The sequence below is a fragment of the Streptomyces aurantiacus genome (assembly GCF_027107535.1).
Lineage (GTDB): Bacteria > Actinomycetota > Actinomycetes > Streptomycetales > Streptomycetaceae > Streptomyces.
The window spans coordinates 8,182,831-8,238,762 of sequence record NZ_CP114283.1 but is presented as its reverse complement, the minus strand read 5'-3'; the positions used below and the strand labels follow the sequence as shown (position 1 = coordinate 8,238,762).

Annotated in this window: 52 protein-coding genes, 2 tRNA genes, 1 pseudogene and 1 riboswitch (2 of these 56 cut by a window edge); of the genes and pseudogenes, 37 read left to right on the top strand and 18 right to left on the bottom strand. The window is 69.8% G+C overall.

The features are described from left to right. Together O1Q96_RS38370 and O1Q96_RS38365 are read right to left on the bottom strand one after the other, a co-directional pair. Nucleotides 1-81, bottom strand: partial view of an ABC1 kinase family protein gene (locus tag O1Q96_RS38370; RefSeq protein WP_269252496.1) — the start only. The gene continues 1,350 nt to the left of window position 1, outside the view; only the first 81 of its 1,431 coding nucleotides appear in the window; the start codon lies at nt 79-81; the stop codon falls past the left edge of the window. Beyond that, nucleotides 74-1,270, bottom strand: coding sequence for a TOMM precursor leader peptide-binding protein (locus O1Q96_RS38365; RefSeq protein ID WP_269252495.1), 1,197 nt, complete (start codon nt 1,268-1,270; stop codon nt 74-76). Before O1Q96_RS38365 ends, O1Q96_RS38370 begins: the two co-directional genes overlap by 8 nt. Nucleotides 1,271-1,480: 210 nt before the next feature. On the opposite strand from O1Q96_RS38365, the gene O1Q96_RS38360 reads away from it, so the two are divergent. The 4 genes from O1Q96_RS38360 (at nt 1,481) to O1Q96_RS38345 (ending at nt 5,375) form a co-directional block, all read left to right on the top strand. After that, nucleotides 1,481-2,077, top strand: coding sequence for a M48 metallopeptidase family protein (locus tag O1Q96_RS38360; RefSeq protein ID WP_269252494.1), 597 nt, complete (start codon nt 1,481-1,483; stop codon nt 2,075-2,077). A 144-nt stretch (nt 2,078-2,221) separates the two neighbouring features. Beyond that, nucleotides 2,222-3,907, top strand: a complete 1,686-nt coding sequence (locus O1Q96_RS38355) for a TerD family protein (protein WP_269252493.1) — start codon at nt 2,222-2,224, stop codon at nt 3,905-3,907. Between the two features lie 14 nt (nt 3,908-3,921). Continuing rightward, nucleotides 3,922-4,602, top strand: coding sequence for an AIM24 family protein (locus O1Q96_RS38350; RefSeq protein ID WP_269252492.1), 681 nt, complete (start codon nt 3,922-3,924; stop codon nt 4,600-4,602). A gap of 17 nt (nt 4,603-4,619) precedes the next feature. Further along, nucleotides 4,620-5,375, top strand: coding sequence for an AIM24 family protein (locus O1Q96_RS38345; protein WP_269252491.1), 756 nt, complete (start codon nt 4,620-4,622; stop codon nt 5,373-5,375). A gap of 152 nt (nt 5,376-5,527) precedes the next feature. Here O1Q96_RS38345 and O1Q96_RS38340 read toward each other — a convergent pair whose 3' ends face one another. Next, complete coding sequence (locus O1Q96_RS38340; RefSeq protein ID WP_269252490.1) at nt 5,528-6,049, bottom strand: NUDIX hydrolase; 522 nt, start codon at nt 6,047-6,049, stop codon at nt 5,528-5,530. Next, the gene (locus O1Q96_RS38335; RefSeq protein WP_269252489.1) at nt 6,046-7,491 is read right to left on the bottom strand and encodes a zinc-dependent metalloprotease; all 1,446 of its coding nucleotides are present in this window, start codon (nt 7,489-7,491) and stop codon (nt 6,046-6,048) included. Before O1Q96_RS38335 ends, O1Q96_RS38340 begins: the two co-directional genes overlap by 4 nt. 190 nt (nt 7,492-7,681) lie before the next feature. Here O1Q96_RS38335 and O1Q96_RS38330 point away from each other — a divergent pair, with 190 nt between their 5' ends. The 4 genes from O1Q96_RS38330 (at nt 7,682) to O1Q96_RS38315 (ending at nt 11,065) form a co-directional block, all read left to right on the top strand. Then, entirely contained in the window at nt 7,682-8,845 is a 1,164-nt protein-coding gene (locus O1Q96_RS38330; protein WP_269252488.1) for an SDR family oxidoreductase, read from the top strand. Nucleotides 8,846-9,036: 191 nt separating this feature from the next. Next, nucleotides 9,037-9,498: a molybdenum cofactor biosynthesis protein MoaE gene (locus tag O1Q96_RS38325; RefSeq protein ID WP_269252487.1), complete on the top strand. Its 462-nt coding sequence runs from the start codon at nt 9,037-9,039 to the stop codon at nt 9,496-9,498. Nucleotides 9,499-9,737: 239 nt separating this feature from the next. Next, nucleotides 9,738-9,902 (top strand): hypothetical protein, encoded by a 165-nt coding sequence (locus O1Q96_RS38320; protein WP_269252486.1) that lies wholly within the window; start codon nt 9,738-9,740, stop codon nt 9,900-9,902. 68 nt (nt 9,903-9,970) lie between these two features. Further along, nucleotides 9,971-11,065, top strand: a complete 1,095-nt coding sequence (locus tag O1Q96_RS38315) for a YlbL family protein (protein ID WP_269252485.1) — start codon at nt 9,971-9,973, stop codon at nt 11,063-11,065. Nucleotides 11,066-11,092: 27 nt separating this feature from the next. Here the strand turns inward: O1Q96_RS38315 and O1Q96_RS38310 are convergent, their stop codons facing one another. Next, on the bottom strand, nt 11,093-11,650 hold the full coding sequence (locus tag O1Q96_RS38310; protein WP_269252484.1) for a PPA1309 family protein: 558 nt from the start codon (nt 11,648-11,650) through the stop codon (nt 11,093-11,095). Nucleotides 11,651-11,787: 137 nt separating this feature from the next. Between O1Q96_RS38310 and O1Q96_RS38305 the strand changes: the two genes are divergently transcribed. The 4 genes from O1Q96_RS38305 to O1Q96_RS38290 all read left to right on the top strand — a co-directional run bounded on the left by O1Q96_RS38305 (nt 11,788) and on the right by O1Q96_RS38290 (nt 17,213). Further along, nucleotides 11,788-14,754: a UPF0182 family membrane protein gene (locus O1Q96_RS38305; RefSeq protein WP_269253891.1), complete on the top strand. Its 2,967-nt coding sequence runs from the start codon at nt 11,788-11,790 to the stop codon at nt 14,752-14,754. A 43-nt stretch (nt 14,755-14,797) separates the two neighbouring features. After that, a tRNA-Met gene (locus O1Q96_RS38300) sits at nt 14,798-14,871 on the top strand. Nucleotides 14,872-15,113: 242 nt separating this feature from the next. Next, the gene (locus O1Q96_RS38295) at nt 15,114-16,919 is read left to right on the top strand and encodes a tetratricopeptide repeat protein (RefSeq protein ID WP_269252483.1); all 1,806 of its coding nucleotides are present in this window, start codon (nt 15,114-15,116) and stop codon (nt 16,917-16,919) included. A 220-nt stretch (nt 16,920-17,139) separates the two neighbouring features. Beyond that, nucleotides 17,140-17,213 (top strand) — tRNA-Met (locus O1Q96_RS38290). 175 nt (nt 17,214-17,388) lie between these two features. Here O1Q96_RS38290 and O1Q96_RS38285 read toward each other — a convergent pair. Beyond that, nucleotides 17,389-17,805: a Fur family transcriptional regulator gene (locus O1Q96_RS38285; RefSeq protein WP_269252482.1), complete on the bottom strand. Its 417-nt coding sequence runs from the start codon at nt 17,803-17,805 to the stop codon at nt 17,389-17,391. A 290-nt stretch (nt 17,806-18,095) separates the two neighbouring features. Further along, a complete protein-coding gene (locus O1Q96_RS38280) occupies nt 18,096-18,488 on the bottom strand; it encodes a CBS domain-containing protein (RefSeq protein ID WP_269252481.1) in 393 nt (130 codons plus the stop codon). 1,021 nt (nt 18,489-19,509) lie between these two features. Here O1Q96_RS38280 and O1Q96_RS38275 point away from each other — a divergent pair. Further along, nucleotides 19,510-20,826: a Fic family protein gene (locus tag O1Q96_RS38275; protein ID WP_269252480.1), complete on the top strand. Its 1,317-nt coding sequence runs from the start codon at nt 19,510-19,512 to the stop codon at nt 20,824-20,826. A 235-nt stretch (nt 20,827-21,061) separates the two neighbouring features. On the opposite strand, the gene O1Q96_RS38270 is transcribed toward O1Q96_RS38275, so the two are convergent. Beyond that, nucleotides 21,062-21,814 carry a protein phosphatase 2C domain-containing protein gene (locus O1Q96_RS38270; protein ID WP_269252479.1) on the bottom strand — a complete coding sequence of 251 codons (753 nt, stop codon included), beginning with the start codon at nt 21,812-21,814 and terminating at the stop codon, nt 21,062-21,064. A 56-nt stretch (nt 21,815-21,870) separates the two neighbouring features. Next, on the bottom strand, nt 21,871-22,716 hold the full coding sequence (locus O1Q96_RS38265) for a sigma factor-like helix-turn-helix DNA-binding protein (protein ID WP_269252478.1): 846 nt from the start codon (nt 22,714-22,716) through the stop codon (nt 21,871-21,873). A gap of 489 nt (nt 22,717-23,205) precedes the next feature. Here O1Q96_RS38265 and O1Q96_RS38260 point away from each other — a divergent pair, with 489 nt between their 5' ends. The 9 genes and pseudogenes from O1Q96_RS38260 to O1Q96_RS38220 all read left to right on the top strand — a co-directional run bounded on the left by O1Q96_RS38260 (nt 23,206) and on the right by O1Q96_RS38220 (nt 31,797). Then, nucleotides 23,206-23,472 carry a DUF6284 family protein gene (locus tag O1Q96_RS38260; RefSeq protein WP_269252477.1) on the top strand — a complete coding sequence of 89 codons (267 nt, stop codon included), beginning with the start codon at nt 23,206-23,208 and terminating at the stop codon, nt 23,470-23,472. Beyond that, entirely contained in the window at nt 23,469-23,765 is a 297-nt protein-coding gene (locus tag O1Q96_RS38255) for a DUF6303 family protein (RefSeq protein ID WP_269252476.1), read from the top strand. Before O1Q96_RS38260 ends, O1Q96_RS38255 begins: the two co-directional genes overlap by 4 nt. Beyond that, nucleotides 23,762-24,772 carry a DUF2637 domain-containing protein gene (locus tag O1Q96_RS38250; protein WP_269252475.1) on the top strand — a complete coding sequence of 337 codons (1,011 nt, stop codon included), beginning with the start codon at nt 23,762-23,764 and terminating at the stop codon, nt 24,770-24,772. Before O1Q96_RS38255 ends, O1Q96_RS38250 begins: the two co-directional genes overlap by 4 nt. A 75-nt stretch (nt 24,773-24,847) precedes the next feature. Continuing rightward, nucleotides 24,848-25,156 (top strand): hypothetical protein, encoded by a 309-nt coding sequence (locus tag O1Q96_RS38245; protein ID WP_269252474.1) that lies wholly within the window; start codon nt 24,848-24,850, stop codon nt 25,154-25,156. A gap of 372 nt (nt 25,157-25,528) precedes the next feature. Continuing rightward, nucleotides 25,529-27,364 (top strand): ATP-binding protein, encoded by a 1,836-nt coding sequence (locus tag O1Q96_RS38240; protein WP_269252473.1) that lies wholly within the window; start codon nt 25,529-25,531, stop codon nt 27,362-27,364. A 91-nt stretch (nt 27,365-27,455) separates the two neighbouring features. Continuing rightward, a complete protein-coding gene (locus tag O1Q96_RS38235; RefSeq protein WP_269252472.1) occupies nt 27,456-28,319 on the top strand; it encodes a bifunctional DNA primase/polymerase in 864 nt (287 codons plus the stop codon). After that, nucleotides 28,312-29,791, top strand: a pseudogene (locus O1Q96_RS38230) (ATP-binding protein). The gene O1Q96_RS38235 and the pseudogene O1Q96_RS38230 overlap by 8 nt, the downstream one beginning before the upstream one ends. A 445-nt stretch (nt 29,792-30,236) precedes the next feature. Continuing rightward, nucleotides 30,237-30,482, top strand: a complete 246-nt coding sequence (locus tag O1Q96_RS38225; RefSeq protein ID WP_269252471.1) for a helix-turn-helix domain-containing protein — start codon at nt 30,237-30,239, stop codon at nt 30,480-30,482. A gap of 79 nt (nt 30,483-30,561) precedes the next feature. Beyond that, nucleotides 30,562-31,797, top strand: a complete 1,236-nt coding sequence (locus O1Q96_RS38220) for a tyrosine-type recombinase/integrase (protein WP_269252470.1) — start codon at nt 30,562-30,564, stop codon at nt 31,795-31,797. Nucleotides 31,798-31,834: 37 nt separating this feature from the next. On the opposite strand, the gene hisN is transcribed toward O1Q96_RS38220, so the two are convergent. Further along, on the bottom strand, nt 31,835-32,635 hold the full coding sequence (gene hisN / locus O1Q96_RS38215; protein WP_217453155.1) for a histidinol-phosphatase: 801 nt from the start codon (nt 32,633-32,635) through the stop codon (nt 31,835-31,837). 240 nt (nt 32,636-32,875) lie between these two features. On the opposite strand from hisN, the gene O1Q96_RS38210 reads away from it, so the two are divergent. Then, entirely contained in the window at nt 32,876-33,487 is a 612-nt protein-coding gene (locus O1Q96_RS38210; RefSeq protein ID WP_269252469.1) for a TetR/AcrR family transcriptional regulator, read from the top strand. Between the two features lie 46 nt (nt 33,488-33,533). Here O1Q96_RS38210 and O1Q96_RS38205 read toward each other — a convergent pair whose 3' ends face one another. The 4 genes from O1Q96_RS38205 to O1Q96_RS38190 all read right to left on the bottom strand — a co-directional run bounded on the left by O1Q96_RS38205 (nt 33,534) and on the right by O1Q96_RS38190 (nt 37,205). Next, entirely contained in the window at nt 33,534-33,857 is a 324-nt protein-coding gene (locus O1Q96_RS38205; RefSeq protein WP_269252468.1) for a DMT family transporter, read from the bottom strand. A 123-nt stretch (nt 33,858-33,980) separates the two neighbouring features. Beyond that, the gene (gene rsgA, locus O1Q96_RS38200; RefSeq protein ID WP_269252467.1) at nt 33,981-34,991 is read right to left on the bottom strand and encodes a ribosome small subunit-dependent GTPase A; all 1,011 of its coding nucleotides are present in this window, start codon (nt 34,989-34,991) and stop codon (nt 33,981-33,983) included. A gap of 16 nt (nt 34,992-35,007) precedes the next feature. Beyond that, nucleotides 35,008-36,324, bottom strand: a complete 1,317-nt coding sequence (gene aroA / locus O1Q96_RS38195; RefSeq protein ID WP_217453159.1) for a 3-phosphoshikimate 1-carboxyvinyltransferase — start codon at nt 36,322-36,324, stop codon at nt 35,008-35,010. Between the two features lie 158 nt (nt 36,325-36,482). Next, the gene (locus O1Q96_RS38190; protein WP_269252466.1) at nt 36,483-37,205 is read right to left on the bottom strand and encodes a M50 family metallopeptidase; all 723 of its coding nucleotides are present in this window, start codon (nt 37,203-37,205) and stop codon (nt 36,483-36,485) included. Between the two features lie 49 nt (nt 37,206-37,254). Between O1Q96_RS38190 and O1Q96_RS38185 the strand changes: the two genes are divergently transcribed. The 4 genes from O1Q96_RS38185 (at nt 37,255) to rsrA (ending at nt 39,987) form a co-directional block, all read left to right on the top strand. Then, the gene (locus O1Q96_RS38185) at nt 37,255-38,070 is read left to right on the top strand and encodes an SOS response-associated peptidase (RefSeq protein ID WP_269252465.1); all 816 of its coding nucleotides are present in this window, start codon (nt 37,255-37,257) and stop codon (nt 38,068-38,070) included. Between the two features lie 10 nt (nt 38,071-38,080). Further along, nucleotides 38,081-38,716: an alpha/beta hydrolase family protein gene (locus tag O1Q96_RS38180; RefSeq protein WP_269253890.1), complete on the top strand. Its 636-nt coding sequence runs from the start codon at nt 38,081-38,083 to the stop codon at nt 38,714-38,716. Between the two features lie 276 nt (nt 38,717-38,992). Beyond that, the gene (sigR, locus tag O1Q96_RS38175) at nt 38,993-39,673 is read left to right on the top strand and encodes an RNA polymerase sigma factor SigR (RefSeq protein ID WP_217453164.1); all 681 of its coding nucleotides are present in this window, start codon (nt 38,993-38,995) and stop codon (nt 39,671-39,673) included. Further along, nucleotides 39,670-39,987, top strand: coding sequence for a mycothiol system anti-sigma-R factor (rsrA, locus tag O1Q96_RS38170; RefSeq protein WP_217453165.1), 318 nt, complete (start codon nt 39,670-39,672; stop codon nt 39,985-39,987). Before sigR ends, rsrA begins: the two co-directional genes overlap by 4 nt. 108 nt (nt 39,988-40,095) lie before the next feature. Here the strand turns inward: rsrA and O1Q96_RS38165 are convergent, their stop codons facing one another. Then, on the bottom strand, nt 40,096-40,461 hold the full coding sequence (locus tag O1Q96_RS38165; protein WP_217453166.1) for a hypothetical protein: 366 nt from the start codon (nt 40,459-40,461) through the stop codon (nt 40,096-40,098). Nucleotides 40,462-40,621: 160 nt separating this feature from the next. On the opposite strand from O1Q96_RS38165, the gene O1Q96_RS38160 reads away from it, so the two are divergent. The 9 genes from O1Q96_RS38160 to O1Q96_RS38120 all read left to right on the top strand — a co-directional run bounded on the left by O1Q96_RS38160 (nt 40,622) and on the right by O1Q96_RS38120 (nt 51,095). Further along, nucleotides 40,622-40,987, top strand: a complete 366-nt coding sequence (locus tag O1Q96_RS38160) for a hypothetical protein (protein ID WP_269252464.1) — start codon at nt 40,622-40,624, stop codon at nt 40,985-40,987. Then, nucleotides 40,984-41,907, top strand: coding sequence for a hypothetical protein (locus O1Q96_RS38155; protein ID WP_269252463.1), 924 nt, complete (start codon nt 40,984-40,986; stop codon nt 41,905-41,907). The genes O1Q96_RS38160 and O1Q96_RS38155 overlap by 4 nt, the downstream gene beginning before the upstream one ends. 726 nt (nt 41,908-42,633) lie before the next feature. Next, a complete protein-coding gene (locus tag O1Q96_RS38150) occupies nt 42,634-43,023 on the top strand; it encodes a roadblock/LC7 domain-containing protein (protein WP_269252462.1) in 390 nt (129 codons plus the stop codon). A 701-nt stretch (nt 43,024-43,724) separates the two neighbouring features. Next, nucleotides 43,725-45,119 carry an HD-GYP domain-containing protein gene (locus O1Q96_RS38145; RefSeq protein ID WP_269252461.1) on the top strand — a complete coding sequence of 465 codons (1,395 nt, stop codon included), beginning with the start codon at nt 43,725-43,727 and terminating at the stop codon, nt 45,117-45,119. Then, nucleotides 45,116-46,369: an HD-GYP domain-containing protein gene (locus O1Q96_RS38140; protein WP_269252460.1), complete on the top strand. Its 1,254-nt coding sequence runs from the start codon at nt 45,116-45,118 to the stop codon at nt 46,367-46,369. Before O1Q96_RS38145 ends, O1Q96_RS38140 begins: the two co-directional genes overlap by 4 nt. Before the next feature lie 117 nt (nt 46,370-46,486). Beyond that, the gene (locus tag O1Q96_RS38135) at nt 46,487-47,494 is read left to right on the top strand and encodes a tetratricopeptide repeat protein (protein WP_217453170.1); all 1,008 of its coding nucleotides are present in this window, start codon (nt 46,487-46,489) and stop codon (nt 47,492-47,494) included. A 138-nt stretch (nt 47,495-47,632) separates the two neighbouring features. Then, entirely contained in the window at nt 47,633-48,283 is a 651-nt protein-coding gene (def, locus tag O1Q96_RS38130) for a peptide deformylase (protein WP_269252459.1), read from the top strand. Between the two features lie 359 nt (nt 48,284-48,642). Further along, on the top strand, nt 48,643-49,728 hold the full coding sequence (gene cyc1, locus O1Q96_RS38125) for an epi-isozizaene synthase (RefSeq protein WP_269253889.1): 1,086 nt from the start codon (nt 48,643-48,645) through the stop codon (nt 49,726-49,728). Continuing rightward, the gene (locus tag O1Q96_RS38120) at nt 49,725-51,095 is read left to right on the top strand and encodes a bifunctional albaflavenone monooxygenase/terpene synthase (RefSeq protein ID WP_269252458.1); all 1,371 of its coding nucleotides are present in this window, start codon (nt 49,725-49,727) and stop codon (nt 51,093-51,095) included. Before cyc1 ends, O1Q96_RS38120 begins: the two co-directional genes overlap by 4 nt. A 15-nt stretch (nt 51,096-51,110) precedes the next feature. Here the strand turns inward: O1Q96_RS38120 and O1Q96_RS38115 are convergent, their stop codons facing one another. After that, nucleotides 51,111-52,076, bottom strand: coding sequence for a helix-turn-helix domain-containing protein (locus O1Q96_RS38115; RefSeq protein ID WP_269252457.1), 966 nt, complete (start codon nt 52,074-52,076; stop codon nt 51,111-51,113). A 93-nt stretch (nt 52,077-52,169) separates the two neighbouring features. Here O1Q96_RS38115 and O1Q96_RS38110 point away from each other — a divergent pair, with 93 nt between their 5' ends. Continuing rightward, nucleotides 52,170-52,406, top strand: coding sequence for a hypothetical protein (locus O1Q96_RS38110; protein WP_269252456.1), 237 nt, complete (start codon nt 52,170-52,172; stop codon nt 52,404-52,406). On the opposite strand, the gene O1Q96_RS38105 is transcribed toward O1Q96_RS38110, so the two are convergent. Both O1Q96_RS38105 and O1Q96_RS38100 read right to left on the bottom strand, forming a co-directional pair. After that, entirely contained in the window at nt 52,319-53,344 is a 1,026-nt protein-coding gene (locus tag O1Q96_RS38105) for a ribonucleotide-diphosphate reductase subunit beta (RefSeq protein ID WP_269252455.1), read from the bottom strand. The two genes, O1Q96_RS38110 and O1Q96_RS38105, sit on opposite strands and share 88 nt — an antisense overlap. Continuing rightward, nucleotides 53,344-55,764 carry a ribonucleoside-diphosphate reductase subunit alpha gene (locus O1Q96_RS38100; RefSeq protein WP_269252454.1) on the bottom strand — a complete coding sequence of 807 codons (2,421 nt, stop codon included), beginning with the start codon at nt 55,762-55,764 and terminating at the stop codon, nt 53,344-53,346. Before O1Q96_RS38100 ends, O1Q96_RS38105 begins: the two co-directional genes overlap by 1 nt. A gap of 138 nt (nt 55,765-55,902) precedes the next feature. Next, a riboswitch (cobalamin riboswitch) is annotated at nt 55,903-55,932 on the bottom strand (it continues 107 nt past the right edge of the window).

Genomic DNA, 55,932 nt, shown 5'->3' with positions numbered 1-55,932 from the left:
GGTCGCGCGCCCGGCGAAGCCGAGCGGTAGCGCGGCGAGTTTGGCGGTTCGGGTGACCGCCTTCCGGGGAAGATCAGACATGCGCCCTCCAAGTACCGGACAGCCGTGCCGCGTGCGGCTGTTGCCCGGCCATTGTCTCGTGCGGCCCTTCGTCGTCCGAGGTCTGCTCCCCCTTAGCCTTCTCCGCGGCCCCGCAGGGGCATCCGGGATGTTGCCACACCGGTCGCGCGTGCCAGTCGAATCCGGGTAGGGAAACCTCCCAGCGGGCTCCCACGCTGGACGGTGACCGGCCGTCCAGGAAGGCGAGCGCATGCCCTGCGGCCAGGCCTGCGACCGTGGCCGCCAGTGCCAGATCGCAGGCCGGCACCTGGCGGGACTGTACGGAGCGCCACTGTGCGAGCAGGCGGGGCCAGGTCGGATCCCGGTCGGTGCGTCCCAGGTCCAGGCAGCCCGCGCAGGCCGTGTCGCCGGGGAGGACCAGCGGGCCGACGACGCCCGTGCCCTCCACGACCCCCGCGTAGAGATGAGGAGTACCGGATTCGATGAGTGACTCGGATGATGCCGGGTCGGGTGCGTGGACGGCGAGGCCTTCCCGGGGCGCGATGATCACCAGGGTGAGGCCGGGATCCTCTGATCCGGGAGTTGAGCGTGTGCCGCCGCCGCGGCGGGGCGGGCGGCCGGGGGCCGCTCCGCGCACCGCGCGCCGGGCGGCCTCGTCCCGGCGCTCGCCGATGGACTCCACGGGCAGCCCGCCCGGCGCCACGTCCCATGGTTCGACGCGGCCGCCGTCCTGTACGTCGACCTGGCCCACGCCCGCGCCCGACAGGGTCGAGGCCAGCACGGCTCCGACTCTGCCCGCGCCCCGTACCTGTACGCGCAGTGAGCGGCGGGCGGCCAGCCGGCGCATGGCCTCGCCGGGTTCGGGAGCGACGAGGGACAGCGAGGCGGCGTCGGGCCGGAGCCGGTCGTAGACCGCCGGTTTGCCGCGCAGGGCGTCGGCGGCGGGTCCGCCGCCCGTCGCGTCGTCCAGCAGCCCGGCCAGGGACAGCCGCTCCACAAGGCCGTCGACGTGGCCGTCGGGCAGGCCCATGCGGCGTCCCTCGTCGCGCAGGAGGGGCAGCCCGCGTGTGCCGTCGAGCAAGGTCATGAGGCTGCCTGTCGCGGTGTCCATCGGGCCGAGCACCATCGCGTGTGCGGGCGCCATGCCGAACTGCACGGTGTTCAGATCCCGCCAGCCGCGCCGCAGCGCGGGTTTCACCATCGGATGCATGAAAACGACCCCCGTACGTCCCCGTGGTGCCGGCGGTGTTCGTCCTGCTCCGCCGGTCGAGTGCCAGGATGCCCGCATTGCCCGGCGCGTGCCGAAAGTTGTCCACAGGCAGTGGATTTCGTCGTACTAATCGAGCGCGTGGGGTGCGGTTCGGCATCGATGCGTCCCGGAGGCGGGACTTCCCCCATGTGCAACGGGTAACGTCGGGGCGTGCCCGCCGACCCACTGCACCGCGCCGGAAACCCACAGCGCAGCACGACGAGCCAGCCGCCAAGCGGCTCGGGGGGGAGCGCGATCGAGGTCCGCAGGAGCGCGCGACGGCGCAGAACGGTCTCCGCGTACCGTGAGGGCGATCGCACCGTCGTGCTCATCCCCGCCCGCATGTCGGAGGCGGAGGAGCAGCGCTGGGTCACCGTCATGCTCGACAAGCTGGCCGCCCAGGAGAGCAAGCGCGTGCTCGGCGACACGGAGCTGTCCGAGAGGGCCGCCCGGCTCTCCGAGCTCTACTTCGACGGGCGGGCCCGGCCCGCTTCGGTGCGCTGGGTCACCAATCAGAACACGCGGTGGGGGTCGTGCACCCCGGCCGAGGGCAGTATCCGCCTGTCGCACCGCTTGCAGGGCATGCCCGAGTACGTCGTCGACTACGTTCTCGTCCACGAGCTGGCGCATCTGCTCGTACCGGGTCACGGGCCTGATTTCTGGCGGCTCCTGGAGGCCTACCCGCGCACCGAGCGGGCCCGTGGGTACCTCGAAGGGGTGGTGGCCGCCGACCGGCTGCCCCACCTGCCCGTGGCGCGCGGCGAGTGACGTCGGCCTGACGCCGACACCCTGCCCGGGACGACTGGCGGCAGGGTTTGTGTACCGGGTCTGTACCGGCCTCGTCCGCGGCTGGAATTTGCCGTTAGCCTGACGCGACGTACTTGTATTCGGGATGGGGGACGGTCGTTACGCATGGCCAGGGAATTCCAGCGCGGCCACAAGGCCAGGATCAGTGACCTCACCGCGGGCACCGATCTGTACGTAGGTGTGCAGATCGCCGGCCCCGGGCTGACCTTCGACATCAGCTGCTTCGGTCTGGACGCCGACGAACGGCTGTCGGACGACCAGTACTTCATCTTCTTCAACCAGCCGAAGAGCCCCGAGGAGTCCATTCAGCTTCTCGGTGCGCAGGCTGGTGACACGGAGTCCTTCCGCGTCACCCTCGACAAGATCCCTCCGCGGATCCAGAAGCTGTCGTTCACCGCGACGGTCGACGGGGCCGGACAGATGTCCCAGGTCGCTCCTGGGTACATCCGTATCGTGGCGGGCGGCGAGGAGGTGGCCCGGTACTCGTTCACCGGCGCCGAGTTCTCCACCGAGCGTGCCGTGATGCTGGGCGACTTCTACCTGAAGGACGTGTGGCGGTTCGCCGCGGTCGGACAGGGCTTCGACGGCGGGCTCGACGCGCTGCTGAAGAACTTCGGCGGCGAGGTCGCCGAGGAGGAGCCCGCCGCAGCGCCCGCGCCGCAGGCCGGCGCTCCGTCGTTCGCGCCGCCTCCGCAGGGTGCCGCGCCGCCCGCGTTCGGAGCCCCCGCGGGCTCCGCCACGCAGGCTCCCGCGCCGCAGCCCGCTCAGGGTTTCGCACCGCCCGCGGCGCCCGCGCCCTCGGTGCATGCCGCGCCGACCATAGTCGCGCCCATGACCCCGCCCGGTGGCGCCCCGGTGCCGCCTCCGGCGCCCGCACCCGCGCCCTACGGTCAGCCGGGCCAGCAGCAGCCTCCGTACGGCCAGGCCCCCGGCCAGACCGCACCCCTGCCGCCCGGTTACGGACAGCCCCAGGCTCCTCAGGCACCGGTCCCGCCTCCGGGCTACGGCCAGCCGACTCCGCCTCCGGGCTACGGCCGGCAGCCGCCGTTCGGTCAGGCTCCGGGGCAGCCCGGCGCGCCGGGTGCGCCCGCCGCGTACGGAGTGCCGCAGGGCATCCCTCAGGGCGGTGCCGGTGTCACCGCGGCGCTGCAGGCGTACAAGGAGACGCCCACCGGGCAGCGCTGGACGCCGCAGAACAAGAAGATGGTCCGTGTCGATCTCGGCGCGGGCGGCGACCAGGCCGTACTCGCCCGTCAGGGCAGCATGGTGCTCTACCAGGGCAAGGTCGACTTCAGCTACAAGGGCGCCGGTTTCTCAGGGCGGATCGTGGGCAACGCGACCGGCCAGGAGATGCAGCTGATGCGCTGTTCGGGCCGCGGCCAGGTCTTCCTCGCGGAGAACGGCGCCATGCTCCACCCCATCGAGCTGCAGGGTGACGCCGTCTGCGTCTCCGCGGAGAACGTCCTCGCCTTCGACGAGACGCTCCAGTACGAGGTGCGCCGCGTCGAAGGACACGGCATCCCCGGAGGAGCGCTGTTCACGATGCAGTTCCAGGGGACCGGCACGGTCGTCGTGAAGACGCGTGGGGTGCCCGTAGTCCTGCCCGTGACGCCGACGACGTTCGCCGACTGCAACGCCGTCGTCGCCTGGTCCGCCGCCTCGCAGGTGATCGTTTCCAGCCAGGTGCGGATGCGCCGCAACGCCTACCCGGGTGACACCGGCGAGAGCGTGAACCTCCAGTTCCGCGGGGCGCCCGGCAATTTCATCGTCGTCCAGCCGTACGAGGTCTGAGGGAGCCCGTCCAAATGAACCAGCAACTCGCGGGCTTCGCCCCGGCACCCGTTGTCGCGCGCATGGAGAACCACGGCAACCACATGCTCAAGGTCGCCATGCAGACCGGAAACGACCTCCTCGCGCGCGTGGGGTCGATGGTCGCCTACGAAGGGTTCGTCCAGTACGAGCCCAACCCGCCGGCCGTGCGCCAGATCGCCAAGGACTGGATGACCGGCGAGGGCGCACCGTTGATGAAGTGCTCCGGAGACGGCCTGCTCTACCTCTCCGACTACGGGGCGAACGTCGTCGTCATCAACCTCAACGGCGACGCGATCTCCGTCAACGCCACCAACCTGCTCGCCTTCGACGCGCACCTCACCTGGGGCGTCGAGCGGGTCAAGGGCCTGGCGAAGTTCGCAGGCCAGGGCCTGTGGAACACCAAGATCTCCGGGCAGGGCTGGGTCGCGCTGACCTCGCGGGGCAAGCCCATCGTCGTCGACTGCGGTGGCGGCGAGGACGAGACGTACGTCGACCCGGACGCGCTCGTCGCCTGGTCCCCGAACCTGAAGGTGAAGGGCAAGCGCAGCTTCAAGGCACAGTCGCTGATCGGGCGGGGCAGCGGCGAGGCCTTCCAGATGGCCTTCTCCGGACAGGGCATCGTCGTCGTCCAGCCCAGCGAGGACAGCACCGACCGCCTCCGGGTCCGGGGCTGAGGGGGAGGACACACATCATGCAGAGCCCGCTTTTCGCCTACAACGACCGGCAGTCCCAGGAGCGCTACAGCCTGCAGAACAAGCAGATGCTGCGCGTGGTCCTGGAAGGCCACGACGACATGCTCGCCCGCAAGGGCACCATGGTCGCCTACCAGGGCCTCGTGGAGTTCGACGCCGAGTACCAGAACTCCGGTCAGCAGCGTTCGCGCGCGCACACCGGAGAGGGTCTCGACCTCATGCGCTGCCACGGGCAGGGCACCGTGTACCTGGCCAACCTCGCCCAGCACATCCATGTGGTGGACGTGGACCAGGACGGTCTCACCGTGGACAGCAGCTACGTCCTGGCGATGGACTCGTCGCTGCACCACGACGTGATCGCCGTGGACAGCCAGTACGGCATCTCCGGATCCGGCAAGTACCAGCTCAACATCACCGGGCGCGGCAAGGTCGCCCTGATGACATCGGGCATGCCCCTGATGCTGCAGGTCACGCCGGACCGGTACGTCAACTGCGACGCGGACGCGATCGTCGCCTGGTCCACGAGCCTGCGCGTACAGATGCAGGCCCAGACACACTCCTCCGGTGTGTTCCGTCGCCGCGGCAACACGGGTGAGGGCTGGGAGCTCAGCTTCATGGGCCAGGGATACGCGCTCGTCCAGCCCAGCGAGATGCTGCCGCCGCAGAACGCGGCGATCGGGTCGGGTGTCGCCGCCCAGTACGGAATGGGCCAGCAGGGGGCCCGGGGCCAGAACCAGGGCAACGCCTGGAGTTAGGACCTTCCGCGGGCACTCTGTCGAGCGCCCGCGTAAATCCCGGGGTGGGGCTGCCCGCCGGTCCGTGGTGACCGGTCGTGCAGTGTCCCGCGCCCCTTCAGGGGCGAGTGTGTAAGGGGCGGTCGCCATTGCGGCCGCCCCTTACAGATTTCTCAGAGCCTTGCTCGTGTCGCCCGCAGCAGGCGTACGACCGAGTCGTCGGCCACCTTTTCCACCTCGTCGTACGCGAACCAGCGGAGGTCGAGGGACTCGTCGCTGATCTCCTGGACAGCTCCCGGGGCGGCCACGACCGCGTACTGCACGTCGAAATGCCGGTGGCAGGGCGGCGGAATGGGATGCCGGTCGAGCCGTACCGGTCCGCCCGGGAGCAGTGTCAGGGCCGTGATGCCCGACTCCTCCGTGGCCTCACGCAGGGCCGCTGCCTCCAGGGTGGCGTCCCCCGGCTCGCAGTGGCCGCCCATCTGCAGCCACATCCGGAGCTTCTTGTGGAGCGTCAGCAGCACCCTGCCGTGCCCTGGATCGATCACCAGGGCGCTCGCCGTGACGTGCCCGGCCGTACAGGCCTTCCACATGCCGTCCGGATGAGCCTCCAGATGGCCGAGATAGGCCTGACGGAGCTCCTCCTGGCCCTCAATGCCCTTCAGGACCAGGACGGCGTCGTCGTACAGGGTCACTTGTCGTCGTCGCCCTTGTCCTCGTCCCCGCCCTTGTGCTCGCCCGAGGTCTCGTCCTTCGTGAGGTTCGGCTTCTCGGGTGAACCGCCCGCGGCCTCGCCCAGCATCTTGTCGAGCTCGGAGAAGTCCAGCTGCTCGCGGTGCACGAAGCCGTCCGGGTCGTCCAGGTCGGATGCGGTCGGCAGCATGTCCGGGTGAGCCCACAGGCCGTCGCGGCCGTCGACCCCGCGCGCGTCCGTGAGCGAGGCCCACAGGCGGGAGGCGTCCCTCAGGCGGCGCGGGCGCAGCTCCAGGCCGATCAGTGTGGCGAAGGTCTGCTCGGCGGGGCCACCCGTCGCACGGCGGCGGCGCAGCGTCTCCCGCAGCGCGTCCGCGGACGACAGGCGCGGCTTCGCCGCCGAGTGGACCACCGCGTCCACCCAGCCCTCGACGAGCGCGAGCGCCGTCTCCAGGCGGGCCAGCGCGGCCTTCTGCTCCGGCGTGTCCTCGGGCTGGAACATGCCCTGCTGGAGTGCCTGCTGCAGCTCTTCGGGGTTCTGCGGGTCGAACTGGCCGACCACGTCCTCCAGCTTCGCCGTGTCGACCTTGATTCCGCGCGCGTACCCCTCGACCGCGCCGAACAGGTGCGAGCGCAGCCACGGCACGTGGGCGAAGAGCCGCTGGTGGGCGGCCTCGCGCAGAGCGAGATAGAGACGCACCTCGTCCTGGGCGATCCCCAGGTCCTTGCCGAACGCCTCGATGTTCAGCGGAAGCAGCGCGGCCTTGCCGGCCGGGCCGAGCGGCAGGCCCACGTCGGTCGAGCCGACGACCTCGCCTGCGAGCACGCCCACGGCCTGCCCGATCTGCGTACCGAACATGGCGCCGCCCATGGAACGCATCATTCCGAGCAGCGGGCCTGCCATGGCCTGCATCTCCTCGGGCAGCACATCGCCCATGGCCGCGCCGACGCGCTCGGCGACCGGGTCGACGAGCTCCTTCCACACCGGCAGGGTCGCCTCGACCCACTCCGCGCGGCTCCAGGCCACCGCGGAGGCCGCGCCGGACGGCAGCGACGTCGCGTCGTCCAGCCACAGGTCGGCCAGCCGCACCGCGTCCTGGACCGCGGTGCGCTCGGCGGGGCCGACGCTCGAGTCCTTCGTACCGTCGGAGGTGCCCTGGGACACCGTCTGGCGGGCGATCTGCTTGGCCATGTCCCAGTTCACCGGGCCGCCCTCGTAGGAGAGCATCTGGCCCAGCTGCTGGAACGCGGCGCCCAGGTCGCCCGGGTTCAGCGAACCGAACATGGCTGCGAGCGGGTTGTCGCCTCCAGGGCCGCCGGGCCCGAAACCGAACGGGTTGGCAGGTCCCTGACCACCACCGCTCTGCTGGTCCTTCTTCTTGCCCTCGTCGCCGTCGTCCGGCTCCTCCGGCGGAAGGCCGAATCCGAATGGGGTGTCACTCACGGGATTCCTCGGCTGTTAAGGCCGCCGGTTCGCTCCGACGGCGGCTGCCCTGCATCACCACCCAGCGTAGACACCACAACCGGTTCGGGCCTCGGTGCGTCGCCGACTCGGCGGCTGCGGCAGGATGGATGCCACCTGGTACGTACGCGTCATGCGCGTTCTTACTGAAGACAACCGCTGGAGACGCCCGGTGAGTTCCCCAGATCCACAGGTTCGCGCAGCGCGAAACCCCTCGGCCCATCCGTCGCCCGACCAACGACCCTCGACGTCGGCAGCGCGTGCCGACGGGACCTCCGCCGTACGCGGCCCCGTCGTCGCGGTCACCGGCGCCGCGTCCGGAATCGGCGCGATGCTCACCGAGCGGCTCGCCGCAAGCGACGAGATCAAGCAGGTCATCGCCATCGACGAGCGGCGCGGCGAGTGCGCGGGCGCCCAGTGGCACATCCTGGACGTCCGGGACCCGGCCATCGCGGAGAAGCTGCGCGGGGCGGACGTCGTGGTCCACCTCGCGCTCGACCTCGACCTCGAAACGGACCCCGCCGCGCGTACGGCGTACAACGTGCGGGGTACCCAGACCGTGCTCACGGCCGCCGCGGCCGCCGGCGTCCACCGTGTCGTGCTGTGCACGTCGGCCATGGTCTACGGAGCACTGCCCGACAACGAACTGCCCCTCTCCGAAGACGCCGAACTGCAGGCCACCGCCGAGGCCACGGGCGTCGGGGACCTGCTGGAGGTCGAGCGGCTCGCCCGCCGGGCGCCCCGCGCACACCCCGGGCTCAACGTCACCGTCGTACGGCCCGCCGTGCTCGTTGGGGGCACCGACACCGCTCTGACCAGGTATTTCGAGTCCCCTCGGCTTCTGGTCGTCGCCGGGTCCCGGCCCGCCTGGCAGTTCTGCCACGTCGAGGACCTGTGCGGCGCGCTGGAGTACGCGGCCCTGGAGAAGGTCGACGGCGAGCTGGCCGTCGGATGCGACGGATGGCTGGAGCAGGAGGAGGTCGAGGAGCTCAGCGGGATCCGGCGGATGGAACTGCCGTCCGCCGTCGCCCTGGGGGCCGCGGCCCGGCTCCACCGGATCGGGCTCACGCCGTCGCCGGCCGGGGACCTCGCCTACACGATGTATCCCTGGGTGGTCAGCGGGAGCCGGCTCCACGAAGCCGGATGGCGGCCGCAGTGGACCAACGAGGAGGTGCTCGCCGAACTCCTCGGGGAGGTCGCGGGGCGGCACACCCTCGCCGGGCGGCGCCTCGGGCGCAAGGACGCCACCGCCGCGGGAGCCGCGGGCGCGACGGTCGCCCTGCTCGGTACGGCCGCGCTGGTGCGGCGGGCCCGGAAGGCGCGACGGCGGATCTGAGGCGTGGGCGGGGCCGTGTCCTCGCGGCCCCGTCGTCGGCCGGCCGGCGTGAGCGCCGCACGGACCTTCCGGAGCGGGGCGGGTCCAGCGGTTCCATGGGTCTGCCTCTGTAGACGGCTCCAACCGTGCGCGCGTGCGTGCGGGTGAAAGCGCTATTCCGGGGAGTCGGCGGGGTGGGGCACGATGGGGGTATGGCACCCATGAATGATCATCCCGGTGAGCAGGCCGCGCAGGAGCCCATCAAGCTTCTGGCGATTCGGGAGACCGACCTCTCCCTGGACGAGGTCTTCCGGGCCGTCGGTGACGACGCCTCCGGAGGGACCGCGCTCTTCGTGGGAACCGTGCGCAACCACGACGGGGGAGCGGACGTCGACGCGCTCGGGTACTCGTGCCACCCCACCGCCGAGGCCGAGATGCGGCGGGTCGCCGAGAACGTCGTGGCGAAGTACCCCGTGCGGGCGCTGGCCGCCGTGCACCGGATCGGGGACCTGCGGGTGGGTGATCTCGCGGTGGTCGTCGCCGTCTCCTGTCCGCACCGGGGAGAAGCCTTCGAGGCCTGCCGGAAGCTGATCGACGACCTGAAGCACGAGGTCCCGATCTGGAAGCACCAGACGTTCTCCGACGGTACGGAGGAGTGGGTCGGGGCCTGCTGACGCCACAGGACTCCCGCTCCCCGGAGCACATCCGCACCGGTCCCACCGGCCCGCGGCGGCGTCATCGGCCACACCGGCCACACCGGTTCTCCTGGCCCGGTTGGCCCTACCGGCCCCATCGGCACCACCCGTACGGCCTTCCGGTTGCGTAACCCGACCCCTGCCGTGAGCGTTGAACAAGCGGATGGTTAATCTGCTGATCAGTCAGTTGCGGTCGCTCATGGGGTTGGGAGGTCGGTATGGCAGCGCTCGCCTGGTTGCTGATTCCGCTTTTCGCCGCGATCGGCGCCGGAGCCTGGGGCAGTTGGGCAGGACGGAACCGCAAGACCCTCGGGGACGGCCACGAGCTCGCGGGCTACACACGCTTCCGCGAGGCCATGGAGAAGTCGCACTCGGACGCCTGACCGGCCCTCGGTCCCCGGACGGACGGCCCTGACGGTGCGCCGACAGTGGGGTCCCGTACTGTCGTTCCATGCCACGCCGCACCGCGACGATGCTCGCCTCCACCCTGATGCTGATCGCGCTCCTGTGCGCGGGAGTCTTCATCAAAGTGCCGTACTCGGAGATGTCACCGGGTCCGACGGTGAACACGCTCGGCGAGCACGACGGCGAACCGGTGCTGCGGATCTCCGGCCGCAAGACCTACGCGACGAGCGGCCACCTGAACATGACCACCGTCCGGGTCACGAGCGCCGACTACAACATGAACCTCGCCGAGGCCGTGTACGGCTGGCTGGCGCACGACCAGAAGGTGGTCCCGCACGACACGCTCTATCCCGACGGCAAGACGGAGGAGCAGTCGACGCAGGAGAACGCCGAGGAGTTCAGCCAGTCCCAGGAGAGCGCCAAGGTCGCGGCCCTCGAACAGCTGGACATCCCGGTGAAGTCCTGGGTGATCGTCTCCACCGTCGTCAAGGACACCCCCGCCGAGGGCAGGCTGCACGCCGGTGACGTCATCAAGGCCGTCGACGGTACGACCGTGAAGGCGCCCGGCGACGTCGCGGACCTGGTCACCAAGCACAAGCCGGGAGAGAAGGTCGTCTTCACGATCGTGCCGGCCAAGGAGCAGGCCGCCGCCGAGAAGGAGAAGAGGACACCCACCGGGGCGCAGGACGTCACGCTCACCACCGCCAAGTCCGACGACGACGGCGAGGAACGCGCGATCGTCGGTATCTCGGCCGGGACCGACCACACGTTCCCGTTCACCATCGACATCAAGCTAGCCGACGTCGGCGGCCCCAGCGCCGGCCTGATGTTCGCCCTCGGCATCGTCGACAAACTGACCCCGGGCAGCCTCACCGGCGGCAAGTTCGTCGCCGGCACCGGCACCATCGACGACGACGGCAAGGTCGGCCCGATCGGCGGCATCGAGATGAAGACGGTCGGCGCCCGCGACAAGGGCGCACAGTACTTCCTGACGCCCAAGGACAACTGCGCGGCCGCCGCCCGTGACGTCCCCGAAGGGCTCACGCTCATCAAGGTCGACACCATCGACGACGCGATGAGCGCACTCAAGGACATCCGTGGCGGCGACACGGCCGACCTGCCGAAATGCACCAGGTCCTAGCACACCGGCAGGCCGCCGACCCGCGGACTACTCCGCGAACGTCGCCGTGAGCGCCTCGGCCAGTCCCGGTACGAGATCGGTCCCGGTGAGCACGTCGGTCGCCGAGTCCTTCTCGCGCAACCGCAGCGCCGCGTCGCGCTTGCCGCCGCGCAGCACCGCCACGGTCATGCGGACCTCCTGGCGCTCCGGATGCTCGGCGACCCACTTCGCCAGCCGCTTCTCGTCGAGGCCGTCCGGCACGGACGCCTCCGCGGACGGCGGCAGCATCAGCCGCTCCACGGACAGCGCGCAGCCGACGACCGAGTCCGGCCAGGCGATGGTGCCGAGGAACTCGTCCAGCGGGCTGCCCGCGGGGAGTTCGTCCTGCTCAATAGGGGTAAGGGTGCCCTCGGGCACATCTTCGGTCAGACCCAGACGCTCGGCGAGTCCCGGTTCCTGGGAACGCAGGCGCGAGGTGTCGACCAGGGCGAAGAGCCGGGCGGGCTGGTCCCAGCCGAGCCCCGAAACGTACTCGTCGATCTCGAGGACGGCACGGGTGAGGGGCCCGGCGGCCATGGGGGTGCCTGAGGAGGCGGTGTTGGACATGGTCACAATCCTGCCTCGTTCGGCCCCGGAAGCGGGAACCGAGTAAAGCATCAGTAAGTTGCATAGATGTGGCCCGGCGTCTGCAGGGCCCCCAGATACCAACAGCGAACTTCGAGGTGCGCACCTTGGCTTTCCAGATGCCGGACCGCGGCGGAGGCCCGACAGGGCCGCGGATGAGAGTGGGCCGACCGTCCCGGCGCGTCCGGACCCTGCTCATGACACTCGGCGTACTGGCCGTGCTGGCCATGGCCTTCGTCATGTTCGCGGGGTTCTGGACGGACTGGCTCTGGTACCGGTCGGTGCAGTACTCCTCCGTCTTCACCACCACCCTGTGGACCAAGATCGGCCTGTTCTTCGTCTTCGGACTGCTGATGGCGGTGGCCGTCGGCGTGAACATCTGGCTGGCCCACCGGCTGCGGCCACCCCTCAGCGCCATGTCGATGGAGCAGCAGAGCCTGGACCGCTACCGGATGGGCGTGGCTCCGTACAAGAAGTGGATCCTGCTCGGGATCACCTCGCTCGTCGGACTGATCGCGGGTGCCTCCGCGGCAGGCCAGTGGCGTACGTGGCTCATGTGGGTGAACGGAGTGCCCTTCAACCAGAAGGACCCCCAGTTCCACCTCGACGTCGCCTTCTACGCCTTCGACCTGCCCTGGTACCGCTTCCTGCTGGGCTTCGGCTTCGCGGCCGCGATCCTCTCCGTGATCGCCGCAGCGCTGACGCACTACCTGTACGGCGGACTGCGCGTCACCAGCCCCGGAGCGCGCGCCACGGCCGCGGCCACCGGGCACCTGTCGGTGCTGCTGGGCATCTTCGTGGCGCTGAAGGCGGTCGCGTACTGGCTCGACCGGTACGGACTCGCGGTGAAGTCCAGTGACTTCAAGGCGACCGGCAACTGGACGGGCCTCAGGTACGTCGACGCCAACGCCTACCTGCCGGCCAAGACGATCCTCTTCTGCATCGCGGTCATCTGCGCCCTGCTGTTCTTCGCCACCCTGTGGCGGCGCACCTGGCAGCTGCCCGTCATCGGTTTCGGCCTGATGGTGCTCTCGGCGATCCTCATCGGCGGCCTGTACCCGGCGATCGTCCAGAAGTTCCAGGTCCAGCCGAACGAGCAGGCCAAGGAAGCGCCGTACGTCGAGAAGAACCTCAAGGCGACCCGCGACGCGTACGGGATCAACGGCACCGAGGTCACCGAGTACGCGGGCACGAGCACGACCGAGGACAAGACCAAACTGCGCGACGACGCCGACGGCGCCGCGAGCATCAGGCTCCTCGACCCGAACGTCGTCTCGCCCACGTTCCAGCAGCTCCAGCAGGTACGCAACTACTACGCGTTCCCGTCGAACCTGGACGTCGACCGCTACAGCAAGGACGGCAAGGACCAGGACACCGTCATCGGTCTGCGCGAGCTGAACCTCCAGGGCATCCCGAAGAACAACTGGATCAACGACCACTTCCGCTACACGCACGGCTTCGGAGCGGTCGCGGCCAAGGGCACCAACGCCGACGCCGAGGGCCGCCCGGAGTTCACCGAGTACGACCTGCCCTCCAAGGGCGATCTCGGGGAGTACCAGCAGCGGATCTACTACGGCGAGAAGACCAGCCAGTACTCGATCGTCGGCGGTCCGCAGAAGGAGATCGACTACTCCGACGACACCGGCGAGAAGACGACCAGCTACAAGGGCAAGAGCGGCGTCAACCTCTCGAACCCGGTCAACCGTGCCGCGTACGCGGTGGCGTTCAGCGAGCCGCAGATCCTCTACTCCGGTGCGATCGGCGAGGGTTCACGGATCCTCTACAACCGCACGCCCAAGGAGCGCGTCGAGGCGGTCGCCCCCTGGCTGACCATCGACGGCGACGCCTACCCCGCGATCGTCGGCGACAAGATCGAGTGGATCGTCGACGCGTACACGACGACCAACGGTTACCCGTACGCCTCGCGCACCACCCTCGGTGACACGACGGCCGACTCGCTGACCGCCGCCAACAACCAGCGGGCGGTGGTGGCCCAGCAGAACCAGGTCAACTACATCCGTAACTCGGTGAAGGCGACCGTCGACGCGTACACCGGCAAGGTAACGCTCTACGAGTGGGACACCAAGGACCCGGTCCTCAAGACCTGGAAGAAGGCCTTCCCCGGGACGGTCAAGGCGCGGACCGACATCCCGCAGGACCTCATGGACCACCTGCGGTACCCGCAGGACCTGTTCAAGGTCCAGCGGGAGCTGCTGACCCGCTACCACGTGAAGGACGCGGAGACGTTCCTCAGCGGCAGTGAGGTGTGGCAGGTGCCGGACGACCCGACCAACAAGTCGGGCAACGCGGTGCCGCCGTACTACCTCAGCATGAAGATGCCGGGTGAGCAGTCCCAGGCGTTCTCCCTGACGACGACGCTCACACCGAACGGCCGCGACAACCTCAGCGCCTTCATGTCGGTGAACGCCGAAGCCGACACGAGCGACTACGGCAAGATCAACATCCTCAAACTGCCCACCGGCAGAACGGTCGACGGACCGAAACGGGTGCAGAGCCAGTTCAACTCCGAACCATCCATCGCCGAGTCCATCAGGCTCCTGAGAGGTGGTGACTCGGAAGTCGAGTACGGCAACCTGCTGACGGTGCCGCTCGACGGGGGCCTGCTCTACGTGGAGCCCGTCTACGTGAAGGGCGGTGGACTCAAGTACCCCCTGCTGCGGAAGGTGCTGGTGACCTACGGAGGCGCCACAGCCTTCGAGGACACGCTGGACGAGGCGCTCAACAAGGTCTTCGGAGCCGACAGTTCGGCCACCGAACCACCGGACGAGGGCGAGACGAACCCACCGCCGGCATCCAACGACCCCACGGTCCAGGAAGCGCTCGACGACGCCCAGAAGGCCTTCGACCAAGGCCAGGAAGCCCTCAAGAAGGGCGACTGGGAGGCGTACGGAACAGCGCAGAAGGATCTTGAGGACGCCCTCGAGCGGGCCGAGGACGCACAGGCCGCGGCCGACAAGAAGGCCGACAGCGGCGACAAACCGAGCGGCTCCGGTGACAAGAACACCGAGGCGAGCGGCAAGCCGAGCAGTGAGCCGAGCAGCAGTAAGAGCCCGGACAGCGGCTGAGTCAGGAGCCACCTCGCGCCGTGGTACGGTTGCAACACAACGGCGCGGGGTGGAGCAGCTCGGTAGCTCGCTGGGCTCATAACCCAGAGGTCGCAGGTTCAAATCCTGTCCCCGCTACTGAAGTTGAAGGACCCGGATCCTCCAAGGATCCGGGTCCTTCTGCGTGTGCGGACTCCTGGCGGACCGCGGTTGGAGGCGCTTCTCGTTCACCAGTGCTGCCGAGGTGAAGGCCGCGCCGGACGGAGCGAGTTGAGAGAACTGTGTTTCACTTGTCTCTCTGTGGGCATGTCGACAAAACGCTGTAGTGACCTCACTGGCTGCGGTATACCAGGTGTACCCAGGTTGCAGGTGGTGCGACGATGGACGTTATGGGGGACAAGGCAACTCTGTTGGAGACAGGGCGGTTTGTGCAGCCTTCCGACCGGGACGAAACCGGTGAGGCTGTCGAGGAGGTTCGTCAACGGCTCGCCGCGGAAGAGGGCGACGCCGAGGCGATGAGTGTCCTCGGAGCCATGCTGCTTCGCAGCGGTGATCTCGACGGAGCCGAGCCTCAGCTGCGCGCCGCCACCGCGGCCGGTGACCGGGCCGCGGCCAACAACCTCGGTGTCCTCCTGCACCAGCGCGGATACGCGGAGGAGGCCGCCGGATGGTGGCGGATCGCCGCCGTCGCGGGCTCGGCGGCCGCCGCGCACGCGCTGGGCCGCCACCACCGCGAGCGCGGTGACGAACCCGCCGCCGAGTACTGGCTGCGGCAGTCCGCCGAGCAGGGCCACGCCCTTGGCGCGTACGCGCTCGCCGATCTCCTGGAGCACCGGGGTGACGTCGCGGCCGAGAGCTGGATGCGTGCCGCCGCCGAGCGGGGGCACCGCGAGGCGGCGTACCGGCTCGCGCGGACGCTCGACCGGACGGCCGCGGAGGCGGCCGGAACCGACACTGACAACGGTGTCGCGGAGACCACCGGAGAAGCAGCCGAACAGTGGTACCGCCAGGCGGCCGCACGCGGTCACCGCCGGGCCGCACTGCACCTCGGAGCGATCCTGGAGAAGCGTGGGCAGCTGAAGGAGGCCGGGCGCTGGTACCTGACCTCCGCCAAGGACGGCGAGGCGAGGGCCGCCTGCGCGCTGGGGTTCCTGCTGAGGGACGCGGGTGACACCGAGAGCGCGGCGGTGTGGTGGCTGCGGGCCGCCCAGGACGGGGACGGGAACGCCGCCAACGCCCTCGGCGCGCTGCATGCCGAGCGGGGTGAGACGCAGACCGCCGAGCGGTGGTACCGCGCCGCGATGGACGCCGGCGACGTGAACGGCGCGTACAACCTCGGGCTGCTCTGTGCCGAGCAGGCGCGGACGGCTCAGGCCGAGCAGTGGTACCGGCGCGCGGCGTACGCGGGGCACCGCGAGGCGGCGAACGCGCTGGCCATTCTGCTGCTCCAGGTCGGCGACGCGGCCGGGGCCGAGCCGTGGTTCTCCAAGGCCGCAGATGCCGGCAGCGTGGACGCCGCCTTCAACCTCGGCATCCTGCACGCGGGGCGCGGGGCGGACGCGACGGCGTTGCGGTGGTACGAGCGGGCCGCTGCCGCCGGGCACACCGAGGCCGCGCTCCAGGTCGGGATCGCCCGGCTCCGGGACGGCGACGAGGCGGCCGCCGAGCGGCATCTGCGATGCGCCGCGGGCGGCGGCAGTGCGGAGGCGGCCTACCGGCTGGCGACCGTGCTCGACGCCCGGCGCCCGCCCACGCCCGCCCACGAGCTGGGTGAGCCGACCACGGAGAAGAGCGAGTGCGAGGAGTGGTACGAGCGGGCCGCATCCCAGGGGCATCGGCGGGCCCAGGTGCGGGTGGGCATGCTGGCGTCCGCCCGCGGGGACGTTGTGGAGGCGGCCCGGTGGTACCGGGAGGCCGCGGAGGCGGGATCCCGGAACGGGGCGTTCAACCTGGGGCTGCTGCTGGCCCGTGAGGGGAGTGAGCCGGAGGCCGCCCTGTGGTGGACCCGGGCCGCCGACGCGGGGCACGGGCGGGCGGCGCTGCGGCTCGCCCTCGTCTACGCGCGTCGGGGTGAGCTTGCCGAGGGGCAGCGGTGGGCCGACCGTGCGGTGTCGCTCGGGCCGGACGAGGTGTCCGAGCGGGCGGCCCGGCTGCGGGACGCGTTGCGGCAGGAGCTGTCCGCGTGACGGGACGGCGGGCGGGGTTCCGCACCGCCGCCGTCCCTGCCTGCCCCGTCCCTGGCCGTCCCGCCCCGGCCCGTCCCTGAGGGCTGCCGCCCCAGGCCCTTGCCATCGGCCCGGAGCAGGGCCTCAGGGCTTCGTCCTGGTCCGCCGGACGGGCTGGAGGGGTGGGGGCGAAAGGGATTTGCGCTGGTCGGCGGTGGTGACGTAGTGTTCAGTTCATCGCCGCGGGGTGGAGCAGCTCGGTAGCTCGCTGGGCTCATAACCCAGAGGTCGCAGGTTCAAATCCTGTCCCCGCTACTGAAGACCGAAGGCCCGGAACCAATGGTTCCGGGCCTTCGGTGTTTTCCCGTGCGTGACGTGACCGAGGAGCGGGCGGCCTGGGCGGCGGGTACCGCGCGGTGGGTACGAAGAAGCCCCGGCGTCCCACAGGGGCCGGGGCTTCATGGTCCGTTCTTCGCGAAGGGCCGGCCGGTCAGGCCGCCGCGCAGTTCGGGCACACGCCGCGGTACGTCACCTCTACGTCCGAGACCGTGAAGCCGAAGCGCTCCGAGTCGGGGAGATCCGCCAGCGGATTGCCGCCCGGGTGCACGTCCTTGATCGCGCCGCACCGGGCGCAGACCAGGTGGTGGTGCGGCCGGTGGGCGTTCGGGTCGTACCGCTTCGCGCGCTTGTCCGTGGCGACTTCCAGCACCTCGCCGAGCGAGACCAGCTCGCCCAGCGTGTTGTAGACGGTCGCCCGGGAGATCTCCGGAAGCTTCACAACGGCCCGCGCGTGTACCTCGTCGGCCGTCAGGTGCACGTGATCGCCTCCGAGGACCTCCGCCACGACACGCCGCTGCGCTGTCATACGCCAGCCGCGTCCGCGCAGTCGTTCCAACAGGTCGCTCATGCGGCACAGCCTAACAGCAGCAGGACCAGAACCCGAACAGGTGTGACTTTGGAAGATAATTTGAATTGGACTGTGTCCATTGTAAGATCAGGCTCGGCTCTGGCCCAGAAGACGGGCAGGCCGACGAAGACTTCGGCAAGCGGCCGGAAGCCGCGGTCCCGGCACTGCGCGCGGCTGATGCCGGCACTGGAACGCCTGCCGTAGAGAGCGGGCAGGCTCCCCGTGTCCCGGGGGAGCCTGCCCGCTCGTCCTTCTGTTCCGGTTGCCGGTGCCGGTCTGCCGAAGTCCTCTCAGGCCGGGGCGGGCTGACGGAGCGGCGCCCAGCAGCGGATGATGTCGCGGACCGAGACGATGCCGACCGGCTCGCCGTGCTCGAGGACGATGAGATGACGGAAACCGCCGTGGGCCATGGCCGAAGCGGCCTCCTCCAGCGTCCAGGTCGGGGTGGCGAACACCACGTCGGTGGTCGTGTGGGCGTGGGCCCGCTCGGTGTCCGGGCTCTGGCCCAGGCCGATGGAGTTGAGGATGTCGCGCTCGGTGAGGATGCCGAGCGCGCTGTCGTCGGGGTCGAGGACCACGGCCGCGCCGATACGACGCGCGGACATCAGCGCGGCGGCCTTGCGAAGGGTGTGGGCGGGGCCGATGGTGAGGACCACCGTGCTCATGGCGTCGCGGACGAGCATGGACGGAGCCACCTCCTACGAATCCGTTAGTTAACGGATTCACAAGTTCACAAGTGGGGGGACTCTCAGAGTCGCAGGCGAAGAGAGGGTCAACAAGAGGGCGTGCGCGCACGGTTCGGGGCGCGCGCTGCGTCGTCCGGTGCCTCTGACGACTCCACACACCTCAGTAGCGCTGGTATTGAACTGGTCTTTCCCCGGGGTGCGGTGTTGGCTCGCACCCCTTCGGAGAGCTGCGCGGCAGCCGTTGTCGGTGGTCGTTGTTGGTCGTCGTGGGCCGCCCTCGGACGGCCCACAGGCGGCCCGGCCGGAGGCGGCTGCCTCCGTTGGTGTGAGTCCCGATGTCCGAAGCCCCTCGGCCTTGATTGGCTGGGGGGCTTCTTGCTGTTGGGGCGCGGACGACTCTTGGGCGTGCAGATGCCGGTGCTGGCGGTTCAGTCGGGGGGTGGCTGTGGGGGTGTCTGGCGCTGTATCGCAGTGCTCTGAGCTGGATGAACAGATGACGCCACTACTAGCCTGGGACGAAATAGTAGCTCGCTAGTAGTTCAGCGTGGGCGGTCGCCGAGGGGTCTTCGTGATGGCGTCAGTGGAGCCGGGTATGAGCTGCTGGCGGTTCAGTCGGGGGGTGGCTGTGGGGGTGTCTGGCGCTGTATCGCAGCGCTCTGAGCTGGATGAACAGATGACGCCACTACTAGCCTGGGACGAAATAGTAGCTCGCTAGTAGTTCAGCGTGGGCGGTCGCCGACGGTTCAGTCGGGGGGTGGCTGTGGGGGTGTCTGGCGCTGCATCGCAGTGCTCTGAGCTGCCCAGATGCGTGATTCTACTACTCTGGTGCAAAATAGTAGCTCGCTAGTAGTTTGCAACGACAGCTTCAAGGAGCGCCTGAGCCCGCGATGGTGGCAGGACGTGCCGACGTCTCTGCACCGCGCGCCTAGGCAGCGCCTGCGCGACGATCGAGCCTGCCCTTGCGATTGGAGACGTGTACATGAGACGGCCAATGCCGCCGCCACCACCGGACGAGACCATGAAGCTCATCGTGGAATCGGAGCCGGAGAAGATTACAAGGATTCTTACCGCTCCGGGTGCCGGGCCAACTGATCCATATCTACCCTGGGATAAGCTCCGGTACAAGAACCCTCCCGAAGATCTCACGCACGAGGAGTGGTGGGCGGGAATTAAGCTTGCCCGTCGCAGAGTGCAGCGGAGACTTCCATTGCTTGACATCGATGGGAAGCCGTTCGTTTTCGCACTCCCGGATGTCATTTTGAAGTCGCTGGAAGAAGTTAGCCGTGACGCCAGCGGGAAAATCACGATCAGCGAGCAGGTCACTAACCCTGCAACTCGCGACCGCTACTTGATTAACTCCTTGATTGAGGAGGCAATTAACTCTAGCCAGCTAGAAGGCGCATCCACTAGCCGGGCAGTGGCAAAAGAGATGATTCGAACTCAGCGTCAGCCGCGCGACCGCGACGAGCGAATGATCTACAATAATTACCAAGCAATGCGAATGATTGGGGATTTGCGAAATGAGCGCTTGACTCCGGAAATGATCTGCGAGATTCATCGAGTCGTTACCGATGGCACGCTGGACAATCCAAGTGCGTCCGGTCGGTTCCAGTTGCCGGACGAAGATCGTGTAAGTGTTTGGAACGGTGATCTCCTGCTGCATACACCCCCTGCGGCAGAGACTCTTTCTGCGCGCGTGCAAAAGCTATGTGACTTCGCAAATGGCGAATTGGATGATGCGTATATTCCACCCGTCCTACGGGCCATCACGGTCCATTTTATGATCGGATACGACCATCCGTTTGAGGACGGGAATGGCCGAACGGCTCGGGCTCTGTTCTACTGGTCAATGTTGAATCAGGGCTACTGGCTCACCGAGTATGTCGCCATCTCTCCGATTCTGAAGAATGCCCCTTCCAAGTATGCGCATAGTTACTTGCATTCTGAAGATGATGAGAATGATCTCACCTACTTCCACTTGTACCAATTGGGGGTTCTGCAGCGGTCCATTGCTCAGTTGCACGAATATTTGAGCAAAAAGGCGGAGGAGGTTCGCGAGCTGCAGCAGACTATCTCTGGAGCGCAGAAGCTTTTCAATCACCGGCAAATTGCCTTGCTCAATCATGCGATGAAGAACCCGGGTGCATCGGTCACTGCGCAGTCGCATATGGCGAGTCATAACGTTGTGTATGAAACGGCGAGGCAAGATCTAATTGGGTTGGAGAATTACGGGCTTTTCGCAAAAGGGAAGAGTGGTCGTTCGTTTAGCTGGAGGCCGGTGGAAGATCTGGCGCAGCGTCTGCGTGGGATGAATGAGGAAACTGAAACCGAGTAAAGAATCGCGATTCACGCTACGCCTGTAGTGCTCGCTTAGGGACTGTTCATACTGGTCAGGGCATGATCTAGACGTGCTCAGCGTCGTTCATTCCAGTACGGGCGCTGAGTCGACAGGCACGCGGCGAACGGCTCTGTCGGCTGCGTGCGGCGGTAAATGAGACGGGCGCGGCCTGACTGCGAGGCTGCGCCCGTTTCTTTTGCACTGGTCAGGGGGAAACACTGGCTAGCGGTGGTCACCATTGACAGAAGGCAACGGCGGCGTCGTCCCCCGACTTGTACCGAGGCCACCGCCGCCCTGTGGGATCCGTGGCCTCCACCTTGCGCACGGTGTCAATCAGCTCGCGCGGCCCCCCCGTCCGGAGCGTCGCGAACACTTCGGGCCACGTCGCCATCTCGTACTCGGTCACGAGCCGCGATGCGCCGTCGGACATGACGGCGGCGGCGTGCACCTCTCGAAGGGGAGTTGCGCCGGTCAGTGAGTGCTCAGCCGCGTCAGGCCTGGCTGCAGCGACCCAATACCCGTCCGGCGTATTGCGCACCTGTCGTTGAGCAAGCACGAAGCGTCGAAGAGCCTCTCTGTGTCCTTCGGTGTGGGTCTCGTGCCTCTCGACTTCGGCTTTCATCTCGGGAAGGACATCGTCAACGCGGAGATCGGTGATCACTGAGTAGCCACGGGGGCTGTTGAAGATGATGGGTGAGTCTGCGAGAACCAGGTGGTCAAGGGCGTCGTGTCTATGGCGCAGGATCGCGACTGTGGCTGATGGCGTTCCCGGGTTGTTGAGATCGCACTCGGGGTGCATCTTTGCCACGCGTTCGAGGGCGTCCGCCAAGCCATTTACGAGTGGTCGGTTTGGGTCTGTCAGAGCAGCTATGAGCTGACTTCCGAGGTGGGCGACATACCACGGGACGCCATGGCGGCACCCCGTGGTCAGGCCTGCAGTGCTGAGCCCGTCGAGCACGACCGCGAGCGTGGACGTGCCGGCCACCCAGTCTTCGTTCGGGTTGGTTCCCCCAGGGCGCGTATCAATGGAGACGCGCATGTTCAGCCCTCATGTCGGTACAGCGGAGTGACACGTCGACTCTCCAGCACGTCGAGTGTCTCGGGGTCGTAGCGGCACGAAATGAGTGTTGAGAAGCGTCGAGTGCGGACCTCTCGGTAAAGCTCGGCAAGGTTGTTCTCCAGGAAGTGAACGACTCCGTTGGCGCCTATGGCGTGGATTCCAGCGATGTAGAGGAACGTCCCTCGGCCGTCCAGGCGAGGGAGTCGCCCGAGGTAGCCGAAGTCACCCGCTGAGCCGTTCTCATCCATCGGTGACCGGTACGCCTTCCCGGCTTTTTGGTCCACCAAGTGCCAGGCTCGGTCCTTCTCAAACCGCAGGTTGTTATCGCCCTCCAGAACCTGAGCCACGATGGGCGACAGCCGTGGGCCGCAGACGACCACGTGGTTTTCGCGGTTCAGGTTGACGATGCCTGTCGAGGGGATCACCTCGTACTGAGCCTCAAGCTTCATGCCGCTCAGCAGCTTGCGCAGGTGCTCAAAGTTGTCGAGATCTTCCCTCGCGACGACGTCGCTGGGGTTTTGTTCGGGGGTCTTGTCTGCTTCCGGTTTGCCGCCGAGCGACACCGTCACCAGGTCCGTACCGAAGAACGCCCGCTCTGGCGGCGGGCCGGCGGACGCTAGCTGCCCTACTCGGCCTCGACTGACCCCGAGCCGCTTGGCGATCTCAGCCTGAGTCAAACCGGACGCCTGCGCCTCCTCGATGGCCTCGCGCCGGATGCGGGACAGCTCCAGCACCCAGCCCTGATACCTCGCCATCAGGTCGATTGCGGCTTTGGCTCGGTCGACTGGGTCCGCGATCCCAGGCACCTGCTCCATGTCGTCGTGCACGACTCTCCAATCATCGCCTAGGGGGGCTAACGAACTGTATCGCGAGAGGGGGTTGCGCGCAGCCTTGGGTTTGCCTACGGTACCTAGCAAGCGAAGCGGTAACCCCCCCTAGGCAGTTCGGGGAGTGGCTGTTTTGGCTGCTTGACCTGCAACAACGCATGACCAGGAGCCCCGCATTGGACGGGGGGAGGGCACCGGACAGTCGTCTGTCTCACGGCGGGCGATCCCTTGGCAGTCCGGATGGCAGACCGAAAGGTCAGGTCGCTGCCTGCAACGGGGCCCTAGCGAGCTGTTCCTTGATCCGGCAGTCGTGTCCCCGAAAGAGACCACTCATCCACCGCAGTTCGCTGCGGCCGGTTGCCTCCGCTGCTCGTCTCGTACGAGCAGCGCTGAGGGGAGCCGGACATCCGACTTCAACGGCGAGCGGTCCCCGGGGGGCAACCCGGGGACCGCGTTCGGGCCGTTCCTCTGTGAAGGGAACTACGACCCATGAAGCACATCGGTGCTGTTCAGGCGGTTGTTACCGCCGACTTTTTCGACCGCGAGCCGACGGCTGCGGAGCTGGACGCGATTGAGCGGGAGATGCCGGTCATCCTGGCCGGCGTCGAGCTGCTGGACGCGCAGATCATCGCCCTGAACCACGCCCCGAACGAGCTGGACACCCGCCGCATCCGGCGGGCCCACCGCCGGGTTCTGGCCGCCCGCCGCGAGCTGGCCAACCAGGCTGCGGACACGCACCGGGGCGGCACGGCGTGAACGGACAGAAGACGGCGCGGGAGTTCACCGCGCAGATGTCCGCCCGTGAGGGCTTCTGGCGTCTGTACGTGGTGCTGCTGAACACCTGCGAGAGGTGGCCGGAGCACCGGTTCGGGCACACGGTCCCGACGTTCACGGACCGTACGGACGCGCTCAGCGTGCTCGGCTTCGAGCCGGTACCAGGCGCTGAATGGACGTGGACCGAGGACCGCGAGACCCCCGACAACCCCGCCTCCCCGGTCGTCCTGATCGCCGCGATCCGGGTGCGTTCACGCTCGGGGGTGGGCGTATGAACGGCGTTCAGATCCGTTCAGCGGAGCGCGCGCTGTCGGTCGGCACGTGGCTGATCGTGGCGGGCGCCATGCTCTACTCGATCCTCACCGTCACCCCGCTCGCGGCCGAGCACACCCCCGACAAGTGGGACTGGACCGCACCCATCCTTCCCCTCGTGGTGGATGCCGCCGTGGTCATCGTGGTCCGGCTGGACGCGGTGCTCGCCCGGCTCGGGGGCAACGGCGGACGGTGGCCCATCGCCCTGCGGTGGATGACCGGCTGCATGACCCTCGCCCTCAACGTCGCCGACTCCGCGCTCAAGAACGACCTGGTGGGCGTGGCTGTGCATGCGGTCGCGCCGCTCCTGCTGATCGTCACGGCGGAGACCGGACTCGCCTACCGGCGGGCCATCACTGCCGCCGTTCTGGTACTGGAAGCCAAGCAGCAAGCCGAGCGGGAAGCCCGCGAACGCGCCGCCATCGAGCGGCGGGATGAGGCTACCCGGCGGGCCCGCGAGGAACGCGAGCATGCGGCGGCGCTGGCGCGTGAACAGCGTGAGCACGAAGCCCGCATGGTCCGTGAACAGGCCGAGCGGGAGGCCGCCGTCCGGCGCGAGGAACGCGAGAGTGAGCAGGCTCGGGAACGGGCCGAGCGCGAGCAGCGTGAACGCGTGGACCGTGAGCGTGAACAGCGTGAGCGGGACCGTGAACGCCGTGAACGAGTGGCCGCCGAGCACGCGGAACGCGAGCAGCGGGAGCGTGCCGAGCGCGAGAGCCGTGAACAGGCCGAGCGGGAGGAGCAGGCCGCGCGTGAACGCGCCGCTCTGCTGTCCGCCGGCCCCGTCACGGACAAGCTCCCCGAGGACGACGCGCGCGCCATCGTGGCCGCCGCCCGTGCGGAGGGCATGTCGGTGCGGACCGCAGCGGAGCTATGCGGCTGGTCGGTGGGCTGGGTCTCGACCCGGTATGCCGAACTGCGCGGGCCCGTCAACGGCGTGCCGGTTGATCTCGCCGGTACGGGCCGCTGATGACCACCGCACCGGCCAGTGGCTCTTTGCCTGTGTACCGGTGCCGACTCCAACTGATCGTGAGGGAGAGCCCTGATGGCACATCGTGACCCGCCGGGGATCATCGCCCCGCACATTCCCGCCGACGCCTACCGCCGCGCCGAAGCCACCGGTCAACCGGTCGTCATCGTCGTCCACACCACCGACCACACCGGCCGACCGCTGCGCCACTACCTGTTCCCCCTCGTCATCGCCGGTGCCGCCGCCGTGGGGTGCTGGGGACTGGTGGCCGCCCTGTGCGCGCTGCTCGACGCCGCCGCGCACACGGTCACGGTCATCGCCCAAACCGCCGGACCCATCGGCATCGGCGGCATCACGCTGCGCCTCGCCCGCCCCAAACACTGAACGGGACGGCGCCCGGCACGAGCCGTCTACGGCCCCGCTCGCCCCCGGGAAGAGCCGGGAGCCGTAGGCGGCCCGGAGAGCGCCCGGACCCCCTTCCGTGTGGGTCGAGATACCCCGGTCCGTGAACGGCCGTTCAGGGTCCCGTGAGGGGGTTGCACGGCCCGATTTTCCGCCGCCCTACGCGCGCGGGCGCGTAGGGCCCCCACCCCTCCCCACTGCTCAACTCTGCAACTTCGCAGGTCAGATGTGGTTGCGGGGGTTCAACCGGTGCTGTCGGCGCAACCGACAGCGCTGCTCCCTGCAACTCGGGCGGGCCGGTGACGCCATGCGACGGCGCACCGGCCCTCATCCACGGTCTAGGAGGACCCTTTCGTGGACTGGAAGCAAGCATGGTCGACCACCGCCAACACCACCAACAGCGCGCTGGATTCGCTCACCCCCGTGTGCGTGCCGTTCGCAGTCCGCTGGGATCTTGAGGCGGACCGGCGAAACAAGCTGCGCACCCCGGAGCACTTGAAGGCGCTCATGGGTGCTCAGAAGGAGCACAACGCCGCGCGGTCCACGCTGTCCACGGCCAAGTCGCAGAAGCTCACCGCGCGCGCCGCGTCGAACAATCCGTTCGCGGCCGGCCGCCGTGCCGCACGGGTGGCGAGCAAGGCAGCCGCGCGGCACGAGCGCGACACCCGCGCCAAGCTCAAGGCCGCGCGGGTGAACTACCCGAGCACGCTCAAGGCCCGCGCGATTCAGGCGCATGCGCTGCACGCCGTGCCCACGGTCGTCACGTCCGTGGTCATGTCCGCCTCGCATCTGACGCTGTGGCCGGCCGCCACCTCGGCCGCGCTGATCGGGGCGAACGTGGCCGGTCTCGCGCTCGGGCGGCGCAAGCTGCGGGTGGTGGTGGATGAGTCGGTGTCGCTGGAAGAGCGTCAGCTCATGGAGCGGCTCGACCCCTCGTACTGGGTGGAGCACGCTCCCGACCGTGGCTTGTCGGGCACGGTGACGACGCCTCCGGCGATGGAGCCGGGCGGCATCCGGTGCGAGATCCGGTTGGATGGGACGTGGACGGTCAAGACGCTCGCGGACAAGGCCGATTCGGTCCGTGCACTGCTCGGGGCCCGCACCGCGCTGCGCATCCGGATCACCTCTGCCTCGCGCGGCGGGTGGGCCGTCGTAACCCTGGCTACTCGTTCGGCAGCCGCGGGCGTTTCCTCGCTGTGGACCCCGGACCGCATCCCGTCCGACCCGCTCATGATGAGCCTCGCTCTGGACACCGAAACCGGGGATGAGGTCCTGATCCCGTTCGACGAGCGGCTGTTGGTGTCCGGCGCGTCCGGCACCGGCAAGTCCTGGTCGTTCCGCCCCCTCATGGCGACCGCCCACCTGCGCGGAGACCTGCTGCTCATCGAGGGCGAAGAAGCCAACATCTGGGAGCACTCGTGCCGCGTCGCCGTAGAACGCGACGAGATCACCGACGCCGTCGACGAGGCACACGCGGAGATGAACCGCCGCAAGGTCGACATGAAACAGCGCGGGATCAGCGTGTGGGACGGCCGACAGCTCACCGTCGTCGTCGACGAGGGACAGGTGATCCTGGCCCTGATCACCAAGGACAAGGACCGGCTGCAACGGTTGATCGAGCTGTCCTCACTCGGTCGCTCGCGCGGTGTCGTTCTGTGGTGGGCCACCCAGTACCCGCTCACCGACGGCGGGGCGCCGGGCGTGCACAAGCTGATCGCGCCCAACCTGCTGACGCGGTTCTCGCTGCGGGTGGCCGGCACGACACAGGCACAGGTCGCATTGGACGACTGCGCGCACTACGCCCCGCACCAGATCCCCGACGGCCGCGAGTACCGAGGCCACGGCTACCTCAAGGGCTACGGCCCGCGCATGCTGCGCACCTGGACCCTCGACGACGCAGGCGTCCGCGCACTGCCCAAGTCGATCTGGACCCCCGACCAGGCCTCCGGCGGACAGTCGCCGCGTGCGCTGCACCTGGTCAAGGACACGCCCGCACCGTCCGGGGCGGCATCCAACCGGGACAAGGTGCTGGCCGCCGTTCAGTCCGGGGCGCGCACCGCGAAGGACGTGGCGGATGCGACCGGGCTGAACAAGGGCACCGTCTCCCGCGAGATCAAGGCACTCACCGCGAGCGGAGCCCTGCACCGGACCGCCGACGGCAGGCTCCTGCCCGGCCAGCAAGCGGCCTGACCCCTCCAGCGAACGACAACGGCGGCCCCCATCCGACCAAGAACCGGGGCCGCCGCCAATCCAGCACGTCTAGGAACTGGAGACCTCCAGCATGACCCAACCGACCGACATTCGGCGAGAGCACCTGCGCACCGCCCTCGACCTGGCCGCCTCGCAGATCCCCGTATTGCCGCTGCGGGTGGGCAAGGTGCCGTTCGGCAACTGCCGCCGCTGCACCGACAACGCGTGTGGTGGCCGGCCGAACATGAAGACCCCCGGCCCCTGCACCTGCCCGTACCCGTGCCACGGCTGGGCCGCCGCGACCACGGACCCGGACGTCATCCAGTCCGGCATGTGGCGCCGTGCCTGGGTGCAGGCGAGCGCGGTTGCCTATCACCCGGGCGGAGCCTGGCTGACGGTCGTAGACCTGGACCACGCCGAAGCCATCGCATGGGCCCGCGAAACCCTGCCCGCCACGCAAACCATGCCGACGACGCGCGGTGAGCACTGGCTCTACCTGGGGTCCATGCCGTCCGCCAACGCCGTACGGCCCGGCGTCGACATCAAGTCGACCATGGCCTACGCCCGCTACCTCGGGCCCGGTACCGGCACCATGACGGCCCTGCCCGACGCCGTGCGCGCGCTGACCGTGAAAGAGCCGGGCCCGACCCGTCCGGTGTCCGTCACGGTGCCCGCGCCGGCCGGTGGCGGGGAGTGTCCGCACCGCACTCCCACCTATCTGGACCGTGGCATCGCCATGGCGGAGCAGCGCATCACCGAAGCCCGTAGTGCGGTGCACGCGACCGTCTACCGGACGTTCCTCGCGGTGCTGTCCACGCACGGCCGGTGCGGCTGCCTCACCGAAACGCACACCGCGCGCCTGTTCACCGCAGCGCAGGCCAAGGGCGAATCGCCCCGGCACTGCACGGATGCGTGGACCAACGCCCTGACCACGTTGGGACTTCAGCATGTCTGAGGACGAAAAGACCCCCGGCCGCGAAGTCATCACCGACTACGCACAGGCGCACTTCCGGTACTTCCGCACCCCCGACGGAACCGTCTACGCGCAGAAGAACGGGCACCCCGTGGCCCGCCCGATGCGCTCTCAGGGCACCACAGGCAGCCACCGGCAGGAACTCATGGTCGGCCTGTTCAAGGACGGGCGCGGCGTGTTCAACGGGTCCGCGATGAAAGAGGCGTTGGACCTCATCGAAGCCCTCGCGCTGGACGCGGACACGCACGCCGTGAACATCCGCGTCGCCCCCGGATTCGACGGGGCCACGTGGCTGGACCTGGGCCGCGACGACGGGCAGTCCGTCCGCATCCACCCGTCGGGCTGGGACATCCTCACCCCCGACCCGCGTGAAGTCTGCTGGCGACGCACCCAGCTCACCGGGGAACTCCCGTTGCCGGTCAAGGACACCGACGGCAAGGGCATCGATCTGCTGATGCGGCTGTGCAACTTCGCCAACGCCGAGACCGAATGCCTGGCCATCGCATGGCTGATCGGCTGCCTCGGGCCGTCCGTGCCGGTCCCCGCGCCGTTCCTCACCGGGCCCCAGGGAGCGGGCAAGTCCACCGGGGGTCGCATGCTCGTGCGGATCATCGAGGGCATGAGCGGTGACCTGCGGCGGGCGCCGAAGGATGAGGAGAACCTGATCGCGGCTGTTGCGGCGGGATGGGTCACCGCGCTGGACAACCTGTCCCACATGACGCCGGACCTGTCGGATGCGATGTGCTGCATCGTGACCGGAGCCGAGAGCGTCAAGCGGGCCCTGTTCACCGACGGGGACGTGTTCCGCGTCGGCTACCGCCGCCCCCTGCTCCTCACCGGAATCGACGTCGGCGTCATCCGCCCCGACCTCGCGGAACGGCTCCTGCCGCTGCGGCTGGAGCGGCCCCGCGTCCGGCGCACCGAAGCCGAACTGTGGGCCGACTACGCGGAAGTACTGCCCGTCGTCCTCGGCTCGCTCCTGGACCTCACCGTCAAGGTCCGCGCCGTGGACGCGGAGACCCCCACCGACCTGCGGATGGCTGACTTCGCCCACCTGTGCGCGCAGTTCGACGCCGCCACCGGCCTCGGGGCACTGCCCGCGTACCGGGCCAGTCTCGACGACCTCAACGACGACGTGATCGAAGGTGACCTCCTCGCGCAGACCGTCCTCCAGCACGCGGAGACCATCGAGCCGGGCGCAGCGCAGCAGATGACGTCCATCGAGTGGCTCGCCTGCCTCAGCCACCTCTACAGCGGCAACGACGGCCGTCCCCTGCCCAAAGTGGCCCACCACCGGCAAAGTCCTCTCCGACCGCCTCAAGCGCCTACAGCCCACCCTGGCCGCCCGGGGCGTCCTCATCGACTCGGGCCGCACCAAAGCGGGCCGCTACCTCGAAATGACCCGCACAGTCGCCCTGACCCTGCCTCCACCCGAGCAGACGCGGGCGTTCTGACCCACGACCCGCACGCTCAAGCGAACAGCAAGAAGAGCACGTGCTCCTCTTGCTGTTCGGCGGAACGCCGCCCCAAGGTCGCGCCGCGCAGCGGCTCCTTCTTCACGCTGTGAGGCGCACCGAAGTACTACAGGCAGCCCCTTCTTTGTCCTAAGTAGGAAGACGCTGCGTCATCTGCGTCACCCGGCCCGAAATCCGGCCGCTGACCTGCGCCAACAGCGATGACGCAGACGGCCGACTCTGCGTCATCCTGCGTCACCTGCGTCACCCGATGACGCAGCCGGTGACACACCGGTGACGCAGCCCTGAACGGTCGCGTCACCAAAACCCGCAGGTCAGAGCCTCGGGTGACGCTGGTGACGCGGTGACGCAGAAATCCGAACCTCGGACACACACAGAGCCCGAGAACCTCGAAGCCGACGTGCCTCAACCTCCGAGGAACCCCATGAGCCGAACCAGTTCCGCTCAGTCCGACCCCCGCGCCACCCTTCGCGGCGGCCTGCCCGATCGGTACCTCACCCCCGACGACATCGCCGAAATCTTCGAGGTGCCCAAAGAGACCGTCTACCAGTGGCGCAGGAAGCGCGTGGGGCCGCCCGGATTCCGCATCGGCAAGTACATCCGCTACGACCCCACCGACGTGCTTGCCCACGTGGCCGAGCGCAAGAGCACCGACCAGAACGCCGCTTGACCCAACACCCACCGCAGACAGCAGGGAGAGCCGTCATCCGGCGGCTCTCCCTGCTGCGTGTCGAGAGGACCGCCGCCACATGGCAGGCCACATCCAAGACCGCTGGTTCAAGACCGACACCAACGCCGAAGGCAAGACCGTCCGCGTCAAGAGCGACCGCCACGGAAGCGGCCTGCGCTACCGAGCCCGGTACATCGGCCCTGACGGCACCGAGAAGTCCAAGAGCTTCCCTGATGGGCAGAAGCGACTTGCAGAGAAGTGGCTATCTGGGATCGAGGCGGACATGTCGCGCGGGCAGTACATTGACCCGCGTGCCGGCCGCCTCACGGTGCGGCAGCACGCCGAACGGTGGTTGGCCTCCCTCACGATGGACCCGAGCACGTTTGTGAGTACCGAGACGCGCATTCGGCTGCACGTCCTGCCGCATTTGGGGAGCCGCTCACTCGACTCGCTGAGGCCGATCCACATCCGTGAGTGGCTGCGGAAGCTCGAAGATGGGGGATTGGCCCCCGCCTATCAGCGGGTCATCTTCGCGAACCTCAACGCGATGTTGGCGGCCGCTGTCGACGATCGCCTGATCCCACACAACCCGTGCCGTTCGTCGTCCGTGAAGGCGCCCAAGCCGGAACCTCGCCGGATCGCGCCGTGGGTGCCTGAGCGTGTGCTGGCCGTGCGGTCTGCACTGCCGGAGCGGTACCGGGCCATGGTGGATGTGGCCGGCGGGTGCGGCATGCGGCAGGGCGAAGTGCTCGGCCTGACCGTTGACGATGTGGACTTCGTTGAAGGGGTCGTTCACATCGTTCGCCAGGTCAAGCTCATCTCCACGAAGCAGGTGTTCGCGCTTCCCAAGGGCGGCAAGGCGCGTACGGTCCCTTTGCCGGAGAGCGTCGCTCGCGCGCTGGAGGCTCATATCGCGCAGTACTCACCTTTGGCCGTGACGCTGCCGTGGCGGTCGGTCGACGGTCCACCGGTCACGGCGCCCCTGCTCTTTCCCAATGCCGAGGGGCGCGCGGTGAATCGCTGCAGCTTCAACCTCAAGGCGTGGCGGCCCGCTCTAGACAAGGCGGGTGTCCCGCGCGGCAGGGAGAACGGCATGCACGCGCTGAGGCACTTCTACGCGTCCGTGCTGCTGGACGCGGGGGAGAGCATCAAGGCGTTGTCGGAGTACCTGGGACACCATGACCCCGGTTTCACCCTGCGGACGTACACGCACCTCATGCCGAGCAGCGAGAAGCGCACGCGGGAGGCGGTGAACCGCGCGTTTGAGGACGGCCCGAAGACCGATGACGGCCCCACGACGGCCCAGGAGGGGTGAGGATAGGAGGAACGCGCAGGTCAGGCCGTAAGTCGCGTCAGTAGCGCTGGTTCAAGTACCCCAGCAACTCGTCGTGCAGGATGCCGTTCGACGCCGCCGCGTTGCCGCTGTGCGGGCCCGGGCGGCCGTCGAGGCCGGTGAAGGAGCCGCCCGCCTCCGTCACCACGATTGCGGTCGCCGCCATGTCCCACAGCGAGAGCTCGGGCTCCGCGCAGATGTCGACCGAGCCCTCGGCGACCATCATGTACGGCCAGAAGTCGCCGTACGCGCGCGTGCGCCACACCTCGCGGGTCAGGTCCAGGAACCCGTCCAGCAGGCTGCGCTCCTCCCAGCCGCCCAGCGAGGAGTATGCGAACGAGGCGTCCTGCATGCGGGAGACCTCGGAGACCTTCAGCCGGGAGGCGGACGACAGGCTGCGGCCGGTGAACGCGCCGTGGCCCTTCGACGCCCACCAGCGGCGGCCGAGCGCGGGTGCGGAGACCACCCCGACGACCGGCTGGAAACCGCCCTCGCCCGCCTCCATCAGCGCGATCAGCGTGGCCCAGACGGGCACACCGCGGACGTAGTTCTTGGTGCCGTCGATCGGGTCGATCACCCAGCGGCGGGGGCCCGTGCCCTCGACGCCGTACTCCTCGCCGAGGATCGCGTCGCGTGGACGTGCCCGCCCGAGGTGGCCGCGGATCAACTCCTCGGCGGCCTTGTCGGCCTCGCTCACCGGTGTCATGTCCGGCTTGGTCTCGACCTTGAGATCGAGCGCCTTGAACCGGTCCATCGTCGCGGCGTCGGCGGCGTCCGCCAGGACATGGGCGAGGCGCAGGTCATCGCGATAGTCGAGCATGAGCGAACCGTATCTTCCGGGTCGGTCCCCGGGAAACGGGGGGAGAGGCCGAGGTTGTACCGCGACCGCGACCGCGGGCCGGTGCCGGCGGCCCGCGTCCCGTGGGCCCGCACCGCCCCGCGCCCGTGCAGGGGCGCACCGGGGTGCGGTCGCGCTCCCCGGTGATGCCGCGAACCCTTGACAGTGCCCCCGTCCGCGTCAACTCTGAAGCGCAGAGCCGATCGCCCCAGGGAGGCGACGATGCCTGCAGCGCGGGAATCCCTGCTGGACGCCGCCTACACGGCGCTCGGACGCCGTCCGTGGTCCGCCGTGCGGATGGTCGACGTGGCCGCCGTGGCCGGGGTGTCCCGGCAGACCCTCTACAACGAGTTCGGGAGCAAGGAAGGCCTCGCCCGGGCGCTCGTACGACGGGAGGCCGACGCCTATCTCGCGGGGGTGGAGCGGGCCCTGGTGAGCCGTGCGGAGCCCCGGGAGCGGTTGGCCGCGGCTGCCGAGTGGACGGCGTCCGCGGCCCGGGGCAACGCGCTGGTGCGGGCGATGCTCACGGGATGCTGGGGGGAGCGGCTGCCCTCGCCGACCCTGTCCGCCGTGCCGTCGTCCTCGGCGGTGCCGGCCCAGCGGCGGGCCGACGGGCCGCTGCCCTCGCCCGGGGACTTCGTGGCACTGGTGCGGGACCGGGCCGTCGCCTCGCTGGCGGGGCCCGGGGGGTCGAAGTCCGAGGCGGCGGAGCTGGCCCGCGCCTGCGAACTCGCGGTGCGGCTGGGGGTGTCGTGCGTGCTGGCCCCCGCCGGGGAGGGCGGCACGGCCGGGATGGTCCGGGACGCGCTCGCCACCGTGCGGTCCGTGGTCTGACGCGGCCGGGTGCGCGGCTACGGACCGGTGGCGGAGCGGTGCGGGCCTACTGGCTCGAGCCCGACAGCTGAAGGCCGATGACTCCTATGATCACCAGGGAGATCGAGACGATCTTCAGCGTGGACACCAGGTCGTCGAGGAAGATCATGCCGTAGATGGCGGTGCCCGCAGCTCCGATGCCCGTCCACACCGCGTAGGCGGGGCCCACGTCGAGCTTCTTCAGGGACAGGGTCAGAAGACCGAAACTGCCCAGCGCGAAGATGCAGAAGGCCACCGTCGGCCAGAGTCTCGTGAAGCCGTGGGAGAGCTTGAGGCAGACGGCGAAACCCGTCTCCAGGAACCCCGCCACGACGACCAGCAGCCACGCCATGTGATGCCCTCCCACGCTCCGTGACCGCTTCGTCTCGCTTGCGTACCGCTTGGTGCGATTATGCCTTTACCGTCGCAGCGGGGGCGCAAACAACACCGAGGTCACGCGACGATCAGGTGCCGGTCAGTCACCCTCGCGGCGCTCGCGCGTCGAGAGCAGCCGGCGCAGCGAGTAGAGGCGGGCCGGATCCGCGTGACCCTGTGCCACCCACTCGTCCAGCGCGCAGTCCTGCTCGTCGTGACTGCACGCGCGCGGACAGCCCTCAGTGCCGGGCTCCAGGTCGGGGAACGCCTTGATGACCCGCGACGGGTCCACATGGTGCAGCCCGAAGGAGCGGACGCCCGGAGTGTCGACGACCCAGCCGTCGTTGCCGGGCAGCGGGATCGCGCGCGCCGACGTCGTCGTGTGCCGGCCGCGGCCGGTGACCGCGTTGACCACACCCGTCGACCGCCGTCGCTCACGCGACACGAGCGCGTTGACCAGCGTCGTCTTGCCGACACCGGAGTGCCCCACGAACGCCGTGATCTTGCCGTCCAGCAGCTTGTGCACGCGGTCCAGCGCCTCGCCGCTCTCCAGCTCCTCGCGGCTCGTCACGACGTACGGGACGCCCAGCGCCCCGTACAGCTCCAGGAGTTCGTCGGGCGGGGCCAGGTCCGACTTCGTCAGGACCAGCAGGGGATCCAGGCCGCCGTCGTACGCGGCCACCAGGCAGCGGTCGATGAGGCGCGGGCGGGGCTCGGGGTCCGCGAGGGCGGTGACGACGGCCAGTTGGTCGGCGTTGGCGACGACCACCCGCTCGTACGGATCGTCGTCGTCGGCCGTGCGGCGCAGGACCGACGTGCGCGGCTCGATGCGGACGATGCGGGCCAGGGTGTCCTTCTCGCCGGACAGGTCGCCGACGATGGCCACCCGGTCGCCGACGACCGCGGCCTTGCGGCCCAGCTCGCGGGCCTTCATCGCCATGACGACCCGGTCGTCCACCAGGCAGGTCAGGCGGCCCCGGTCGACGGTGAGGACCATGCCCAGGACCGCCTCCTCGTGCTTGGGGCGGATGTTCGTACGGGGACGGTTGCCCTTGCGGTTCGGGCGGTGGCGGATGTCGTCCTCGTCGGTGTTCTTGCTGTATCGGCGCATGATCCTGGTCCGCCCGTCAGTTCCCGAGCATTCCGGCCCACAGGTCGGGGAAGTCCGGCAGGGTCTTCGCCGTCGTCGCCACGTTCTCGATCCGTACGCCCTCCACCGCGAGGCCGATGATCGCGCCGGCCGTGGCCATGCGGTGGTCGTCGTACGTGTGGAAGGTCCCGCCGTGCAGCGGGCGCGGGCGGATGTGGAGGCCGTCCGCGGTCTCGGTGACGTCGCCGCCCAGTTCGTTGATCTCCTTGGTGAGCGCGGCCAGCCGGTCCGTCTCGTGCAGCCGCAGGTGCGCCACGCCCCGCAGGGTGGAGGGGGAGTCGGCGAGGGCCGCGACCGCTGCGATGCCAGGGGTCAGCTCGCCGACCTCGCCCAGGTCCACGTCGAGGCCGTGGATCGAGCCCGAACCGGTGAACTCCAGTCCCCGGTCGGTCAGTTCGCAGGAACCGCCCATCTCGGTGAAGATCTCACGCAGCCTGTCGCCGGGCTGGGTGGTGCGGGCCGGCCAGTCGGGGATGACGACCCGGCCACCGGTGACCAGGGCGGCCGCCAGGAACGGCTGGGCGTTCGACAGGTCGGGCTCGACCGTCAGGTCACGGCCGAGGAGCGCGCCCGGCGTGACCCGCCAGACGTTCGGCTCGCCGCCCGACTCCGGGGTGTCCACCTGGGCGCCGACCGACCGCAGCATGTCGACGGTCATCCGGATGTGCGGCATGGAGGGGAGCGTCGAGCCCGTGTGCCGGACCTCCACGCCCTGGTTGAAGCGCGGGCCGGACAGCAGCAGCGCCGACACGAACTGCGAGGACGAGGAGGCGTCGATCGCCACCGGGCCGCCCTCCAGCGCCCCGCCGCCGTGCACGGTCAGTGGCAGCGCGCCGCGGCTGTCGTCGTCGATCCGGGCGCCGAGGGCGCGCAGGGCGTCGATCACGCCGTTCAGCGGGCGCTCGTACGAACGCGGGTCGCCGTCGAAGCGGATGGGCCCGTCGGCGAGGGCGGCGACCGGGGGGAGGAAACGCATCACCGTGCCGGCGTTGCCCACGTCGACGGTGGCCGGGCCGCGCAGACCCGAGGGGATGACACGCCATGCCTCGCCGGAGCCGTCGGGACCCACGCCCTCCTCGATGCCCACGCCCATCTCACGCAGGGCACCGGCCATCAGGAGGGTGTCGCGGGAGCGCAGCGGGCGGCGCAGCCAGCCGGGCTCGGCCGCCAGGGCGGCGAGGACGAGCGCGCGGTTGGTGACCGACTTGGACCCGGGCACGTGGACCGTCGCGTCGACGGTTCCGCTCGCGTGCGGGGCGGGCCAGAGGGCGGTGTGTGCGGGGTTAACGGGCATGCCTTCACTTTAATGGTCCGGCACTGGCCGGGATCTTGATCGAATCCGGTGAAACCGTGCCGCGGGGCGCGCCCGAGTGCTCGGCGGGAGGGGCGGCCGGGCGGCTGCGGGGCGTGGGCGGGCGCCCGCGCGGCTCGCGCGCCTGCGAGGGGAGCGGCTCACAGCGCCAGCAGCCACCTGCCGCCGCCTATCAGGGAGCACAGTGACACCGCGTGGAACAGGAAGAACCACATGCCCGCGGGGACATGCGTCAGGCGGGACAGCTGGTCGGCGTCCGAGTCGCCCGCCCCGCCCCGGCTGCGCTTGGCCTGGAGCTCGAAGGCCGGACGGACGCCGCCGAGGAGGAGGAACCAGACGACGACGTACGCGAACGCCGCCTGCACCTGCGGGCCGGCCAGCCAGGACACCACCACGAACGTGCCGCCGGTGAGCAGGACCGTGAGCGCGCCGTACGCGTTGCGGATCATCACCAGCATCGCCACGAGCAGCAGCGTGGCCAGCCAGAGCAGCGCGGTGATGTGGCCGGCGGCCAGCATCGCGGCACCGCCCAGACCGAGCAGCGGGGGAGCGGTGTAGCCCGACGCCGCCGTGAGGATCATGCCGAGACCGGTCGGCTTGCCGCGGCTGACCGTGAGGCCGCTGGTGTCGGAGTGCAGCCGGATGCCGCTGAGGCTGCGGCCGGTGAGCAGTGCGACCAGACCGTGGCCGCCCTCGTGGGCGATGGTGATGGCGTTGCGCGAGAGCCGCCAGAGCGGGTGCGGGACGACCACGGCCAGCGCGGCGGCCAGCGTGACGACGACGACCCAGGTGTCGGGGTCGGGCTGGCTCCCGAAGACCTCGTCCCAGAGGGTGGCCAACGAGGTGGCCGCGGTGCTGTCCATTGTTGCGTGGGCTCCCTAGGGGCATATGGAATCTGGCAGTGTGGCACGTATGTGCGGACGGTATGCAGCGAGTCGTGGACCCGAGGATCTCGCAGGAATCTTTGAGATCGAGAAGTGGGAGCCGGAGGAGACTCCGGACCCCGATTTCAACGTGGCTCCGACCAAGGAGGTCTACGCGGTCCTGGACCGCCCTGTTAAGGACGCGGAGGACCCCGGGCCGGTTCGGCAGCTGCGCCGGCTGAAGTGGGGGCTGATCCCCTCCTGGTCGAAGACCCCCGAGGGCGGCGCCCGGATGATCAACGCCCGGGCCGAGACCGTCCACGAGAAGCCCTCCTTCCGGCGGGCCTTCTCCTCCCGGCGCTGCGTCATTCCCGCCGACGGCTACTACGAGTGGGTGACCGGTACCGGCGAGCGCGACCTGGAGGTCGAGGGCAAGAAGAAGAGGCCCCGCAAGCAGCCGTACTTCGTGCTCCCCGCCGACGGCTCGGTCTTCGCGATGGCCGGACTGTACGAGTTCTGGCGGGACAAGACGCTTCCTGACGACCACCCGCGGGCCTGGTGGGTGACGTGCTCCGTCATCACCACGGAGGCGGAGACCGCCCCGCTCGCGGTCGCCCCGGAGGAGGGCCCGCGCACCCTCGCGGACATCCACCCGCGGATGCCGCTCATGCTCACCCCGGACCGCTGGGACGCCTGGCTCGACCCCTCCCGCACGGACGTCGAGGACCTGCGCGCCCTGCTCGCGCCGCCGCCGGAGGGTCTGATGCGGGCCTATCCCGTCTCCACGGCGGTGAGCAACGTCCGCAACAACGGCCCGGAGCTGCTGAAGGAGCTGGAGGGGCCCGAGGAGGGCACACTCTTCTGATGTGACGCATGTGACGGAGATCATCGAAACGGTCGACACCGACGCGGGGACGGCCCGCGTCACCTGGCACCGGGCGAAGAAGGCACGGCTGGTGCTCGCCGTCAGCCACGGCGCCGGGGGCGGGATCGAGGCACGCGACCTCCGGGCCCTCGCCGCCGCTCTGCCCGGCCACGGTGTGACCGTGGCCCTCGTGGAACAGCCCTGGCGGGTGGCGGGCAAGAAGCTGGCGCCCGCCCCCAGGACGCTGGACGCCGGGTGGCGGGGCCTGTGGCCCCTGGTCGCGAAGCCCGGGCTCCCCGTCGTCGCCGGCGGACGCAGCGCCGGGGCCCGGGTCGCCTGCCGCACGGCCGCAGAACTGGGTGCCCACGCCGTCCTCGCGCTCAGCTTCCCCCTGCACCCGCCGGGCAGGCCGGAGAAGTCCCGCGCCGGTGAACTGCTGGGAGCGGGGGTGCCCACGCTCGTCGTCCAGGGCGGCAACGACCCCTTCGGCAGGCCCGAGGAGTTCCCGGCGGGCTCGTACGAGCTCGTGGAGGTGCCCTACGGCGATCACGGGTTCGCCGTCCCGAAGCGTGCCCCGGTCGATCAGGACCAGTCCCTGCGGACCGTCACGGACGGTGTCCTGATGTGGACCTCGTCACTCGGATGAGCCGGGGAATGCCGAGCCCCGGAGCACTGTTGTGCGGATCAGACAGCACGGAGCGTGCTGTGAGAAGTCGTACGAGAGGAAGTCCGCCGCATGGGTTCGACCATCTGCCCGAGCCGTAGCAGCAGCGCTGACCTGGAGTGGTCCGTGCTGTCCGCGGCGAAGACCGCGCCTGTTCGGGCGGCGGGCGGACCGGATCGGCAAGCCGCCGCGACCGCCGGTCGTCTATTCTCCGATTCAGGTGGGACCGGTTTCGGCCCCGCCCAGACTCTGGAGGAGGTGGGTCCGGTCACAGGGACCGACGCAGGGACCGAAAACGGCCAGGCGGAGCAGCCCGAGGACACGGGCAGCAGTGAGTCGACCGCCGAGCGCAGTGCGCGCTTCGAGCGGGACGCGCTGGAGTTCCTCGACCAGATGTACTCGGCCGCGCTGCGCATGACGCGGAACCCGGCCGACGCCGAGGACCTGGTGCAGGAGACGTACGCGAAGGCGTACGCGTCCTTCCACCAGTTCCGCGAGGGCACCAACCTCAAGGCGTGGCTGTACAGGATCCTCACCAACACCTTCATCAACTCGTACCGCAAGAAGCAGCGCGAGCCCCAGCGCTCCGGCGCCGAGGAGATCGAGGACTGGCAGCTCGCGCGTGCCGAGTCGCACATGTCGACCGGTCTGCGCTCCGCCGAGTCGCAGGCGCTCGACCACCTGCCCGACTCGGACGTCAAGGAAGCTCTGCAGGCGATCCCCGAGGAATTCCGCATCGCCGTCTATCTCGCGGACGTCGAGGGCTTTGCGTACAAGGAGATCGCGGACATCATGGGGACACCCATCGGTACGGTGATGTCCCGGCTGCACCGGGGCCGCCGTCAGTTGCGCGGCATGCTCGAGGACTACGCCAAGGACCGCGGCCTGGTCCCGGCGGGCGCCGGAGAGTCGGACGGAACGAAAGGCTCGGGCTCATGAGCTGCGGAGAGCCGCACGAGACGGACTGCAGTGAAGTACTCGATCATCTCTACGAGTTCCTCGACCACGAGATGCCCGACGCGGACTGCACGAAGTTCGAGGTGCACTTCGAGGAGTGCTCCCCGTGCCTTGAGAAGTACGGCCTGGAGCAGGCCGTGAAGAAGCTGGTCAAGCGGTGCTGCGGTCAGGACGACGTGCCGACCGACCTGCGGTCGAAGGTCATGGGCCGCATCGAGCTGATCCGCTCCGGGCAGGCCGTGCCCGAGCACGAGATCACGGCCACCGACGTCCGCGGTGCCGCCGCCGAAGGCTGACGACTCCCGTCCGCCCGACGGTCGGTGACGACCCGTCGGGTGGCCGGTCGAGGGCCGGGCGTCCCGGCGCCGGACCGGTCGTCCCCGGTCCGGCTCCTGGGAGCGGTGTCAGACCTCCAGCCCGCTCTCGATCCTCTTCAGGCTGTGCCGGGCGAGCGCCAGGTTGCTGCGGGCCCGGTCCAGCGCGAGGTAGAGGAAGAGCGTTCCGCCGCTGGTGGTGAGCGGGCGTATCAGGTGGTACTGCCTGCCCAGCGTGATCAGGATGTCCTCGATGGCGTCGTCCATGGCGAGCGAGGACAGCGTGCGCATCTTCGCGCGCACCACCTCCGTGTTGCCCGCCGCCGCGAGTTCCAGGTCGAGCGACGGCCCGCCGCCGAGCGTGCCGAGCGACATGCCGCTGTCGTAGTCGACGAGGGCGACGCCGAGGGCGCCGTCCACGGCCATGGCTTCCTTGAGCGCGGTCTCGATGTTCATGTTGCCCCAATTCCTCAGTGACGCTGACCGGTCGTTGTCCGTACAACTACGATCGAACACAAGCGACTTGTGCGCCACAAAACATCAACTTTGTAGCCTGTTGCGTAAGTTGAAGCTCAAAGTACTGTGCGACGTCCGGACGTGAAGGGGGAAACGGGAAATGACGACCGCCGTAGGTGCCTCACTGGCCCGGCTCCTCGATTCCCCCGGAGTCACCGGCGTCGCCCTGGTCGACGCGGTCACCGGTCTCACCTACGGGGTGGCCGGGGACGCCGACGAGGCGGGGGACGGCGCGGAGTGCGCCGAACTCGTCGCCCTCATCGCCGAACGGCTGGGACGGGCGGGCGCCGAGGGGGAGTTGGAGAGCGTGGTCACCACCAGCAGGCTGCGTCATCAGGTGCTGCTCTCCGTCCCCCGGCCGGCCGGTGACCCGCTGCTGCTGGCCGCGGGCATGGACCGGGAGCGCGCCAACCTGGCGCTCGCCACACGCAGTCTCGGCGACCGGGTCGCCGAGGTGCTCGCATGACGGCAGCCGCTGCACGCAACCTGCCCGCGCTGCTGCAGAGTCTGCGCGAAGAGGGCTACAGCGGCACCGTGCGGGTCTCCGGTTCCCCCGGCGGAACGATTCACCTGAGGGACGGGCTGATCGGCGCGGTCGAGTCGCCGGGCGCGCCGACCGCCACGTCGGTGCTGCTCACATCGGGCCGCATCGACGACGAGGCCTGGCTGGCCGCCTGTGCGGCGCAGCGCGACACGGACCGTCTCGGCGGGCATCTGGTGGACGCCGGCCTGGTCGGCGCCGCCGAACTGGAGATCGTGTGCACGGCGGCCGTGTTCGACGCGGCCTTCGCCATGGCGCTGGGCCCGCCCGGCGGCTGGACGCTGGGCGACCCGGAGCCGACTCTCCTCGCCGGGCCCGGTGTGGAGCCCCGGCGGCTGACCGAGGAGACCACGCGGCGGATCGCACGGCTGGCCGGCCCCTGGGGGTCACCGGGGGAGCTCGCCCGGGTCCGGCCCGCTCCCGACGCCGGACAGCGCCATGGGCTGCCGCACCGCCACCTTTCCGTACTGAGCGCCGTCAACGGACGCCGTACCGCGCGGGACATGTCCTTCGTGCTCGGACGCGGCCTGTACGCGGTCATGCTGGACCTGACCCGTCTGGAAGCGCTGGAACTCATCCGGTGGGAGGCGGGCGGGCCGACCGGCGGGCGGCCGAGCACCGCGCCGCGCGTACTGCCCGGCCGGGACGCCGCCGTGACGCAGACACCGAACGGGTCGGCCGCGCCCGCCGCGAAGGCCGCGCCGCTGCCGAGGCGTACACCTGGAGGTGCCTCGCGGGCGGGGGGCGGCCGGGCACGGGAGAGCCCGTCGGGCAAGGGGTCCGCCGAGGGACGAGGCGCGGGCACCTTTCCCGCGGGGAAAAGCTGGGGGCAAGGGGGCCTGTGAGCTCAAGCAGACGTCGGGCGGCGCAGCGCCGCCGACGGGGCACGGACGCCGAACCGGGGCGCACCGCGAAACGCCGGACACGAGCAGCGGGGGACGGGCCGGGGCAGGAGCCTGGGCAGGCGGCGGCGCCGGGGCGGGAGACCGTGCCTGAGCCGGAGACCGGGCCGCATCCGGAGCCAGGGCCGGAACCGGACGGCGGGCCGAGTCCGGAGATCATTCCGGAGCCGGAGCCGGAGCCGGAGTCCGAGCCGGGACCGGAGTCCGAGCCGGGACCGGAGCCCGAACCGGGAGCGGAGTCGGAGTCCGAACCGGAGCCGAACCCGGCGCCAGTGCAGGACCCCGCTCCAGAACCGGACCCCGCGACGGGGCCGGGCGTCGGGGCGGTGCCTGAATCGGGCGCCGGTGCCGGATCGGGTCCTGGGCCGGAGGGGGCGACCGACGGTCGGGGCTCGGCCTCCGCGTCTTCCGGTGCCCCGGCGGCGGACAAGCCTTCGCTGCCCGTGCGGGGCGAGGCGGCGCGGGCCGGCGCCGGACCGGACGCGGACGGCGGGTCCGCCGGGGCGCCGCCGTTCGCCATGCCCCCGCTGTCGGCCGAGCAACTCGCCGCCGACCAGCCCTCCATCGACATGCTGCGCCGAGTCCGCCGGGGCCTGAGAGCACTTCCGGAACCTGACTGACGCCGTTCGGACCGCACCACGACCACACATGCCCGCAGCAAGGAGCCCCATGAGCGAGAAGCCGCCGCCCAATCCCCTCACCGAGATCCTGATCTCGCTGCGCGACCGGGTCATGGGGGTCTCCGAGAGCGTTCTGTCCACGGCGGACGGACTCCTGGTCGTCGCCGACACGGACTCCGTCCACGCCGAGTCGGTCGCCGCGCTCGCCGCGGCGACCCTCGGTGTGGGACGCCGCATGGCCGACCAGGCCGGTGTCGGCGCGCTGCGCGAGGTGGTGGCCAGGTGCGGCTCCGGGCACGTCATCGTGATGGCCGTCGGCGACCGGGCACTGCTGACCGTCATGGGCGACGACGGCCTCGACATCGCCGCGTTCCAACGGGAGTCGCCCGCCACGGTGGAGCAACTGAACCAGGCACTCGCGGCCGACGTGGCGCAGTGACCCGCCGGCGGGACGCACTGCACCGACAGGGCATTCGCGGCGGCCACGACCCGGCCCGCTGAGGGCACGGCCGCGCAGGAGCAAGTGGCCCCGCACGGGTGCGGGCGCCGTCTCGGACGGGCGTCGGGCCGCGCGGGGCGTGTGGCCCGAACAACCCTCGGGCCTGCCCCGCAGGAGGCCGGCGCGGTCGCGTTACGGGCGTCGGGCCGCGCGGGGCGTGTGGCCTCGTACAGGTCCCGGACCTGCCCCGTACGAGCTTCGGACCGCTCCGTAGGACCGTTGGGCCGCGCGGGGCGCGTGGCCTCGTACAACCTGCGGGCCTGCCCCGCACGACCCCCGGTCCATCCCGCAGATCCTCGGGCCGTGCGGTGGGGCATGCGGCCTCGTACGAGCTCGGGGCGTGCACGAGAGCGGCGGTCGGTCACGCCCGAGCTCGGGTCGTCCCGCACGGGCGTCGGGCCGTGCGGCGACGTGTGGGCTCGTACGAGCGTCCGGCCGTACAGGCGCTCGCGGCCTCGCACGAGCGCACGGCTCACTCGAACGGGCGAATCTGCTGCCCGCCGCCCAACCAATCGCCCGATGCCCGCCCCGGGCCGCGCCCGGCCGTCCTATCGTCCATGTCCCGAAGCCTGTACGGGGCTTGTGCCGGGCGGGCCTGCCCGGTCGGCACAACGAGTCCGGGCCACCGGGAGGGGAGCGCCATGCGGTCTGTTCCGCCGTGGGCGCGTGTCTACGTCGCCTGCACCGCACTCGGCGCGGTCCTCTGTGCCGTGCCGGTTTCGGCGACCCACGCCCCGTGGGGAGCCGTGGCGCTGTTCGCGGCACTCTGCGCGGGATGCGAACTGCTCGCCGGAAGCCGCTTCAGGGGTGACCACAAGCCCGAGGGCACCGGGGGCCCGGGCGACTCCGGGGCCTCTCTCAGGTGGCACACGCCGGTGATGCTGGCCGCGGCCTTCCTGCTGCCCCCGCCCGCCGCGGCGCTCGTGCCGTTGCCGGGGGCGCTGCTGGCCCGGGTCGAGCAGCGGCCGCGGTGGCTGCGACGGGTGTGGCGGGCCGCGCAACTGGCGCTCGCCGCGTGGGCCGCCTCGCAGGTCCACTGGGCACTGGGCGGGCGGGACGCGGTCGTCACCTCCGACTTTCCCTACGCCCTCGTGACCGCCGGGGCGGCCGTGGTGGCGTTCTGCGCGACCCTGACCCTGCTCGACGGGGGGATCCTGGCGCTCGCCGAGCGGGTGCCGGTACGGGCCGCATGGCGCGGACTGTTCCTGCGCTCGCTCGCCCCCGTCGTCGTGCACGGGCTCGCCGGACTGATGATGGCCGTGCTCTGGCGCAGCCCGTACGGGCCGGCCGCGGCGCTGCTCGTACTGCTGCCGATGTACGTGTCGTGGTGGGTGTTCGCGCAGTACCACCGGGAGCGGGCCGCCCACCGGGCGACCATCCGGGCGCTCGTGCAGGCCGTCGACATCAAGGACGGCTACACGCGCGGGCACAGTGAGCGGGTGGGGCAGGCGTCGATGATGATCGCGCGTGAACTGGGCATGGACGACGAACGGGCCGAGGTGCTCAGGTTCGCCGGGATCCTGCACGACGTGGGCAAGCTCGGGGTTCCCACCCGGCTGCTGCGCAAGGACGGGCCGCTGACACCCGAGGAACGCCGGGTGATCGAGCTGCACCCCGAGTACGGGCACGAGATGGTCCGGGGTATCGGATTCCTCGGGGAGGCCCGGTCGGCGATCCTCCACCACCACGAACGGCTCGACGGGAGCGGTTACCCGTACGGGCTGAAGGGGGGCCAGATTCCGGAGTTCGCCCGGGTGGTGGCGGTGGCCGACGCCTTCGACGCGATGACGTCGACCCGGTCGTACCGGCGGGCCCGGCCCGTCGCGGTGGCGCTGGAGGAGCTGGAGCGGTGTGCCGGGGCGCAGTTCGATCCGCGGATGGTGGAGGCGTTCGTGCGGGCTCTCGTCCGGCAGGGATGGCACCCGGTGGTGACGGCGGACGAGACACCGCCGCACGCCGAGCCCCGCGTGCCGGCCCCGCACGCTCCCGCCGGACCGGAAACCCGTCGGGGAACCGTCGGCGGGCCCAGGACATGACCGTCCCCCGCGCTCCGCTCGCCCTCACGCTCGTCCGGGCCGCCGCCGCGGTTCTCGCCGTCCTCGCCCTCGCCGTCACCCTGTGGCACGGCATCGACGAGCGCGGAGCCGCGCTCGCCTTCGGGGTGCTCATCGCCGTGGGGGAGCTCGCCCGGTGGAGCGGGGCCGAGGAGCGGGAGTCGGCGCCGCTCGCCGCCGCCGGAGCCCTCGCCTACGCGCTGCTCGGGGAGAACGGCGGACACCCCACCCACGACGGGGTCCCCCAGATCGTCGCCGTGGTCACGGGCGCCTCCCTGCTGGGCTGTGTACCGCACGTGGCCAAGGGCCGCGGACCCACCGCCGACCATCTCACCCGGCGCGTCCTGACCGTCGGATTCGCCGCCGTCTGCTTCCAGCCCCTCTACGGCCGGGGCAGGCTCCAGGAATGGGCCGGGGGCGGGCCCTCGTACGCGGCGCTGGTCGTCGCGCTGCTCGTGCTCACCGCACTGTGGGACGCCGTGCTGGCCGCGGCCATGGCACACGCGCGGACCCGGTGGCCCTTCGGACCGCTGCTGCGCGACGAGCTGCGGGGCACGCTCGGCATCGGGTCGGCGGTCTGCGCGACCGGAGCCGTGATGGCCCTCGCGGTCGCCGTCGCAGGTCTGTGGGCGCTGCCCGTCTTCTCCCTGCCGCTGCTGCTCACGCAGCTGTCCTTCCGGCGGTACGCGGCCGTGCGGACCACCTACCGGCAGACCATCGCCTCCCTTGCGCGGGCCACCGAGATCGCCGGCTACACCCCGGCCGGGCACGCCCGGCGGGTGGCGGCGCTCAGCCGGGCCGTGGGCCGTGAGCTGGGGCTCTCCGGACCCGAGCTGACCGTTCTGGAGTACGCGGCCCTCATGCACGACATCGGCCAGCTCTCACTCGTCGACCCCGTGCCCGCCGGCGCCACAGCCACCCTCGCCCCCGCCGACCAGCGGCGCATAGCCCTGCTCGGCGGGGCCGTGGTCCGCCAGACGGGAGTGGACGCCGAGGTCGCCGTCGTGGTGGAACGCCAGGCGGACCCGTACCGTGAACAGCCCGTCAGCGCCAGAATCGTGAGAGCGGTCAACGCCTACGAGGAGAAGGCCCGGGAAGCGGGCCCCGGCGGGCCCCTGAAGGCGCTGGAGGAGCTGCGGCTGGGCACCGCACGCGACTATCAGCCCGAGGTCGTCGAGTCGCTGGCCAGGGTGCTGGCGAGAGACGGTCTTACCTTGCCCCTGGCTGGGTAACCCATGGGTAATGAGCGCCCGTCCGACCGTACGTGGTTGGATGCGAGGAACAGGACATCAGGGGGCACAGTCCAGCCCGAGGCTGCACGCTCTTCAACGAACTGGCAGGCGGGAATCGTGAGGATCTTCGGCAAGGGACGGCACCGGCCCTCCGCCTCATGGCGGCAGGCCACCGACCGCGCGTTCACACTGATCGGCGATGGCCGGTACGAGGACGCGGGGGCGCTGCTGACGCGCGCCGCGGACCTGGAACCCTGGCTGTCCGAGTCCTGGTTCAACCTGGCGCTGCTGCACAAGTTCCGGCACGACTGGGAACAGGCGCGGGCGGCCGGGCTGAGGGCCGTGGCCCTGCTCGACCGGGAGACCGGGGCCCCCGACTGGTGGAACGTGGGAATCGCGGCGACCGCCCTCCAGGACTGGCCGCTGGCCCGGCGGGCCTGGCAGGCGTACGGCCTGCGGGTGCCCGGCAGCCCCTCCCGGCCCAAAGCCGGCGCGGGTGCCTTCGGCACCGGTGAGCCGGTCGGCATGGACCTCGGCAGCGCGGCCGTACGGCTGTCGCCCGAGGGCGAGGCCGAGGTCGTGTGGGGGCGGCGGCTCGACCCCGCCCGCATCGAGGTCCTCTCCATCCCGCTGCCGTCGTCCGGACGGCGCTGGGGCGAGGTCGTGCTGCACGACGGGGTGCCCCACGGGGAGCGGACGACCGCCGCGGGCCACTCCTATCCCGTCTTCGACGAGATCGAGCTGTGGGCGCCCTCGCCGGTGCCCACCTGGGTCGTGCTGCTGGAGGCCGAGACCGAGGACGACCGCGACGCCCTGGAGCGGCTCGCGGCCGACGCGGGCTTCGCCGCCGAGGACTGGTCGTCGTCCGTACGGCTGCTCTGCCGGATGTGCTCCGAGTCCCGGATGCCGTCCGACGAGGGCGACGGTGAGCACCTCGACCCGCACGACCACAGCGAGCCGGGGCATCCCGGCCCTCTCGGGCACCGTACCGACGGGCAGCTGTGGGTGCCGGAGCGCGAGTGCGGCCTCGCGGCGCCCGCCTCCCTGGTCAGGGGACTGCTGGACGGGTGGGTCGCCGACAGCCCCGACTCCCGGGACTGGCGGGATCTGGAAGAGGTCTGTTAGGGGTGCGAGGACCAGTTGCGGGCTGAGGCCGGTCCGCGGCCGGTCCGCAGTTCCCCGCGCCCCTGTCAGGAGGCGCCCCCCGTACCCTGTATCAGCATCACAACCCCCCCGTTTTTCCGAGGAAGGCATACGTCGGTCATGGCGCAGCAGGACACCGATCAGCAGCACGTGGGCGTGCTCCCCGTGGACGACGACGGTTTCGTCATCGACACCGAGAACCCGGAGGAGCGCGAGGCGGCCTACCGCGAGCGCGGCACCTCCCGGCCCATCACGGTCGTCGGGAATCCGGTGCTGCACAAGGAGTGCAAGGACGTCACGGAGTTCGGCGACGACCTCGCCGCGCTGGTCGACGACATGTTCGCCAGCCAGCACACCGCCGAGGGCGTGGGCCTGGCCGCCAACCAGATCGGTGTCGACCTCAAGGTCTTCATCTACGACTGCCCCGACGACGAGGGCAAGCGGCACACGGGCGTGATCTGCAACCCCGTGCTCGTCGAACTGCCCGCCGAGCGGCGCCAGCTGGACGAGAGCAACGAGGGCTGCCTGTCCGTGCCGACCGCGTACGCGCCGCTGGCCCGGCCCGACTACGCCGAGGTCACCGGGCAGGACGAGAAGGGCAACCCGATCAAGGTGCGCGGGACGGGCTACTTCGCGCGCTGCCTGCAGCACGAGACGGACCACCTGTACGGGTACCTCTACATCGACCGCCTCTCCAAGCGCGAGCGCAAGGACGCGCTGCGACAGATGGCCGAGAACGAACCGCGGTACCCGATCGTCGCGAACGACTGAACAACCGCCGCCACGGCCGGAGAACCGGTGCGAACGACTGAGAACGACTGTGAACGGCTGAGACAGAGCACGACAACCGGGGCGTGAGCGTCCCGCAACCACGGCGCCTGGACGGATCACTCTCCGACCAGGTGCCGTTCGTCTGTGCGTCGCACGTTCGATCCCTTGTGCGTCCGTAATGATCCATATTCAGTCACACAAGGGGAGATTCTCGGCATGGTGGGGTAGTGAGCGAAGCAAATCCGTTCCCAGAACGGTCAGTTGTGGTGCTGAATGGGAAGTGCGGGGATACGCAACGGCGCACGCCCGGCACAGCGGGAGGGGCGTGTCGCCAACAGGCGGCTGAGAGGGGTTTGTTCGTGCCTGCTTTCTCACAGAGCACCACAACGACGCACACCTCGGCCCTCGTTCCACCGGCGCTCTCTCTCCCGGTGATCGAGACCGAGTTTCCCCGTCAACTCCATCCGTATTGGCCCGAGCTCCAGGGGAAGACCAGGGCCTGGCTCCTGGAAAAGCGCCTCATGTCGGCGGACAAGGTCGAGGCATATGCCGACGGGCTTTGCTACACGGACCTCATGGCGGGCTACTACATTGGCGCGCCCGACGAGGTCCTCCAGGCGATAGCGGACTACAGCGCGTGGTTCTTCGTCTGGGACGACCGCCACGACCGCGACGTCATCCACGGCCGGCCGGCGGCGTGGGAGCTGCTGAGACTGCAGCTGCACACGGCACTCGACTCCCCGCGAGAGCACCTGCACCACCAGGATCCCCTGGTGGCGGGGTTCGCGGACAGCGTGCTGCGGCTGTACTCGTTCCTCGGGGAAGGGTGGAACGCCCGGTTCGCCGCGCACTTCCACGACGTCATCGAGGCGTACGACCGGGAATTCCACAATCGTGCGTCGGGAATCGTCCCGACCGTCGAGGAATATCTCGAACTGCGGCGGATGACCTTCGCGCACTGGATCTGGATCGACCTGCTGGAGCCAAGCACGAAGTACGAGCTGCCCGACACCGTCCGGGAGAATTCCGACTATCAGCGGGCCGCTCTGCTGTGCCAGGATTTCGCCGCCTGGTACAACGACCTGTGTTCGCTTCCCAAGGAAATAGCGGGTGACGAGGTCCACAATCTCGGCATCAGTCTCATTCATCACGAAGGAATGCGACTCGAAGAAGCAGTCAAGGAAGTGAGGCGCCGGGTCGAGGAATGCATCACTGAATTCCTCGACGTCGAACAGGAGGTGCTGAGGTACGCGGAAAGGATCGACAACGGGTCCGTGCGGGGCGCTGAATTGGCGGCTGCCGTGCGGGCGTGTCTGTTCAATATGCGGAACTGGTTCAGCTCCGTGTACTGGTTCCACCACGAGTCGGGCCGGTACATGGTCGACACCTGGGACGACCGCTCCACACCCCCGTACGTCAACAACGAACCGGCAGGTGAGAAATGACCGTCGAGTCCGTGCGGCCCGCTGCACCCCGAGCGGCAGAACCGACCATCCCGCCCCTCGCCGGGGGCGGTGTCCCCGGCCTGGGTCACGGCTGGAAACTGGCCCGTGACCCGCTGAGCTTCTTCGCCCGACTACGCACCCACGGAGAGGTCGTCCGGCTCAGGCTGGGCCCCAAGACGGTGTACGCGCTCACGTCGCCGGCCCTCACCGGAGCGATGGCACTGAGCCCCGACTTCAAGATCGCCGGACCGCTCTGGGAGTCCCTTGAAGGCCTGCTCGGCAAGGAGGGGGTGGCGACGGCCAACGGACCGCGCCACCGGCGCCAGCGGCGGACCATCCAGCCCGCGTTCCGGCTCGACGTCATCCCCGAGTACGGGCCGATCATGGAGGAGGAGGCGCACGCCCTCGCGGAGCGCCTGGGGTCCGGCGCGACGATCGACTGCACCTCGGAGTCGTTCCGGGTCGCCGTTCGGATCGCCGCCCGCTGTCTGCTGCGCGGCGACTTCATGGACGAGCGGGCCGAGCGGCTGAGCATCGCGCTCGCCACCGTCTTCCGCGGCATGTACCGCCGCATGGTGATCCCGGCCGGGCCGCTCTACAGGCTGCCGCTCCCGGCCAATCGCAAATTCGACCGCGCGCTGGCCGATTTGCACCTCCTGGTCGACGAGATCGTCGCCGAACGCCGGGCATCTGGTCAAAAGCCGGACGATTTGCTGACGGCATTGCTGGAGGCGAAGGACGAGAATGGCGATCCCATTGGGGAACAGGAGATCCACGACCAGGTGGTCGCGATACTCACCCCCGGCAGCGAAACCGTCGCGTCCACGATCATGTGGCTCCTGCAGGTCCTCACCGAACACCCGGAACACGCGGACCGTGTGCGTGAAGAGGTCGAATCCGTCGCGGGTGACCGTCCTGTCGCATTCGCGGACGTACAGAAGCTGTCCCACACGAACAATGTCGTCGTCGAAGCCATGCGGCTGCGCCCCGCTGTATGGATATTGACGCGCCGGGCCGTGACCGAAACCGAACTCGGTGGGTATCGCATTCCAGCCGGGGCCGACATTGTCTACAGTCCGTACGCGATACAGCGCGACGCGCGTTCGTACGACGGGCATCTCGACTTCGACCCCGACCGCTGGCTTCCGGAACGGGCCAAGGACGTGCCGAAGTACGCGATGAGCCCGTTCAGCGTGGGCAACAGGAAGTGCCCGAGTGACCACTTCTCGATGGCCCAGCTCAGCCTCATCACGGCTGCGGTGGCCTCGCGCTGGCGTCTCGAGCAGGTGTCCGGGTCGAACGACACGACACGGGTCGGCATCACGCTGCGGCCGCACCGGCTGCTGCTGAAGGCCGTACCCCGGTGACCGTGCGGCGCACGTTCAGGCGGCCTGCGGGCCTCTGAACGTGCGTCGGTACGCGTGCGGGGTCGTCCCCAGCGACCGTACGAACTGATGGCGCAGCGCGGCCGCGGTCCCGAACCCCGTGCGATCCGCGATGAAGTCCATCGTCTCGTCCGTGGCCTCCAGCAACTCCTGGGCCAGCAGCACCCGTTGCCTCAGCAGCCAGCGGTAGGGGGTGGTGCCCGTCTCCTGCTGGAAGCGGCGGGCGAAGGTCCGCGGGGACATGTGCGCGCGAGCGGCGAGCTGCTCGACGGTCACCTCCTCGCCGAGGTGGCGCTCCATCCAGACGAGCACCTCGCCGACCGTGTCGCACTGGGAGCGCGGCAGCGGGCGCTCGATGTACTGGGCCTGGCCGCCGTCGCGGTGCGGAGGCACCACCATGCGGCGCGCGATGGTGTTGGCGACCTCGGGGCCCTGTTCCTTGCGGACGATGTGGAGGCAGGCGTCGATGCCGGCGGCCGTGCCCGCCGAGGTGATCACGGGGTCCTCGTCGACGTACAGCACGTCCGGCTCGACGATCGCCCGCGGGTACTGCCGGCTCAGCTCGTCCACGTGCTGCCAGTGCACGGCGCAGCGCCGCCCGTCGAGGAGCCCGGCCGCGCCGAGCAGGAAGACCCCGGAGCAGACGCTGAGCACTCGGGACCCCCGGTCCACCACCTTGCGCAGCGCGGTGAGCAGTTCGGGCGGATAGCCGCGGACGGCATACGTGTTCCCGGCGGGCACGACGACCAGGTCGGCCTCGTCGAGCCGGTCGAGGCCGTACGGCGTGGAGACCGTGAGCCCCGGTACGTGGGTGCCGAGGTGCGGCCCCTCGGCCGAGGCGACCGCGAAGTCGTACACCGGCAGCCCCTCGTCGCTGCGGTCGAGGCCGAAGACCTCGCAGACGACGCCGAGTTCGAAGGGATGCACGCCGTCGAGGAGGACGGCGGCCACGTTGGTCAGCATGCTGCCAGTGTGCACCCGATCTGGCAGGAAATCGAGGGTGCACGGCAGTCCTGCCACTCACGGTAAGGAGCATTCGGCGCGACAGTGGTGTCCATGAATACGACACAGCTGGAAGGCCTGATCGGAATGCTCACCGTCCTCGGAATCCTCGTCCTGCTCGTCCTCCCCGCGGTGACCGGTGTCGTGCGCGACCGGCGCATCGACCGTCAGCTCAGGGAGGCCGAACAGGGCCGCTCGCAGGGTCAGAAGTCCTCGTCGAGGTCGACCGAACCCTCCACCGCCACCTGGTACGCCGAGGGGCGGCGCTCGAAGAAGTTGGTCAGCTCCTGAACCCCCTGGAGCTCCATGAACGAGAAGGGGTTCTCGGAGCCGTACACCGGGGCGAAGCCGAGGCGTTGCAGGCGCTGGTCGGCGACGCACTCCAGGTACTGCCGCATGGAGTCGGTGTTCATGCCCGGCAGGCCGTCACCGCACAGGTCGCGCGCGAACTGCAGCTCGGCCTCGACGGCCTCCCGGAGCATGTCGGTGACCTGCCGCCGGAGCTCGTCGTCGAAGAGCTCCGGCTCCTCCTTGCGGACGGTGTCGACCACCTCGAACGCGAAGGACATGTGCATCGTCTCGTCGCGGAACACCCAGTTGGTGCCGGTCGCCAGACCGTGGAGCAGGCCCCGGCTGCGGAACCAGTAGACGTACGCGAAGGCCCCGTAGAAGAACAGCCCCTCGATGCACGCGGCGAAGCAGATGAGGTTGAGCAGGAAGCGGCGGCGGTCGGCCTTCGTCTCCAGCCGGTCCAGCTTCTCCACCGAGTCCATCCACCTGAAGCAGAACTCGGCCTTCTCGCGGATGGAGGGGATGCTCTCCACCGCGTCGAAGGCCGCGGCCCTGTCCTTCGGATCGGGCAGATAGGTGTCGAGCAGCGTCAGATAGAACTGGACGTGCACGGCCTCCTCGAAGAGCTGGCGGCTCAGGTAGAGCCGCGCCTCGGGGGAGTTGATGTGCTTGTAGAGCGTCAGCACCAGGTTGTTCGACACGATCGAGTCGCCCGTCGCGAAGAACGCGACCAGCCGGCCGATCATGTGCTGCTCGCCCGGTGAGAGCTTCGCCAGGTCGGTGACGTCCGAGTGGAGGTCGACCTCCTCGACGGTCCAGGTGTTCTTGATCGCGTCCCGGTAGCGCTCGTAGAAGTCCGGGTAGCGCATGGGGCGCAGGGTCAGCTCGAAGCCAGGGTCGAGAAGGTTCTTCTCGCTCTTCTCAGGTGCGGTGGTCATTACTGGCAGGCCTCGCAGGACTCGGGGTTCTCAAGGGAGCAGGCGACGGCGTCGGGGTCGGCGGCCTGCTGTACGGGAATGGTCTTCTCGGGCCGCGCCTCGGTCCGGGTCTGGGCCTGGGCGGCGCGGGCGATGCGGGTGGCCGGGCGCGAGCGCAGGTAGTACGTCGTCTTCAGACCCGACTTCCAGGCGTACGCGTACATCGAGGAGAGCTTGCCGATGGTCGGCGTCTCCAGGAACAGGTTCAGCGACTGGGCCTGGTCCAGGAACGGCGTCCGGGCGGCGGCCATGTCGATCAGAGCGCGCTGCGGGATCTCCCACGCCGTGCGGTACAGGTCGCGCACGTCCTGCGGGACCCAGGTGAAGCCCTGCACCGAGCCGTTCGACTCACGCAGCGCCTCCCTGGTCTGCGCGTCCCACACGCCGAGCTCCTTCAGCTCGGCCACCAGGTAGGAGTTGACCTGGAGGAACTCGCCGGACAGGGTCTCGCGCTTGAACAGGTTGGAGACCTGCGGCTCGATGCACTCGTAGACACCGGCGATGGACGCGATGGTCGCGGTGGGGGCGATCGCGAGGAGCAGCGAGTTGCGCAGGCCCACCGAGGCGATCCGCTCCCGCAGCGCCGACCAGCGCTCCGGCCAGTTCAGCTCCACGTCGAAGTGGTCCGGGTGCAGCACCCCCCGGGCCGTACGGGTCTTCTCCCAGGCGGGCAACGGGCCGTTGCGCTCGGCGAGGTCCGCGGACGCCTCGTACGCGGCGAGCATGATCCGCTCGGCGATCCGGGTGGAGAGCGCGCGCGCCTGCGGGGAGTCGAAGGGCAGCCGCAGCTTGAAGAAGACGTCCTGCAGACCCATCGCGCCCAGGCCCACCGGACGCCACTTCGTGTTGGAACGGCCCGCCTGCTCGGTCGGGTAGAAGTTGATGTCGACGACCCGGTCGAGGAAGGTGACGGCGGTACGGACGGTCGCGTCCAGCCGCTCCCAGTCGATGTCCCGCGCGTCCGCGTCGACGAAGGCGCCCAGGTTCACCGACCCGAGGTTGCAGACCGCGGTCTCCCCGTCGTCCGTCACCTCCAGGATCTCGGTGCACAGGTTCGAGGAGTGGACCGTGTGGCCGGGCAGCGCCGTCTGGTTGGCCGTGCGGTTGGCGGCGTCCTTGAAGGTCATCCAGCCGTTGCCGGTCTGGGCGAGGGTGCGCATCATGCGGCCGTACAGATCGCGGGCCGGAATGGTCTTCTTGGCGAGACCCTGCTCCTCGGCCTTGCGGTACGCGGCGTCGAACTCCTCGCCCCACAGGTCGACCAGCTCGGGCACGTCCGAGGGCGAGAACAGCGACCAGACGCGGTCCTCGTTCACCCGGCGCATGAACTCGTCCGGGATCCAGTGCGCGAGGTTCAGGTTGTGCGTGCGCCGGGCGTCCTCACCGGTGTTGTCGCGCAGCTCCAGGAACTCCTCGATGTCGGAGTGCCAGGTCTCCAGGTAGACCGCGGCCGCGCCCTTGCGCCGGCCACCCTGGTTCACGGCGGCCACCGAGGCGTCGAGCGTCTTCAGGAACGGGACGATGCCGTTCGAGTGCCCGTTCGTGCCGCGGATCAGTGAACCGCGGGAGCGGACCCGGGAGTACGAGAGGCCGATGCCGCCCGCGTGCTTCGAGAGGCGGGCCACCTGGTGGTAGCGGTCGTAGATGGAGTCCAGCTCGTCCAGCGGGGAGTCGAGGAGGTAGCAGGACGACATCTGCGGGTGCCGCGTACCGGAGTTGAAGAGGGTGGGGGAGGAGGGCAGGTAGTCGAGGCGGCTCATGAGGGCGTACAGCGCCGCGACCTCGTCCACCGAGCGGCTCGTGGCGTCCTCGGCGAGACCGCTCGCCACCCGCAGCATGAAGTGCTGGGGCGTCTCGATGACGGACCGGGTGATCGGGTGCCGTAGCAGGTACCGGCTGTGGAGGGTGCGCAGGCCGAAGTAGCCGAAGCGGTCGTCGGCGCCCTCGGCGGAAGAGGCGTCGATCAGCGCGTCGAGACGGGCCGCGTGGACGCGGACGAACTCGGCCGTGCGGTCGGCGATCAGGCCCTCGCGGTGGCCGACGGCGACCGACTCGGAGAAGGAGCGCACGCCCTGCGAGGCGGCCTCCGCGGTGATGCCGACCGTCAGCAGGCGTGCGGCCAGCTTCGAGTACACCGGGTCCTCGGAGATGAGACCCGCGGCCGCCTCCGTGGCGAGCTCGCGCAGCTCCGGCTCGTCCGCGACGGCGGACCGGCCGCGCAGGGCCGCCGCGGCGACCCTGCCGGGGTCGGCGCCGGGGAGGTCGGCGGTGAAGGCGGTCAGGGTCCGCAGCAACGCGGTTCCCGGTCCGTCGGCCGCGGCCCTGTCCTGCTGGTCCTGTGTCGCTTCCGCTGAAACCGGATCGGCTGGCGCGATGGTCACGTGGGGCTCTCCCTCGCTCGGCACGGGGCCTGCGGGGAGAGGGGTTCGGGGCACACGGGGGTATCGGCTCCGCGCAGCGGTACCCCGCGTCCACCGGCCCACTCCGCGAGGCCCGGACGTCATGCACCCGGGCCGGACGGCCTGGGCGCGCTGTCGGCAGGTCCTCGG

Bases quoted from the DNA above. Each gene is read 5' to 3' on its own strand.
- O1Q96_RS38365 (WP_269252495.1), bottom strand. From the start codon at position 1,270: ATGCATCCGATGGTGAAACCCGCGCTGCGGCGCGGCTGGCGGGATCTG.
- O1Q96_RS38355 (WP_269252493.1), top strand. From the start codon at position 2,222: ATGGCCAGGGAATTCCAGCGCGGCCACAAGGCCAGGATCAGTGACCTC.
- O1Q96_RS38350 (WP_269252492.1), top strand. From the start codon at position 3,922: ATGAACCAGCAACTCGCGGGCTTCGCCCCGGCACCCGTTGTCGCGCGC.
- O1Q96_RS38345 (WP_269252491.1), top strand. From the start codon at position 4,620: ATGCAGAGCCCGCTTTTCGCCTACAACGACCGGCAGTCCCAGGAGCGC.
- O1Q96_RS38325 (WP_269252487.1), top strand. From the start codon at position 9,037: ATGGCACCCATGAATGATCATCCCGGTGAGCAGGCCGCGCAGGAGCCC.
- O1Q96_RS38320 (WP_269252486.1), top strand. From the start codon at position 9,738: ATGGCAGCGCTCGCCTGGTTGCTGATTCCGCTTTTCGCCGCGATCGGC.
- O1Q96_RS38315 (WP_269252485.1), top strand. From the start codon at position 9,971: ATGCCACGCCGCACCGCGACGATGCTCGCCTCCACCCTGATGCTGATC.
- O1Q96_RS38310 (WP_269252484.1), bottom strand. From the start codon at position 11,650: ATGTCCAACACCGCCTCCTCAGGCACCCCCATGGCCGCCGGGCCCCTC.
- O1Q96_RS38305 (WP_269253891.1), top strand. From the start codon at position 11,788: ATGCCGGACCGCGGCGGAGGCCCGACAGGGCCGCGGATGAGAGTGGGC.
- O1Q96_RS38295 (WP_269252483.1), top strand. From the start codon at position 15,114: ATGGACGTTATGGGGGACAAGGCAACTCTGTTGGAGACAGGGCGGTTT.
- O1Q96_RS38285 (WP_269252482.1), bottom strand. From the start codon at position 17,805: ATGAGCGACCTGTTGGAACGACTGCGCGGACGCGGCTGGCGTATGACA.
- O1Q96_RS38280 (WP_269252481.1), bottom strand. From the start codon at position 18,488: ATGCTCGTCCGCGACGCCATGAGCACGGTGGTCCTCACCATCGGCCCC.
- O1Q96_RS38275 (WP_269252480.1), top strand. From the start codon at position 19,510: ATGAAGCTCATCGTGGAATCGGAGCCGGAGAAGATTACAAGGATTCTT.
- O1Q96_RS38260 (WP_269252477.1), top strand. From the start codon at position 23,206: ATGAAGCACATCGGTGCTGTTCAGGCGGTTGTTACCGCCGACTTTTTC.
- O1Q96_RS38250 (WP_269252475.1), top strand. From the start codon at position 23,762: ATGAACGGCGTTCAGATCCGTTCAGCGGAGCGCGCGCTGTCGGTCGGC.
- O1Q96_RS38245 (WP_269252474.1), top strand. From the start codon at position 24,848: ATGGCACATCGTGACCCGCCGGGGATCATCGCCCCGCACATTCCCGCC.
- O1Q96_RS38235 (WP_269252472.1), top strand. From the start codon at position 27,456: ATGACCCAACCGACCGACATTCGGCGAGAGCACCTGCGCACCGCCCTC.
- O1Q96_RS38225 (WP_269252471.1), top strand. From the start codon at position 30,237: ATGAGCCGAACCAGTTCCGCTCAGTCCGACCCCCGCGCCACCCTTCGC.
- O1Q96_RS38220 (WP_269252470.1), top strand. From the start codon at position 30,562: ATGGCAGGCCACATCCAAGACCGCTGGTTCAAGACCGACACCAACGCC.
- hisN (WP_217453155.1), bottom strand. From the start codon at position 32,635: ATGCTCGACTATCGCGATGACCTGCGCCTCGCCCATGTCCTGGCGGAC.
- O1Q96_RS38210 (WP_269252469.1), top strand. From the start codon at position 32,876: ATGCCTGCAGCGCGGGAATCCCTGCTGGACGCCGCCTACACGGCGCTC.
- O1Q96_RS38205 (WP_269252468.1), bottom strand. From the start codon at position 33,857: ATGGCGTGGCTGCTGGTCGTCGTGGCGGGGTTCCTGGAGACGGGTTTC.
- rsgA (WP_269252467.1), bottom strand. From the start codon at position 34,991: ATGCGCCGATACAGCAAGAACACCGACGAGGACGACATCCGCCACCGC.
- aroA (WP_217453159.1), bottom strand. From the start codon at position 36,324: ATGCCCGTTAACCCCGCACACACCGCCCTCTGGCCCGCCCCGCACGCG.
- O1Q96_RS38190 (WP_269252466.1), bottom strand. From the start codon at position 37,205: ATGGACAGCACCGCGGCCACCTCGTTGGCCACCCTCTGGGACGAGGTC.
- O1Q96_RS38185 (WP_269252465.1), top strand. From the start codon at position 37,255: ATGTGCGGACGGTATGCAGCGAGTCGTGGACCCGAGGATCTCGCAGGA.
- rsrA (WP_217453165.1), top strand. From the start codon at position 39,670: ATGAGCTGCGGAGAGCCGCACGAGACGGACTGCAGTGAAGTACTCGAT.
- O1Q96_RS38165 (WP_217453166.1), bottom strand. From the start codon at position 40,461: ATGAACATCGAGACCGCGCTCAAGGAAGCCATGGCCGTGGACGGCGCC.
- O1Q96_RS38160 (WP_269252464.1), top strand. From the start codon at position 40,622: ATGACGACCGCCGTAGGTGCCTCACTGGCCCGGCTCCTCGATTCCCCC.
- O1Q96_RS38155 (WP_269252463.1), top strand. From the start codon at position 40,984: ATGACGGCAGCCGCTGCACGCAACCTGCCCGCGCTGCTGCAGAGTCTG.
- O1Q96_RS38150 (WP_269252462.1), top strand. From the start codon at position 42,634: ATGAGCGAGAAGCCGCCGCCCAATCCCCTCACCGAGATCCTGATCTCG.
- O1Q96_RS38145 (WP_269252461.1), top strand. From the start codon at position 43,725: ATGCGGTCTGTTCCGCCGTGGGCGCGTGTCTACGTCGCCTGCACCGCA.
- O1Q96_RS38140 (WP_269252460.1), top strand. From the start codon at position 45,116: ATGACCGTCCCCCGCGCTCCGCTCGCCCTCACGCTCGTCCGGGCCGCC.
- def (WP_269252459.1), top strand. From the start codon at position 47,633: ATGGCGCAGCAGGACACCGATCAGCAGCACGTGGGCGTGCTCCCCGTG.
- O1Q96_RS38120 (WP_269252458.1), top strand. From the start codon at position 49,725: ATGACCGTCGAGTCCGTGCGGCCCGCTGCACCCCGAGCGGCAGAACCG.
- O1Q96_RS38115 (WP_269252457.1), bottom strand. From the start codon at position 52,076: ATGCTGACCAACGTGGCCGCCGTCCTCCTCGACGGCGTGCATCCCTTC.
- O1Q96_RS38110 (WP_269252456.1), top strand. From the start codon at position 52,170: ATGAATACGACACAGCTGGAAGGCCTGATCGGAATGCTCACCGTCCTC.
- O1Q96_RS38105 (WP_269252455.1), bottom strand. From the start codon at position 53,344: ATGACCACCGCACCTGAGAAGAGCGAGAAGAACCTTCTCGACCCTGGC.